This window comes from Bradyrhizobium oropedii (assembly GCF_020889685.1).
Lineage (GTDB): Bacteria > Pseudomonadota > Alphaproteobacteria > Rhizobiales > Xanthobacteraceae > Bradyrhizobium > Bradyrhizobium oropedii.
In genome coordinates this window covers 1-57,124 of sequence record NZ_JACMYO010000029.1, presented here as the reverse complement: position 1 = coordinate 57,124, position 57,124 = coordinate 1, and the positions used below count along the sequence as shown (strand labels likewise).

General features: G+C 64.8%; 50 protein-coding genes and 3 pseudogenes (1 of these 53 cut by a window edge). 30 read left to right on the top strand and 23 right to left on the bottom strand.

The features are described from left to right. Positions 1-906: the 5' portion of an MmgE/PrpD family protein gene (locus H8A95_RS11130; protein WP_229183213.1), read on the bottom strand. 465 nt of this gene lie to the left of the window's left edge; 906 of the gene's 1,371 nt are visible here — the first part of the coding sequence; the start codon lies at positions 904-906; the stop codon falls past the left edge of the window. Positions 907-1,053: 147 nt separating this feature from the next. On the opposite strand from H8A95_RS11130, the gene H8A95_RS11125 reads away from it, so the two are divergent. After that, positions 1,054-2,193 (top strand): FUSC family protein, encoded by a 1,140-nt coding sequence (locus tag H8A95_RS11125; RefSeq protein WP_229183212.1) that lies wholly within the window; start codon positions 1,054-1,056, stop codon positions 2,191-2,193. A gap of 7 nt (positions 2,194-2,200) precedes the next feature. Here H8A95_RS11125 and H8A95_RS11120 read toward each other — a convergent pair whose 3' ends face one another. The 10 genes and pseudogenes from H8A95_RS11120 to rpsT form a co-directional block, all read right to left on the bottom strand. Further along, the gene (locus H8A95_RS11120) at positions 2,201-2,857 is read right to left on the bottom strand and encodes a 2-hydroxychromene-2-carboxylate isomerase (protein ID WP_229183211.1); all 657 of its coding nucleotides are present in this window, start codon (positions 2,855-2,857) and stop codon (positions 2,201-2,203) included. Positions 2,858-2,860: 3 nt separating this feature from the next. Continuing rightward, positions 2,861-3,334, bottom strand: a complete 474-nt coding sequence (locus H8A95_RS11115; protein ID WP_229183210.1) for a DUF2867 domain-containing protein — start codon at positions 3,332-3,334, stop codon at positions 2,861-2,863. Next, positions 3,331-4,749, bottom strand: a complete 1,419-nt coding sequence (locus H8A95_RS11110; protein ID WP_229183209.1) for an MATE family efflux transporter — start codon at positions 4,747-4,749, stop codon at positions 3,331-3,333. The genes H8A95_RS11115 and H8A95_RS11110 overlap by 4 nt, the downstream gene beginning before the upstream one ends. 57 nt (positions 4,750-4,806) lie before the next feature. After that, entirely contained in the window at positions 4,807-6,099 is a 1,293-nt protein-coding gene (murA, locus tag H8A95_RS11105) for a UDP-N-acetylglucosamine 1-carboxyvinyltransferase (protein WP_229183208.1), read from the bottom strand. 233 nt (positions 6,100-6,332) lie between these two features. Beyond that, entirely contained in the window at positions 6,333-8,768 is a 2,436-nt protein-coding gene (gyrB, locus tag H8A95_RS11100) for a DNA topoisomerase (ATP-hydrolyzing) subunit B (RefSeq protein ID WP_229183207.1), read from the bottom strand. A gap of 229 nt (positions 8,769-8,997) precedes the next feature. Further along, on the bottom strand, positions 8,998-10,134 hold the full coding sequence (gene recF / locus H8A95_RS11095; RefSeq protein WP_229183206.1) for a DNA replication/repair protein RecF: 1,137 nt from the start codon (positions 10,132-10,134) through the stop codon (positions 8,998-9,000). A gap of 73 nt (positions 10,135-10,207) precedes the next feature. Continuing rightward, positions 10,208-10,574 (bottom strand): annotated as a pseudogene (locus H8A95_RS11090) (endonuclease domain-containing protein). Between the two features lie 141 nt (positions 10,575-10,715). Next, positions 10,716-11,834, bottom strand: a complete 1,119-nt coding sequence (gene dnaN, locus H8A95_RS11085) for a DNA polymerase III subunit beta (RefSeq protein ID WP_229183205.1) — start codon at positions 11,832-11,834, stop codon at positions 10,716-10,718. Between the two features lie 265 nt (positions 11,835-12,099). Continuing rightward, positions 12,100-13,530: a chromosomal replication initiator protein DnaA gene (gene dnaA / locus H8A95_RS11080; RefSeq protein WP_229183204.1), complete on the bottom strand. Its 1,431-nt coding sequence runs from the start codon at positions 13,528-13,530 to the stop codon at positions 12,100-12,102. Between the two features lie 1,257 nt (positions 13,531-14,787). Continuing rightward, positions 14,788-15,054 (bottom strand): 30S ribosomal protein S20, encoded by a 267-nt coding sequence (rpsT, locus tag H8A95_RS11075; protein WP_229183203.1) that lies wholly within the window; start codon positions 15,052-15,054, stop codon positions 14,788-14,790. Positions 15,055-15,426: 372 nt separating this feature from the next. On the opposite strand from rpsT, the gene H8A95_RS11070 reads away from it, so the two are divergent. From H8A95_RS11070 to H8A95_RS11060, 3 genes are all read left to right on the top strand, one after another. Further along, positions 15,427-15,744, top strand: a complete 318-nt coding sequence (locus H8A95_RS11070; protein ID WP_229183202.1) for a hypothetical protein — start codon at positions 15,427-15,429, stop codon at positions 15,742-15,744. Positions 15,745-15,892: 148 nt separating this feature from the next. Continuing rightward, positions 15,893-16,549 carry a peptide-methionine (S)-S-oxide reductase MsrA gene (gene msrA / locus H8A95_RS11065; protein WP_229183201.1) on the top strand — a complete coding sequence of 219 codons (657 nt, stop codon included), beginning with the start codon at positions 15,893-15,895 and terminating at the stop codon, positions 16,547-16,549. Between the two features lie 173 nt (positions 16,550-16,722). Next, on the top strand, positions 16,723-17,469 hold the full coding sequence (locus H8A95_RS11060; protein WP_420839371.1) for a polysaccharide biosynthesis/export family protein: 747 nt from the start codon (positions 16,723-16,725) through the stop codon (positions 17,467-17,469). 166 nt (positions 17,470-17,635) lie between these two features. Here the strand turns inward: H8A95_RS11060 and H8A95_RS11055 are convergent, their stop codons facing one another. Beyond that, positions 17,636-18,310, bottom strand: a complete 675-nt coding sequence (locus H8A95_RS11055) for a dienelactone hydrolase family protein (RefSeq protein ID WP_229183200.1) — start codon at positions 18,308-18,310, stop codon at positions 17,636-17,638. Positions 18,311-18,717: 407 nt separating this feature from the next. Then, positions 18,718-19,473 (bottom strand): annotated as a pseudogene (locus H8A95_RS11045) (alpha/beta fold hydrolase); the annotation flags it as partial. A 287-nt stretch (positions 19,474-19,760) separates the two neighbouring features. Here H8A95_RS11045 and H8A95_RS11040 point away from each other — a divergent pair. The 4 genes from H8A95_RS11040 (at position 19,761) to H8A95_RS11025 (ending at position 25,387) form a co-directional block, all read left to right on the top strand. Further along, positions 19,761-20,252, top strand: coding sequence for a (2Fe-2S)-binding protein (locus H8A95_RS11040; protein WP_163156709.1), 492 nt, complete (start codon positions 19,761-19,763; stop codon positions 20,250-20,252). Continuing rightward, positions 20,249-22,534, top strand: coding sequence for a xanthine dehydrogenase family protein molybdopterin-binding subunit (locus H8A95_RS11035; protein WP_229183199.1), 2,286 nt, complete (start codon positions 20,249-20,251; stop codon positions 22,532-22,534). Before H8A95_RS11040 ends, H8A95_RS11035 begins: the two co-directional genes overlap by 4 nt. A 264-nt stretch (positions 22,535-22,798) precedes the next feature. Beyond that, positions 22,799-23,896 carry an HD-GYP domain-containing protein gene (locus H8A95_RS11030; RefSeq protein ID WP_163156714.1) on the top strand — a complete coding sequence of 366 codons (1,098 nt, stop codon included), beginning with the start codon at positions 22,799-22,801 and terminating at the stop codon, positions 23,894-23,896. Positions 23,897-24,097: 201 nt separating this feature from the next. Then, entirely contained in the window at positions 24,098-25,387 is a 1,290-nt protein-coding gene (locus H8A95_RS11025; protein ID WP_229183198.1) for a cytochrome P450, read from the top strand. A 113-nt stretch (positions 25,388-25,500) separates the two neighbouring features. Here H8A95_RS11025 and H8A95_RS11020 read toward each other — a convergent pair whose 3' ends face one another. Both H8A95_RS11020 and H8A95_RS11015 read right to left on the bottom strand, forming a co-directional pair. Then, positions 25,501-27,081, bottom strand: coding sequence for an AMP-binding protein (locus H8A95_RS11020; RefSeq protein ID WP_229183197.1), 1,581 nt, complete (start codon positions 27,079-27,081; stop codon positions 25,501-25,503). A gap of 206 nt (positions 27,082-27,287) precedes the next feature. After that, positions 27,288-27,707, bottom strand: coding sequence for a VOC family protein (locus H8A95_RS11015; RefSeq protein ID WP_163156721.1), 420 nt, complete (start codon positions 27,705-27,707; stop codon positions 27,288-27,290). A 187-nt stretch (positions 27,708-27,894) separates the two neighbouring features. On the opposite strand from H8A95_RS11015, the gene H8A95_RS11010 reads away from it, so the two are divergent. From H8A95_RS11010 to H8A95_RS10985, 6 genes and pseudogenes are all read left to right on the top strand, one after another. After that, on the top strand, positions 27,895-28,866 hold the full coding sequence (locus tag H8A95_RS11010) for a Bug family tripartite tricarboxylate transporter substrate binding protein (RefSeq protein WP_229183196.1): 972 nt from the start codon (positions 27,895-27,897) through the stop codon (positions 28,864-28,866). A 120-nt stretch (positions 28,867-28,986) separates the two neighbouring features. Then, positions 28,987-29,280: a DUF3551 domain-containing protein gene (locus H8A95_RS11005; RefSeq protein WP_420839370.1), complete on the top strand. Its 294-nt coding sequence runs from the start codon at positions 28,987-28,989 to the stop codon at positions 29,278-29,280. A 142-nt stretch (positions 29,281-29,422) separates the two neighbouring features. After that, the gene (locus H8A95_RS11000) at positions 29,423-29,890 is read left to right on the top strand and encodes an ArsR/SmtB family transcription factor (RefSeq protein ID WP_229183195.1); all 468 of its coding nucleotides are present in this window, start codon (positions 29,423-29,425) and stop codon (positions 29,888-29,890) included. Continuing rightward, positions 29,875-30,237, top strand: a pseudogene (locus tag H8A95_RS10995) (SRPBCC family protein); the annotation flags it as partial. The gene H8A95_RS11000 and the pseudogene H8A95_RS10995, both read left to right, overlap by 16 nt. An 18-nt stretch (positions 30,238-30,255) precedes the next feature. Beyond that, positions 30,256-30,993 (top strand): DUF899 domain-containing protein, encoded by a 738-nt coding sequence (locus H8A95_RS10990; protein ID WP_229183194.1) that lies wholly within the window; start codon positions 30,256-30,258, stop codon positions 30,991-30,993. A gap of 106 nt (positions 30,994-31,099) precedes the next feature. Then, the gene (locus H8A95_RS10985; protein ID WP_229183193.1) at positions 31,100-31,456 is read left to right on the top strand and encodes a DUF1428 domain-containing protein; all 357 of its coding nucleotides are present in this window, start codon (positions 31,100-31,102) and stop codon (positions 31,454-31,456) included. A 9-nt stretch (positions 31,457-31,465) separates the two neighbouring features. Here H8A95_RS10985 and H8A95_RS10980 read toward each other — a convergent pair whose 3' ends face one another. After that, entirely contained in the window at positions 31,466-33,679 is a 2,214-nt protein-coding gene (locus tag H8A95_RS10980) for a patatin-like phospholipase family protein (protein WP_229183192.1), read from the bottom strand. A 227-nt stretch (positions 33,680-33,906) separates the two neighbouring features. On the opposite strand from H8A95_RS10980, the gene H8A95_RS10975 reads away from it, so the two are divergent. The 7 genes from H8A95_RS10975 (at position 33,907) to H8A95_RS10945 (ending at position 39,619) form a co-directional block, all read left to right on the top strand. Continuing rightward, positions 33,907-34,524 (top strand): hypothetical protein, encoded by a 618-nt coding sequence (locus H8A95_RS10975; protein WP_229183191.1) that lies wholly within the window; start codon positions 33,907-33,909, stop codon positions 34,522-34,524. Next, positions 34,511-34,891 (top strand): transcriptional regulator, encoded by a 381-nt coding sequence (locus tag H8A95_RS10970; RefSeq protein ID WP_229183190.1) that lies wholly within the window; start codon positions 34,511-34,513, stop codon positions 34,889-34,891. The genes H8A95_RS10975 and H8A95_RS10970 overlap by 14 nt, the downstream gene beginning before the upstream one ends. Before the next feature lie 31 nt (positions 34,892-34,922). Beyond that, entirely contained in the window at positions 34,923-35,663 is a 741-nt protein-coding gene (locus H8A95_RS10965; protein WP_229183189.1) for a di-trans,poly-cis-decaprenylcistransferase, read from the top strand. A 157-nt stretch (positions 35,664-35,820) separates the two neighbouring features. Beyond that, a complete protein-coding gene (bchE, locus tag H8A95_RS10960; protein ID WP_229183188.1) occupies positions 35,821-37,347 on the top strand; it encodes a magnesium-protoporphyrin IX monomethyl ester anaerobic oxidative cyclase in 1,527 nt (508 codons plus the stop codon). A gap of 124 nt (positions 37,348-37,471) precedes the next feature. Next, positions 37,472-37,882 (top strand): aminoacyl-tRNA deacylase, encoded by a 411-nt coding sequence (locus H8A95_RS10955; protein WP_229183187.1) that lies wholly within the window; start codon positions 37,472-37,474, stop codon positions 37,880-37,882. 54 nt (positions 37,883-37,936) lie between these two features. Further along, positions 37,937-38,092: a response regulator gene (locus H8A95_RS10950; RefSeq protein ID WP_229183186.1), complete on the top strand. Its 156-nt coding sequence runs from the start codon at positions 37,937-37,939 to the stop codon at positions 38,090-38,092. A gap of 303 nt (positions 38,093-38,395) precedes the next feature. After that, complete coding sequence (locus H8A95_RS10945) at positions 38,396-39,619, top strand: threonine ammonia-lyase (RefSeq protein ID WP_229183185.1); 1,224 nt, start codon at positions 38,396-38,398, stop codon at positions 39,617-39,619. A 153-nt stretch (positions 39,620-39,772) separates the two neighbouring features. On the opposite strand, the gene H8A95_RS10940 is transcribed toward H8A95_RS10945, so the two are convergent. Genes H8A95_RS10940 through H8A95_RS10930 form a run of 3 tightly spaced genes read right to left on the bottom strand, consistent with a single transcriptional unit; the run spans position 39,773 to position 41,301 of the window. Beyond that, positions 39,773-40,285, bottom strand: a complete 513-nt coding sequence (locus tag H8A95_RS10940; RefSeq protein ID WP_229183184.1) for a DUF1697 domain-containing protein — start codon at positions 40,283-40,285, stop codon at positions 39,773-39,775. Between the two features lie 7 nt (positions 40,286-40,292). Then, entirely contained in the window at positions 40,293-40,934 is a 642-nt protein-coding gene (locus H8A95_RS10935; RefSeq protein ID WP_229183183.1) for a glutathione S-transferase family protein, read from the bottom strand. A gap of 13 nt (positions 40,935-40,947) precedes the next feature. Then, complete coding sequence (locus H8A95_RS10930) at positions 40,948-41,301, bottom strand: hypothetical protein (protein WP_229183182.1); 354 nt, start codon at positions 41,299-41,301, stop codon at positions 40,948-40,950. A gap of 262 nt (positions 41,302-41,563) precedes the next feature. Between H8A95_RS10930 and H8A95_RS10925 the strand changes: the two genes are divergently transcribed. Continuing rightward, positions 41,564-42,331, top strand: a complete 768-nt coding sequence (locus H8A95_RS10925; RefSeq protein WP_229183181.1) for a dienelactone hydrolase family protein — start codon at positions 41,564-41,566, stop codon at positions 42,329-42,331. Between the two features lie 14 nt (positions 42,332-42,345). Here H8A95_RS10925 and H8A95_RS10920 read toward each other — a convergent pair whose 3' ends face one another. Continuing rightward, complete coding sequence (locus H8A95_RS10920) at positions 42,346-43,458, bottom strand: helix-turn-helix transcriptional regulator (RefSeq protein WP_229183180.1); 1,113 nt, start codon at positions 43,456-43,458, stop codon at positions 42,346-42,348. Between the two features lie 569 nt (positions 43,459-44,027). Between H8A95_RS10920 and H8A95_RS10915 the strand changes: the two genes are divergently transcribed. The 4 genes from H8A95_RS10915 (at position 44,028) to greA (ending at position 50,327) form a co-directional block, all read left to right on the top strand. Beyond that, positions 44,028-45,161 (top strand): hypothetical protein, encoded by a 1,134-nt coding sequence (locus H8A95_RS10915; RefSeq protein ID WP_229183179.1) that lies wholly within the window; start codon positions 44,028-44,030, stop codon positions 45,159-45,161. 225 nt (positions 45,162-45,386) lie between these two features. After that, on the top strand, positions 45,387-46,622 hold the full coding sequence (locus H8A95_RS10910) for an efflux RND transporter periplasmic adaptor subunit (protein WP_229183178.1): 1,236 nt from the start codon (positions 45,387-45,389) through the stop codon (positions 46,620-46,622). Continuing rightward, positions 46,619-49,765 (top strand): efflux RND transporter permease subunit, encoded by a 3,147-nt coding sequence (locus tag H8A95_RS10905; protein ID WP_229183177.1) that lies wholly within the window; start codon positions 46,619-46,621, stop codon positions 49,763-49,765. Before H8A95_RS10910 ends, H8A95_RS10905 begins: the two co-directional genes overlap by 4 nt. A gap of 79 nt (positions 49,766-49,844) precedes the next feature. After that, positions 49,845-50,327, top strand: a complete 483-nt coding sequence (greA, locus tag H8A95_RS10900) for a transcription elongation factor GreA (RefSeq protein ID WP_229183176.1) — start codon at positions 49,845-49,847, stop codon at positions 50,325-50,327. A 196-nt stretch (positions 50,328-50,523) separates the two neighbouring features. Here the strand turns inward: greA and H8A95_RS10895 are convergent, their stop codons facing one another. After that, on the bottom strand, positions 50,524-51,162 hold the full coding sequence (locus H8A95_RS10895) for a GntR family transcriptional regulator (protein ID WP_229183175.1): 639 nt from the start codon (positions 51,160-51,162) through the stop codon (positions 50,524-50,526). Positions 51,163-51,285: 123 nt separating this feature from the next. On the opposite strand from H8A95_RS10895, the gene bioB reads away from it, so the two are divergent. From bioB to H8A95_RS10875, 4 genes are all read left to right on the top strand, one after another. After that, positions 51,286-52,281: a biotin synthase BioB gene (bioB, locus tag H8A95_RS10890; RefSeq protein ID WP_229183174.1), complete on the top strand. Its 996-nt coding sequence runs from the start codon at positions 51,286-51,288 to the stop codon at positions 52,279-52,281. Between the two features lie 63 nt (positions 52,282-52,344). Further along, entirely contained in the window at positions 52,345-53,499 is a 1,155-nt protein-coding gene (locus H8A95_RS10885) for an 8-amino-7-oxononanoate synthase (protein WP_229183173.1), read from the top strand. Next, complete coding sequence (gene bioD, locus H8A95_RS10880) at positions 53,496-54,128, top strand: dethiobiotin synthase (RefSeq protein WP_229183172.1); 633 nt, start codon at positions 53,496-53,498, stop codon at positions 54,126-54,128. Before H8A95_RS10885 ends, bioD begins: the two co-directional genes overlap by 4 nt. After that, entirely contained in the window at positions 54,125-55,387 is a 1,263-nt protein-coding gene (locus tag H8A95_RS10875) for an adenosylmethionine--8-amino-7-oxononanoate transaminase (RefSeq protein WP_229183171.1), read from the top strand. Before bioD ends, H8A95_RS10875 begins: the two co-directional genes overlap by 4 nt. 32 nt (positions 55,388-55,419) lie before the next feature. Here H8A95_RS10875 and H8A95_RS10870 read toward each other — a convergent pair whose 3' ends face one another. Then, complete coding sequence (locus H8A95_RS10870; RefSeq protein ID WP_229183170.1) at positions 55,420-56,871, bottom strand: hypothetical protein; 1,452 nt, start codon at positions 56,869-56,871, stop codon at positions 55,420-55,422. Beyond that, positions 56,868-57,124, bottom strand: a 257-nt coding sequence (locus H8A95_RS10865) for a hypothetical protein (protein WP_229183169.1), incomplete at its 5' end; no start/stop codon positions are given. The genes H8A95_RS10870 and H8A95_RS10865, both read right to left, overlap by 4 nt.

The following is a 57,124-nucleotide window of genomic DNA, read 5'->3' as shown; positions in this document are numbered from 1 at the left end:
GACCTTCCTGATCTGGTCCGGCGTCAGATTGTGCTCGCGCCGCATCGCGATCAGCGCGTCGATCGCGGCGTGGGTGTAGCGGCAGCTCGGATAGGGCTTCACGCCGATCTTCAGCGTCTCATAGGTGTGGCCCAAGTCCGCCACCGCCTTGTCCGGATGCGCATCATCGGTATAGCCGACCAAAAGGCCATGCTTGCCTTCGACCGACTCGCTCGAACCGATGAAGTCGTTGCGTGCGAGGGTCGCTGCGATCACGCCGTTCATCGCGGCGGCGCCGACCTGGTAGCGCTTGTTCCAGGCGCCGTTGACCAGGAATTGCAGCGAGCCCGCGGCCTGGCTGCCGGAGACGCCGAACGCGGAGATGATCTGCTCCTTCGAGAGGCTGAACAGCTTGGCCGCCGCGGCTGCCGCGCCATAGGTGCCGGCCGTCGCGGTCGGGTGGAAGCCGCGGGCATAATGCGAGGTCGGATCGAGCGCGTTGCCGAGCCGGCAGCACACTTCATAGCCGGCGACGATCGCGGTCAGCACGTCGCGGCCGGAGGCGCCGACCATCTCGCCGACCGCGAACGCGGCGGGCACCACCGGCGCACTCGGATGCAGCGAGGAATCGGCATGGGTATCGTCGAAGTCGAGCGAATGGCCGAGCGCACCGTTGAGCAGCGCCGCCACCGCCGGGGTCCAGGTCTTGGTGTCGCCGAACACCGTAGCCTCGCCCTTGCCGTCCAGCGCCAGCGCCTCCAGCATCTTCATCAGCGCGGGCGTCGATTCCGCATCGCGGCGGGCCCGGATGGTGCTGCCCAGGAAATCCAGCGTCAAAACCTTGGCGCGCTCCAGCACCTCCGGCGGAATGTCCTCGAATTTCAGGTCGGCGACATAGGCGGCGAGCGTTGCGGTTTCGTGGGCCATCGTGTTTCCTCAATCTTGCGGCGCAGGGTAGGCGGGCGGGTTTGGCCTTTCAAGCCACCTTGCCGCCGCGGGCAGCAGCCATGCTTCAGGTCGGTTAGCTTCAAGTCATGTAACACGGGCCTTTCCATTGATTGCGGATCAGGGTGCATGAGGACCTTCGCAAAACGCATGTTCGACAAGCTTTGGACCCGCAAGACGCAGCTGGCGCTGGCGGTCCGGATCGCGTCTGCCGGCGTGGCGGCCTATACCATCGCGCTGGCGCTCAACCTCATGCTGCCGCTCTGGGCGGTGTTGACCTCGCTGATCGTCACGCAAATGAGCGTCGGCCGCTCGCTGAAGGCGACCCGCGACTACATGCTCGGCACCATCGGCGGTGCCATCTATGGCGGTGCGATCGCGGTGCTGATCCCGCATTCCGGCGAGGGCAGCCTGCTGGCGCTGCTGGTCTTGGCGATCGTGCCGCTGGCATTCATCGCCGCGCTTAATCCGAGCCTGAACTCGGCGACGGTGACGGCGGTGATCGTGCTGCTGCTGCCGACGATGCATCACTCCAACCCGCTCGACTCCGCGATCGATCGCGTGCTCGAGGTCACGGTCGGCGCGCTCACCGGCCTTGTGATTTCGTTCCTGGTGCTGCCGTCGCGCGCGGTCAGTCAGATCAGGGTCAATGCGTCGAAGCTGCTGGAACTGCTCGCGGCGGCGTTCGCCGAGTTGCTCGCCGGTCTGACGCGCGGCCTCGACAACGACGCGCTGCACCGGATCCAGGATGGCATCGGCACCGCGGTGACCAATCTGCACGCGACCGGGCTCGAGGCCGAGCGCGAACGCACCATGCATCTGTCGTCAGGGCCGGACACCGGTCCGCTGCTGCGAACGATCCAGCGGCTGCGGCATGACGTGGTGATGATCGGGCGTGCTTCGGTCGTGCCGCTGCCGGCCGATATCCAGGCCAGGCTGGCGCGGCCATTGGCCGACGTCAGCAACGCCATCGTGACTTACATGGTGGCGGTCGCGACTGCCTTGCGCGCCGGCAGCGGCCCGGCCGACATGGCGCCGGTCGATGCCGCGCTGCATGCCTACAGCGAGGAGGTTGCCGCGGTGCGCAGCGAGGGCCTGACCCGCGGCCTTCCGGTCGATGCCATGGAGCGGTTCTTCGCGCTTGGATTTTCGCTCGACCAGATGCGGCAGAACCTGAACGACCTCAAGCGCTGTCACGGCAATTGGTGCACGAACGAGGATGCCTCGGAGAAGGTCGTCACTGAGACACCGGAGAAGAGCGCGGCGTGATCCCGCGCTACGCCGTCCGGCGCGTCAGGCCCTTGCTCTGCATGCGCCAGATCAGGAGATCGATGCGGTCCTGACCGAAGAACGGCTCGTCCTCGAAGACGAAGGTCGGCACGCCCCAATGGCCGGAGGCGGCGTGCGCGTCCTCGTTGCCCTTGATGACCTGCTCAAAGCGATCGGGATCGGCGGCGATCGCCGCATCCATCGCAGCGAGATCGAAGCCGGCGGCATCAGCCGCTTGTGCCAGATGATCGCCCTCGTTCCAGCCCTTGACCGAGCCGTCCCACAGCACGCGGCTGATGGCGGAGGTGAAGGCGAGCGATCGTCGCTCGAGCTGGGCGGCGGCGCCGAGCCGGGTCAGGCGGTGGATGTAGGGCTGATGCGTGGCGACGTCGAGCGTCGTCATGTCCTGCACGATCGGGTCCGGGCGCGGAAAGCGGAACGGGATGTTCTCGTGCTTGGCGACGCGGCTGGAGTCGAGCACGACATAGCGAGCGAAACGCGGATCGGTCTTCTTGAAGAAGCCGGGCACGCGCACCGCGAGCGGATAAACCGGCCGCAGAGTAACCGCCACATCGTAGTCGGCGACCATCTGCAGCGTCTTCGGCAGCGCCAGATAACTGTAGGGGCTGCGGAACGAGAAGAACAGGTCGACCGACAGGGTCATGCGCTAGCCGCCAGCCTTGCGCAGCATCACGGGCACGATCAGGCGGTGGAACGGCATGATCACTGCGAGATAGGTGCGCCCGAGCCAGTTGTGGGTGAGCACCAGCGTGGTCGCGGTGATGCTGCGCGCGGGCCCTGCGGGCGCGACGTCGACGACAAGCCGGAAGTCGAGATGCTTGTCGTTGAAGCCCGCGACCAGCCGCTCCGGGGTTTCGCTGACCACCGGAAAGATCCCGATCATGTCGCACGCCACGCCTTCAGTCGCGCCCGAGGTCTTCAGGCCGAATGGCGCGACCAGGAGATTGCGCAAGGCAACCAGCCATTCGAACCAGCGCGGCTGCCCTGCCACCATCGCCTCCGTCGCGTGCCGCGCATCGAGGTCGGGGCGCGTGGTCGCAATCCTGAACGCATCGGCAAACTGCGCGCCGGCGAGCAGCGCAGCGGAATCCACGTTCGGCGTGACCTCATCGACCCTCATCCAACCAGTCTGCGTGCCAGAAGGCGGAAACGCAAGATCAGGAGGGTGGCATAAACCGCGGTCCCGAGCGACAGCCCGATCCAGACGCCGGGGGCGTTGAGCCTGGCCCAGAACGCAAGCGCGGAGGCCGAGGCGAAGCCGATCAGCCAATAGCTGATGACGGCGAACAGCAGCGGCACTTGGGTGTCGTTCATGCCGCGCAGCGCGCCGGCGCAGGTGGTCTGGACCCCGTCGGCGATGAAGAAGGTCGCGCCGATCAAGAGCAGCGCTGCGGTGAGCTGCGCGGTGGCGTCAGAGGCCTCACCGAGGAACAGCGCGGCGATCTCGAAGCGGGCCAGGATCACCGCGAGCGTCATGATGCTCATGAAGACGCCGCTGAGCCCGACGGCGACGAAGCCGGCGCGCTGCACCGCGTCGGTGTCGCGGCGGCCGACGGCCTGGCCGACCCTCACGGTCGCAGCCATGCTGACGCCGAACGGCACCATGAACAGGATCGCCGCGATCTGCAGCGCGATCTGGTGCGCGGCCAGCGCCGTGGTGCTGATCAGCCCCATCAAGAGGCCGGCCGCGCCGAACAGGCCGTATTCGAGCAGAAAGGCGATCGAGATCGGCGCGCCGACCGCGACAAGCTTGCCCATCAGCGGCCAGTCGATACGCCAGACGCGGCTGAAGACATGGTACTTGCGGAACGGGCGGCGCCGCGCCGCGAACCACACGCCGGCGAGGAAGGTGCCGAGATTGACGATCGTGGTCGCAAGTCCGGCGCCGAACATGCCGAGTTCGGGCATGCCCCATTTGCCGTAGAGCAGCAGGTAGACCATCAGCGCGTTGGCCGGGATCGCCGCAAGTGTGATCCACAGCACCGGCTCCGGCCGGTTCACCGCGCTCATGAAGCCGCGGATCGCGATGAACCACAGCGCCGGCAGGATGCCCCAGGCGAGCCCGAACAGATATTGCTGCGCCTGATGTGCGGTGGCCTGGGTCTGGCCCAGCGCGAGCAGGATGCGCTCACCATGGAACGGCAGCGCCATCAGCGGCAGCACCATGAAGAAGCCGGCCCACAGGCCGACGCGCAGTGCGCGCCGCATCACGCGCGGGTTGCGGGCGCCGAACGCCTGTGCGGCCAATGGCGAGACCGCCGACATCATGCCCATGCCGATGGTGAAGCTGACGAAATACACGGTATGCGCCAGCGCGGCGGCGGCGACGTTCTCGCTGCCGAGCCGTCCGATGAAGGCGAGATCGGTCGTCATCATCGCGATCTGCCCGAGCTGCGTCAGCGCAAGCGGCACCGCGAGCTTCAGCGTTTCCGCGAGCTCGGCCGTGAGCAGCTTGCGAGGTACGGCAAACGCCGCCCCGGAGGGGACGACGGCCGCGCGCGCTGCGGCCGGGTCGATCTTGTCGATGCAGGTCATGACGGCACGTCTAGCACGGCAAACCGGCCGGAAGGATGGCCAAGCTGCCGCAGGGCACTACGATCGGGCCGGAATCCGCTTGATCTTGGCGCCGAGCGCGTTGAGACGCTCATCGATCCGCTCATAGCCGCGCTCGATCTGGTCGGCGTTGTTGATGGTGGAGGTGCCGTTGGCGCACACCGCCGCCAGCAGCATCGCCATACCGGCGCGTATGTCGGGCGAATTCATCGGCGCGCCGCGCAGCCGGCTCGGACCGGCCACGATCGCGCGATGCGGATCGCACAGCACGATCCGGCCGCCCATCGCGATCAGATTGTCGACGAAGAACATCCGCGACTCGAACATCTTCTCGTGCATCAGGATGACGCCGTCGCACTGCGTCGCGGTGACGATCGCGATCGACATCAGGTCGGCCGGGAAAGCCGGCCAGGGTTGGTCCTCGAGCTTCGGCACGTGGCCGCCGAAATCGTCGTGGATCTTCATGGTCTGGTTCGACGGCACGACGAGGTCGTCGCCCTCGACGCCGCAGACGATGCCGAGCCGCTCAAAACCCATCCGGATCGAGCGCAGATGCTCGACACCGGCGCGCGCGATGCGCAGCGGCGAGCGGGTCACCGCGGCAAGCCCGATCAGCGATCCGACCTCGATATGGTCGGGCTGGATCGCGAAGGTCGTGCTGCCGAGCGTGGCCGGCCCGTGCACGATGATGGTGTTGGTGCCGACGCCTTCGATCCTGGCGCCGAGCGCAACCAGGAAGTTGGCGAGATCCTGCACATGCGGCTCGGAGGCCGCGTTGCGCAGATAGGTGGTGCCGCGGGCGGCGACGGCGGCGACCAGCGCGTTCTCGGTCGCGGTGACGCTGGGCTCGTCGAGGAACACATCGGCGCCCTTCAGCTTCGAGGCGCGGAATTCGAGCCGGTGTGTCGCGGTGACGGTGGCGCCGAGCTGCTCGAACGCCAAAAAGTGCGTGTCGAGCCGACGGCGGCCGATCACATCGCCGCCGGGCGGCGGCAGTGCGACCTCGCCGCAACGGGCGAGCAGCGGACCCGCGAGCAGGATCGAGGCGCGGATGCGTGCGCACAGAACCGGGTCGAGATCGGCGGCGCGGATCTCCTTGGCATGAATTTGCAGCGTGTTGCGTTCGGTCCATTCGGCGCTGGCGCCGACCGAGCGGCACAGCTCGACCAGCGTTTCGGTGTCGCGGATGCGCGGCACGTTGGTCAGCGTGACCGGGTGTTCGGTGAGCAGGGCAGCGGCGATGATCGGCAGCGCGGAGTTCTTGTTGCCCGACGGCTCGATGGTGCCCGAAAGGCGGCGGCCGCCTTCGACGATGTATTGGATCGGCGGCACGCGGAATGTCCCCTAACGCATCATGCAGACTTGATTCAGACTTGGATTCAAACTCGGCCATTCAAAATTCCATAACGGAATCAATGGCTGTCCGGCACCGTAACACAACTCCCGGCGCGGCTTCCACCCGAAAGGTAGCCACGCAACAGTACCGGTCGCGTTGTCACGGATACGTCATTCTCGCCGCGCCATCGCGTCGGAAAGCGCATGCCCGTCTGATCGCGAGCAGCGTCCTAGATGTCGATGGTGGCGCTGAGCGAATTTTCCTGGATGAAGTCGCGGCGCGGTTCGACCACGTCGCCCATCAGCTTGGTGAAGATATCGTCGGCCTCGTCGACCTCCTTGACCTTCACCTGGAGCAGCGAGCGCGCGTCCTTGTCCAGCGTTGTCTCCCAGAGCTGCTCCGGGTTCATCTCGCCGAGACCTTTGTAGCGCTGCAGCGAGATGCCCTTGCGGGCGGCGTCGGTCACGGCCTCGAACAGGTCGACCGGACCATGGATGATCTGCTCGGCGTCCTTGCGCCGGAGCTTGCCCGCGCGCACGTAGATCTCTTGCAGCTCGGTGGCGTATTCATCGAGCTTGCGTGCATCGGCCGAGCCGAGAAAGGCGTCGTCGATCACGGCCGCTTCCTTGACACCGCGCACGGTGCGCTCGAACTGGAAACCCTGGCCTTCCGTGAACGTGCCGATCCATCCGCGCTCGACCTCGTCGGCGACGGCGTCCAGCCGTTTGGCGATATACTCGGCGGCCGAACTGGCGGTCGCGATGTCGCTGGTGATCCTGGGGTTCAGCACGCCCGCGATCGCGGCCTGCTCGATGACCGCGCGATTGTAGCGGCTGTGCAGGTTGCGCAGCACGGAGCGGATGATCCTTGCGTCTTCGACCAGCGCCAGCAAGTCGCGGCCCGAGCGGTCGTCGCCGGAGGCCGGCTTGAACACGCATTCGTCGAGCCCGGTCGAGATCAGATAATCCTCCAGCGCGCGCTCGTCCTTCAGGTACTGCTCGGACTTGCCGCGCGAGACCTTATAGAGCGGCGGCTGGGCGATATAGAGGAAGCCGCCATCGATGATCGAGCGCATCTGACGATAGAAGAAGGTCAGCAGCAGCGTGCGGATATGGGCGCCGTCGACGTCGGCGTCGGTCATCACGATGATCTTGTGGTAGCGCAGCTTGTCGACCGAGAAATCGTCGCTGATGCCGGTGCCGAGCGCGGTGATCAGCGTGCCGATCTGCTCGGACGACAGCATCTTGTCGGGGCGCACGCGCTCGACATTGAGGATCTTGCCGCGCAGCGGCAGCACCGCCTGGAATTCGCGGTTGCGGCCCTGCTTGGCGCTGCCGCCTGCCGAGTCGCCCTCGACGATGAACAGCTCGGATTTGGCCGGATCCTTCTCCTGGCAGTCGGCGAGCTTGCCGGGCAGCGAGGAGACGCTGAGCGGATTCTTGCGCGTCAGCTCGCGGGCCTTGCGCGCAGCCTCGCGGGCTGCGGCGGCCTGGATCACCTTGCCGACGATTTCCTTGGCTTCCTTCGGATTCTCCTCGAACCAGGCGGCAAGCGCCTCGTTCAGGACGTTCTCGACCACCGGTCGAACCTCCGAGGACACCAGCTTGTCCTTGGTCTGCGACGAGAATTTCGGATCGGGCACCTTCACCGACAGCACCGCGGTGAGGCCTTCACGGCAATCGTCGCCGGTCAGCGCGATCCTTTCCTTCTTCGCATTGGCCTCGGCATAACCGTTGACCTGGCGCGTCAGCGCGCCGCGGAAGCCGGCCAGATGGGTGCCGCCGTCGCGCTGCGGGATGTTGTTGGTGAAGCACAGCACGTTCTCGTGGTAGCTGTCGTTCCACCACAGCGCGGCTTCGACGCCGATGCCGTTGGCTTCCGAGCGCACCATGATCGGCGCCGGCACGATCGCCTTCTTGTTGCGGTCGAGATATTTGACGAACTCCTCGACGCCGCCGGAATAGTGCATCTCCTCGCGCTTCTCGACCGCGTGGCGCATGTCTGAGAGCACGATGTGGACGCCGGAATTGAGGAATGCGAGCTCGCGCAGCCGGTGCTCGAGCGTGGCGAAATCATATTCGACGTTCTTGAAGGTCTCGGTCGAGGCGAGGAAAGTGACCTCGGTACCGCGCTTGCCCGGGGCGTCGCCGACCACCTTGAGCGGCGCCACGGCATCGCCGTGCGCGAACTCGATGTAGTGCTCCTTGTCGTCGCGCCAGATGCGCAAGCCCAGCTTGCTGGACAGCGCGTTGACGACGGAGACGCCGACGCCGTGCAGGCCGCCGGAAACCTTGTAGGAGTTCTGGTCGAACTTTCCGCCGGCGTGGAGCTGGGTCATGATGACCTCGGCCGCCGAGACGCCTTCTTCCTTGTGGATGCCGACCGGAATGCCGCGGCCGTCGTCATACACGGTGACGGAATTGTCGGCGTTGAGGGTGACAAGGACGCGGCTCGCATGGCCCGCCAAGGCCTCGTCGATCGCGTTGTCGACGACCTCATAGACCATGTGGTGCAGGCCGGACCCGTCATCGGTGTCGCCGATATACATGCCGGGCCGCTTGCGGACGGCGTCGAGGCCCTTCAGCACCCGGATCGATTCCGCACCATATTCGGCCGGAACGGGATGCTCAGATTCGGCAGGGGTCTGCCGGGCAGGTTCAGTCATGTGAGGCCTTCGAGGATGTCCCGAATCAGCTGCACATTATGAGGCGCTGATTCCGCTATTTGTGCCATGAAAGAGGTGTTGCGCCTAGCGCAAAGTCTCTCTCTGCAAACTATTGAATAGATAGGATTTTTTAGGCCTTTTTCAAGGTCTGCAGAGGCCGATTCCGGAGGCGCTGAAAAGCCCGATTCGAAGGCAGACTCGGGGCCCTTTCGGAGCTTGCTCCGCGGCCTCAGCCGCGCCGCGTGGCGCGGCCGGATTCGACGTCGAAAATCTCCCCTCGCGGACCGATCTCGACGAAAGCCGCGGGGTCGGCGCCGGTCATCCAGACCTGCGCACCGAGCTTGCCGAGCTCCTCGAACAGCGCCTTGCGTCTGTTGGGATCGAGATGGGCGACGACCTCGTCGAGCAGCAGCAGCGGCACGATGCCGGTCATCTCGGCAACCATCGTGGCGTGCGCCAGCACCAGCCCGATCAGCAGCGCCTTCTGTTCGCCGGTCGAGGCGTCGCGCGCCGGCATGTTCTTCGGCGCGTAGACCACCTGCAGATCGGTCAGATGCGGGCCGTCCAGCGTGCGTCCGGCGGCGGCGTCGCGCGGACGGCTGGCGCGCAGGACCTCGCGATAGCGGTCTTCCACGGCGGTCGCGGGCTCCTGCAGCAGCGCATTCTCCATCCAGCCATCGAGCATGATCTCGGCGGAGGGAAAGGCGGAGGCCGCGCCGCGCTCGCGCAACATCACCGCGAGCTTGGCGGCGGTCTGGCCGCGCGATGCGGCGACCGCGACCGCAAGCTCCGCGGTCTCGCGCTCGATCGCATCACACCAATGGTCGTCATAGTTGCGTACCTCGAGCAGCCGGTTGCGCGAGCGCAGCGAACGCTCCAGTGCGGAGACGCGGCTGGAATGCTCGGAATCGATGGCCAGCACGAGGCGGTCGAAGAAGCGCCGCCGTTCCGACGCCGCGCCCATGAACAGGCCGTCCATCGCGGGCGTCAGCCACACCATGCGCAGATGATCGCCGAACGCGGTCGCGGAGCCCACCGGTTCACGATCGATGCGGCAGCGCCTGGTGTTGCTCGCCTCGCCCGTCGGCGGATCGATGCCGGTACCGAGCGTGGCGAGGCCGAGCGCGCCCTCGACTTCGGCCGAGACCGCCCAGGAGCCGTCGCCCTGATTGTCGGCGATGTCCTCCAGGGTCGCGCGGCGCAGCCCGCGGCCCGGCGACAGGAACGAGACCGCCTCCATGCAATTGGTCTTGCCGGCGCCGTTCGGCCCGACCAGCACCACCATGTCGCCCGCGACCTGCAGCGTCGCCGTCCGGTAATTGCGGAAATGCGTCAGCGACAGGCGATGAATGCGGGACGGGGTCATCTATCTTCCTTGCCCTCTCCCCCTGTGGGAGAGGGTGGCGCCTCACGAAGTGAGGCGACGGGTGAGGGGTATCTCACAGCTCGGCAAGCTTGGCGATAATGTCTTCCAGCACTGCCTCGGGCGTCCGCAATACGTCATTGTTCCAGTAGCGCAAGACCTGAAAGCCTTCCGCTGCAAGCGCGTCAGTTCTGGGTGCGTCACGTGGCGACGAAGTGTGCTGACCGCCGTCGATCTCGATGACGAGGCGCTTCTCGAAGCACGCGAAGTCGAGAATGTAATTTTCGAAATGGAACCTGTCTGCGGAATTTCAAGTGCGACAGGCGCCGATCACGGAGCAGGCGCCACATCTTCGCTTCAGCGTCGGTCGGCTCCTGGCGCATCTTCCTGGCGAAGGTGCGGAGCCGTTCATCGGTTGGGCGATGGTGCGGCGTGCGCGGCACCAACCCCTCACCCGGCGCCTTTGGCGCCACCCTCTCCCGACGCAAGTCGGGCTTGCCCGACTTGCGCAAATTTACGATGCGCAATCGGGGAAAACCCCGGTTGCGTGGGAGAGGGTGCAGTTGCGCATGTGGAGGGAATCATCACACCCGCATCGGCATCAGCACGTAGAGCGCGCCCTTGCTGTCCTTGTCCTGCACGAGCGTTGGCGAGCCGGGATCGGCGAGCTTCAGCACTGCGACTTCGCCCTCGATCTGGGCGGCGATGTCGAGCAGATAGCGCGAGTTGAAGCCGATATCGAGCGCGTCGGAGGCGTACTCGACCTCGAGCTCTTCGGTGGCGCTGCCGGAATCCGGGTTGGTGACCGAGAGCACCAGCTTGCCCGCGGACAACGCCAGCTTCACGGCGCGGCCGCGTTCGCTGGAAATGGTCGAGACGCGGTCGACGGCGGCCTCGAAATCCTTCTTGTCGACGACCAGTTCCTTGTCGTTGTTCTGCGGAATGACGCGGCCATAGTCGGGGAAGGTGCCGTCGATCAGTTTCGAGGTCAGCACCACGTTGCCGAGCGTGAAGCGGATCTTGCCATCCGACAGTTCGATCGAAATCTCGGCATCGTCGCCCTCGATCAGCCGCTGCACCTCGCCAACCGTCTTGCGCGGGACGATCACGCCGGGCATGCCGGTCGCGCCCTTGGGCAGCGCCAGGTCGATCTGGGCCAGGCGGTGGCCGTCGGTCGCGACGCCGCGCAGGGTCGCCGCCTTGGCGCTGCCGGCCGCGTGCAGATAGATGCCGTTGAGGTAGTAGCGGGTCTCTTCGGTCGAGATCGCAAACTGGGTGCGGTCGATCAGGCGCTTGATGTCGGACGCCGGCAGCGAGAACGAATGCGTCATATCGCCGGCGGCGAGGCCGGGGAAATCGCTCTCGGGCAGGGTCTGCAGCGTGAAGCGCGAGCGGCCGGCACGCACGGCGAGCACCGAGCGGTCGCCGTCGGCCTCCAGCACGATCTGCGAGCCGTCGGGCAGCTTGCGGACGATGTCGTAGAACATGTGCGCAGGCACGGTGGTCGAGCCGGCGGTTCCGGTCTCGGCGGCCAAGGTCTCCGTCACCTCGAGATCGAGGTCGGTCGCCTTCAGCGACAATTTGGCGCCCTCGGCGCGGATCAACACGTTGCCGAGGATCGGGATGGTGTTGCGGCGCTCGACCACGCGGTGAACGTGACCCAGCGATTTCAGGAGTTGCGCGCGCTCGACGGTGACCTTCATTGCAATACCCGCCAGATCCCTCAGATGGAAAAGCCGGGCGGCCGTTCAGGGCAGCACCGCGGCATTGGAAACCCGAAAAGCCGGATCAATACCGGATTTGATCAAACCCACGGGGGGACCGCAAGGTGGCTCGGATGAGCGGCCGGTGCAAGGGATACGGGCGCGAAACGGGCCCCGTTCCCCACGTTTTGGGTCGGAAAAAAGTTTAGCCCTCCCCTTTGGTTAAGGGGAGGGCCATGGAACGAGCCAGCCGGATGCGGCGACCCTATTCCTGGAGCTGGCGCTTCAGCGATTCGACTTCTTCCGACAGCGTCGTGTCCTTGGCGACCAGTGCCTCAATCTTGCGCACGGCGTGCAGCACCGTGGTGTGGTCGCGGCCGCCGAAGCGTCGGCCGATCTCCGGCAGCGAGCGCAAGGTCAGCGTCTTCGCCAGATACATCGCAACCTGGCGCGGGCGCACCACATTGGCGGTGCGGCGGGACGACAAGAGGTCGGAGCGGCTGACATTGTACTGCCGGGCGACCACGCGCTGGATGTCCTCGATCTTGATCCGCTTCGGCTCCTGCGGGCGGATCAGGTCACGCACCTCTCGCTCGGCCATCTCCAGCGTCACCGGCTGGTTGTTGAGCTTGGAGTGCGCCAGCAGGCGGTTGATCGCGCCTTCGAGGTCGCGGCCATTATGGGTGATGGTGCGCGCCAGATAGTCGAGCACTTCCTCCGGAACGTCGAAGCTTGCGTGGTGGACGCGGGCCGCGGCGACGCGCGACTTCAGGATGCCGAGCCGCAGTTCCTCGCCGAGCGAAGCCATCTCGACCACGAGGCCGCCGGCCAGCCGCGAGCGCACGCGGTCGTCAAGGCTTTCCAGATCCGACGGCGGACGGTCGGCTGCGATCACGACCTGGCGGCCGGCATCGATCAGCGCGTTCAGCGTGTGGCAGAACTCGGCCTGCGTCGACTTGCCCTGCAGGAACTGCAGATCGTCGATGACCAGCACGTCGATGCCACGCAGCGCTTCCTTGAACGCCAGCGCCGTCTGCGTCTTCAGCGCCGCGACGAAACCGTACATGAACTTCTCGGCGGTGAGATACAGCACCTTGCGCTCGCCGCCGGAATTGCCGGCCCAGGTCACCGCCTGCAGCAGATGGGTCTTGCCGAGGCCGACGCCGGCATGGATGTAGAGCGGGTTGAACATCACGGGATCGCCGCGGCGTCCTTCCGCAACCTGGCGCGCAGCCGCATGGGCCAGCGTGTTGGAGCGGCCGACGACGAAGCTTGCAAAGGTCAGGCGCGGATCGAGCGGCGAGCCGCCGAGCGCGTCATGGCTTGCCGACACCGGCGCGGTCGCAAACGCACGCAGTTCAGGCATGGGACGGCCGTCGGTGCGCTCGATGCGGCGCACTTCGACCGGCGCAACCGCTTCCTTCACGGGAGCCATCGCACGGATCGCGGAGCGCACCGTAAGGTCGATCTTGTGCACTTCCGGCATCTCGGCCTGCCAGCAGGAGAGCACGCGGTCAGCATAATGCGCCTGGATCCAGCTCTTGAGGAACCGGGTCGGAACCGACAGGTGCACACTCTCGTCGTGCACGCTCTCCAGGTCCATCCGTGCGAACCAGCTCGTGTAAACGTCCTCGCCAACGCTCGTCCGCAAACGTCCCTTTACCCGCGACCAGCGATCCTGTTCCGTGTTCGTCATAGCTTTCGTGCTTTTCCAAATCTGAGAGATGATGATTGCGAAAGCGCCGTGCAGGCTTGCTGCCTGCTGCGGCGCGACCTCTAGCGGGCGCGGTCTGCTCCGGACAAAGCTCCCCCGTGTGGCGACCATGCGCCACCCGACAGATCAGCTGTTTGGAGAAGATGCGTCCCGCGAGGTCAGCGCGTACTCGACGGCCTCTGCGGGTAGGAGCCAACGTCCGAGGGGTTGATTACGGCACCACTGGAAATCTGCACTTCAGTAGTCGATGGATCGACTGCAGTGATGATACCGTAAGACATAAGTCCTCCCCCTCCCGCCGCGACGTATCGCGGCAAGTTGTCAGCTTGCTGGTGCCTTAAATTCGAACTGCCGCTACCGAACACCGAAATGCCCGGCGCTTCGCCGCCGCGTGTCGTCGTCAACCTGTTCGCTCGCGCCGCGTTCCCGCTGCCGGATTCCAACGATCGTCCTGGTCTCTCTTGTTCGATCCCCCAAATTGCCGGGGACATCGCCGGAGATATTTTGACACAGGTCGACCGTCCTCATATCGCTATGAGCCGTCAATCCAGCTTCGCTTGGAAAGCGTCGCTAACGCACACACCGCCGCCGATTTGTGCGTCCGCCCCTGGGTCTCAAACCGCGCTGATCTGGAGAGCCTTGGGCGTCGCGAACAAGAAATAAATACACCAAGCGCATTTTCTGACAATCCGTGGATTCGACGGGGATCGCGACTCTTCGTGACTGTTGCGGCGTTGCCGATGCCGAGTTGCGAAAGCAAGTTTTTGAATCAGCGCACAGAATCGCGCGCGTCACAAACGACGGTGCAATACCAAAAAATTTTCATAGAAAATTTACAATTGGTCGCGCGCCGGTCGCTTTTCCAATCGCTGTCCAACGCTATGTGCATAAGTAACTCGCGAGACGTCATTTTTCTCGATTACTTTTGCAGGGTAACCCGCGTCGCAATTTTCTCGCTTCGCAAAGTTTCGGCGCGAGATATTCGCGCGCTATTCCATCTATCTAGCTTAGCGAAGGACAATCTCTGCGCGAGTGCGCTGCGTTAAGCATATTGTCCGGTAGAACTACGGACGCGACGAAACATGACACGCACTTCGTTGCGCGGCAATCCGCAGTCTTCTCGCGCTATGAAACTTCCACGACAAAAATCCTCTGCGACAAAAGTCGGGACAAAAACAAAAAGCCCGGCGCGAGCCGGGCTTCGTAACAGATCTGTTTTTCAGTCAGCTGAGTTGCAGCTCACTTGGCGAGCTTGGCGATGCTCTGCGTGAGGCGCGACACCTTCCGGCTCGCGAGGTTCTTGTGAATGATGTTGCGCTGCGCTGCCTTCATCAGCTCGGGCTCGGCCTTGCTCATCGCCTTGAGTGCCGCCTCGCGGTCGCCGCTCTTGATCGCTTCCTCGACGGTGCGCACCGCGCCACGCATCTGGGTGCGGCGCGACTTGTTGATGATGGTGCGGCGGGCAATCTTGCGGGTCGCCTTCTTGGCGGAGGTGGTGTTGGCCATGGTTCTCTAACTGTCCTTCGGCGGTGATCGCTCAGTGGTCGGGCTTGCGCGCACCGGCCGGTTCAAATCTCGACTCTGATGTATTTGTCCAAGGTATTGACTTGGGTGTCCTTGAGGCGGCCATGCGAAGAGCGCAAATAGCTGCCCCCGCATGCGGCACTGTCCAAAGAACAGCGGCGGCAGGATTGCGCCCGCCGCCATCGGCCGGTCTTATAGATGGCGCAGGCTTAAGCGTCAACGCTTTCGGGACCCAAAAAGGGGCTGAAATCGGGCCCGGGAGGGCCGGATAAGCCGCTGAAGAGGTTGAATTTCCGGGAGGCGCCCGGTAAGGCCTGACGACGCGTGGGGCGCGACAGGGAGTTTGGGTGACGCATGATCCGCGGCTTTTTCCGTCTGATCGGCCTTTTGCTGCTGGCTGGCAGCTTCATCTTCATGGTCTATGACGGGGCCCGTTACGTCGCCGACCAGAGCCTGCGGTTCACCCAGTTCGGCCAGTTCTGGAACGACATCCATCAGTCGAGCCAGCAGGCGTTCCATGCCTGGGTGGATCACCTCGCGCCCTGGCTCTGGAACAGTGTGATCCGCCTGATCCTCGAGCAGCCGGTGTTCGCGGTGCTCGGCATCCTGGGCATCCTGCTGATGATCCTGTTCCGGCCGCGCAAGCCCCTGATCGGCTATTCACGCGACTGACTTTGGTCTCCGCAGTCTTCTTGGCTGCAGCCTCCTCGGCCGCAGCCATCGGTAACGGGGCTGCCATCATCTGCGTAAGGACATATATAGGTGACAGCCGGCCCGCAGGCCCAACCCGCGTCGGCCGATGTCCCGCCTGGAGGTATCCATGTTGTTCATGCGCAAGACTACCGCGTTGCCAAGCGCCGCCGAGGCGCTGCCGGGCCGCGCGACGCCGATCCCGACCGCGACCACCCATTTCGTCAACCGCAGCAAGTTGACGCCGCCTTATCCGCAAGGCCTCGAGCAGGCGGTGTTCGGGCTCGGCTGCTTCTGGGGCGCGGAGCGCAAGTTCTGGGAACTCGGCGACGGAATCTACACCACCGCGGTCGGCTATGCCGGCGGCCACACGCCGAACCCGACCTATGAGGAGGTGTGCTCGGGACGCACCGGCCACACCGAAGTTGTGCTGGTCGTGTTCGACCCGAAGAAGATCTCCTACGAGAAGCTCCTGAAGACGTTCTGGGAGAACCACAACCCGACGCAGGGCATGCGCCAAGGCAATGACATCGGCACGCAGTATCGCTCCGCGATCTACACCTTCAGCGACGCGCAGCGCAAAGCCGCCGATGCGTCGCAGGCGATGTATCAGAAGGCGCTTGCCGCCAAGGGCCTCGGCGCGATCACGACGGAAGTCGCCGCGGCCGGCGAGTTCTACTTCGCCGAGGACTATCACCAGCAGTACCTCGCCAAGAATCCGGCGGGCTATTGCGGGCTCGGCGGCACCGGCGTGTCCTGCCCGATCGGCGTCGGCGTCACCGCCTGATCGTCCTGCTTGAGAAGCGGCCGCTCCGGAAACGCGCTCCTCGCTTTTCCGGAGGCCGGCCCTGGATCGAGGGGAAGGCGGGCTTTCCGGCTCTCCACCCGGTCTCCGAAAACCCTTTATTAACCATAAGTGGTGCAAGACTGGGCCTGTCTCGCCGTTGAGGGATAAGTCCGGTGCCGGTTGCACACGCGTTACGATTGCCGATCACTGCCGTTGTGGCTGCGCTCGCGCTGTCTGGCTGCATGAGCACGTCTGGGCCCGTTGCCGTCGGCCCGCAAGGTGTCGATGCCGTCACCTATGGTCCGACCTACGCAGCCGCTCCGGTTGCCGATGGAGGCGGCGGTGCGATCAGCGCATTGCGTTCCGCCTTCGCGAGCTCTTCTCCCGGTTATGGCTATGCCGCGCCGGTCGCCGCCCCGGTCGTCTATGCCGCCGCGCCGGCTGGGCCCGCCGGTTACGACAATTCCTATCATCTCGGCCCGGGCGACAAGCTCCGCGTCGTGGTCTATGGCCAGGAAGGCCTGACCAACTCCTACGCGATCGACGCCGCGGGCGCGATCACCATGCCGCTGATCGGCTCGGTGCCGGCACGCGGCCGCACGCCGGCCGGTCTCGCCGGCGAAATCTCGGCGCGGCTGCGCAACGGCTTCATCCGCGAACCGTCGGTTGCGGTCGAGATCGAATCCTACCGGCCGTTCTTCATTCTCGGTGAAGTCGCGGCGCCCGGCCAGTATCCCTACGTGCCGAACATGACCGTCGAGAGCGCGGTCGCGATTGCCGGCGGCTTCTCGCCGCGCGCCCGCCGCGACAGCGTGACACTGACCCACACCGACGCGTCCGGCGCCGGCCGTTTCGTGGTGCCGCTGGGCACGCCGATGAGCCCGGGCGATACGGTGTTCGTCGGCGAGCGCTGGTTTTAGGCGAAATTTCCATCCACCCGTCATTCCCCGGTGCGCAATTGCGCACCTGAGGATGCGCCGTAAGGCGCAGGCCCCGAATCCATTCCACCACGAATGATGCGGCGAAATGGATTCCGGGCTCGCGCTTCGCGCGCCCGGGAATGACGAGATGGAAAAAAGCTGCGGCTTATTTCCGCAAATGCTCCGCGAAAAATTCCATGCTGCGCGGCCAGGCGGTGTCGGCGCTGGCCTTGTCGTAGCTTGCGCGCTCGTCGCAATGGAAGCCGTGCTGCGCACCGGGATAGATGAAGACCTCTACTTCGGGCCGCTTCGACTTGATGGTCTCGACATCGCTCAAGGGAATGCCGGCATCCTTCTCGCCGAAATGCAGCTGCGTCGGCACGGTCGGCTTGTCGTCGGCGAAGCGTATAACGGCGCCGCCGTAATAGCCGATCGCAGCCGACAGCCCTGACAGCTTGGTCGCGGCCGCATAGGCGATGCTGCCGCCGAGACAGAAGCCGACGATGCCGACCGGTCCGACCGACTTCACTGCGTCGATCGCCGCCTGGCTGTCGCGCAGCATCGCGGCAAAGTCCGGATTGGCGACGAATTTGCGCGCCTCGGCGATTTCGTCGGGAGAATAGCCGCTCTGGAAGTTCGGCGTGATGCGATCGAAGATCGAAGGCGCAACCGCGACATAGCCTTCGCTCGCCAGTCGGTCGCAGACCGAGCGGATGTGGTGATTGACGCCAAAGATCTCCTGGATCACGACGACAGCGCCCTTCGGCGCGCCGGCAGGGTCGGCGCGATAGGCCCCGAGTTCAAATCCGTCCGAAGCCTTGAGCCTGATATCTTGTCCCATGGTCCATCCTTGTCACGTTAGGCATGAAGCTCTTTGACGAGGGCTAGCGCCACATCCAGTTCTCGCCCCAGTCGCCCTTCCAGCCGGCGAGCCGGCCCTTGCGGAATTGGAGAAAGAGGCGGTCGTGGTGCGGGAACAGCCCGCTGCCGCCGATATCGCGGAAGGTCAGGAAGATCTCGTTGCCGGGCCGCCCGCTGACGTAGGTGAAGGGTGTGCCGAGTGCGCGCTGCGCGTCCGCGACGCCCATCCCGAACGCCAGCGGCGTGCTGTTCGACAGCGTCGCAGTGAAGGTGGACGGGGCCGTGACGAACGGCAGCTTCTGCGCGCTCGCTTCTGTTGCGGCGGCAGTCAGCAACAATGCGACGGCAATCGTCTTCACGACGTGGTCTTTCCCGGCGCGCGGCTTCAAGGCCGTCCAGGAACGGCAGCACCGCGGCGATGAAGGCTTGGGGCTGGTCGATGTTGACCGCATGGCCGGCGTTCGGAATCACCGCCTTCTGCGCGCCCGGGATCTTTGCCGCCATGTAATCGGACGCAGCCAGGAATGGCGTGTCATCGGCGCCGACCACAACCAGCGCTGGCACCTTGATTCCGGGCAGCGATTCGATCACCCGCGCGTCGCGCTGCGCCAGCATCCCGCGCGCGGCGAGCGCCAGGCCCCGGGCGTTGCGATGCGCGACCGTCGCGCGCTCGGCGCTCAGCGACTTCAGCACTTCGAGCCCTTCGCGATCGAAGCGATCACCGGTGTCGCGGGCGCGCTTGTTCCAGACCTCGCGGGCGTCGTCCTTCTTGAATCCCGGGCCGGTGTCGATGATCAGCAGCGCACGCACCCGCTCCGGATGGGCGCGGTGAAAGGCGAGCGACATGTAGCCGCCGAGCGATAGGCCGCCGACGATCGCCTGGTCGGCGCCGGCGGCGTCGAGCAGGGCGGCGATGTCGCCGACGGTCAGGGCTTCGCTATAGGCATCCGGATTGTCGGGATAGTCGGATTGGCCGTGCCCGCGCATGTCCCACAGGATGAGCTTGTGCCGCTTCGACAGCGCCTCGATCTGGCCTTGCCACATCGCCGAGGTCGACGAATAGCCGTGGGTGAGGATCAAAGGCGGGCCGCTGCCGTGAATCTCATAATAGATATCGACACCGCTGCGGTTGAGCTTGGCCATTGACGGGCTCCTTCTGTTGTCGACGTCAGGTTCGGCGACGCTACCGACCTTGGTAGGAGCCATCGATACGGCATCAATGCTGGCATTTCAAAAGCTTCATGCCGTTGCCGCATCGCACAACCGGCAGTTTCCGAAATTTATTCCTTTCGAGCAATTCCAAATTGGATTGCCTCCAGCCGGGAACCGGACCATTGTTTTGGCAACTGTCGCTTACCCGGTGGGCGCCAGCCATGACCCAACAGTGAGTTGCCGCCGTAAGCGGCTTCCGCCACCGGAAGGGGAGAGAGATGCCAAATCTCAATATCAACGGACGGAATATGTCCGTCGAGGCGGCCAGTGACACGCCGCTGCTTTGGGTCATCCGCGAGCAATTGCAGATGACGGGCACCAAATTCGGTTGCGGCGCCGGTCTCTGTGGCGCCTGCACGGTTCACGTCAACGGCGAAGCGGTGCGGTCCTGCCAGACCTCGCTCGCCGACGCCGTCGGCAAGAAGATCACCACCATCGAAGGTCTCTCCGCCAAGGGCGAACATCCCTTGCAGAAGGCCTGGGTCGCCGAGCAGGTGCCGCAATGCGGCTACTGTCAGTCCGGCCAGATCATGCAGGCGGCAGCGCTGCTGTCGAAGAACACCAACCCGACGAAGGAAGAAGTGGTCGCGCATATGGACGGCAATCTCTGCCGTTGCATGACCTATTCACGAATCCAGAAGGCGATCATGCGCGCTGCGTCCGATATGCGCACCGCATCGGCCACCGGATCCGAGCGGAGGGCCACATGAACAAGCACGTGAAGAGTCTCGCCCCTGAGGCGACCGATCTCAGCCGCCGTTCCTTCCTGGTCGGCACCGCTGCAACCGGCCTCGTGCTCGGCTACGCCGCGTCCGGCGTCGATCACGCGCTCGCAGCGCCCGCACCCGCCCACTTCGAGCCGAGCGTCTGGTATTCGATCACGCCTGATGGCCTCGTCACGGTGACCTGCGGCAAGGCCGACATGGGCCAGCACGTCGCCTCGACCATGGCGCAGATCGTGGCCGAAGAGCTCGGCGCGAACTGGAAGGACATGCGGGTCCAGCTCGCCTCCAACGACCCGAAGTACAACGATCCCGTGCTGGGCGCGCAGATCACCGGCGGCAGCTGGTCGACGATGATGAACTTCGACGCCATGAGTCGCGCCGGCGCTGCCGGCCGTATCGCATTGACCGAGGCGGCTGCCGCTTCGATGGGCGTGCCGGCCGGTGAGCTGGTGGTGCGCGCGTCGACGATCAGCCATCCGAAGTCGAAGAAGTCGATGTCGTTCGCCGACGTCGTGAAGAGCGGCAAGGCGACCAAGACCTTCACGGCGGATGATCTGAAGGCGATCAAGCTGAAGACGCCCGACCAGTACACCATGATCGGCGTCTCGGTGCCGCAGCTCGACATTCCGTTGAAGGTCAACGGCACGGCCAAGTACGGCATCGACACGATGTTGCCGGGCATGGTCTACGGCGCGCTGGTCACTCCGCCGGTCCGCTACGGTGCCACCGTGAAGTCGGTCGACGATAGCGCGGCCAAGAAGCTGCCGGGCTTCATCAAGGCCGTCACCCTGGACGACAAGACCACAACCACGACCGGTTGGGTCGTCGCGGTCGCCAGCACCTATGCGCAGGCGAAGAAAGCCGCCGAGGCGCTGAAGATCAGCTACGATGGCGGCCCGAATGCAAAAGCGTCGAGCGAATCGCTGCTGACTGAAGCCAAGCGGCTTCAGGGGCTGAGCGATTCCGGCCAGTTCTTCGTCAAGGACGGCGATCCGGATGCGGCCTTCGGCTCGGCGGCCAAGGTGTTGGAGGCGGAGTACACCACCAACATCAATATCCACGCGCCGATGGAGCCGATGAACGCCACCGCGGAGTTCAAGGGCGACATCCTGCACATCTATTCCGGCAACCAGTTCGCGACACGCTCCGGCGCGATCGCAGCCGGCGCCGCCGGGATCGATCCGAAGTTCGTGGTGATGCACCAGACGTGGCTGGGCGGCGGCTTCGGCCGGCGTCTCGACGCCGACATGATGGTGCCCGCGGTGCAGGCGGCGAAGGCCGTCGGCAAGCCGGTCAAGGTCATCTACACGCGCGAGAACGACATGACGATGGATTTCTCGCGTCCATTGACCTTCCAGAAGGTGAAGGCCGGCGTGGACGGCGACGGTAAGCTCGTCGCATTGAGCCACGATGTCGTCTCGGCCTGGCCGACCCAGCGTTGGGGCATCCCCGACTTCCTGTCGCCCTCGGTCGACAAGAAGGGGCCGCTCGATGCTTTCACGGTGAACGGAGCGGACTTCTTCTACACCGTGCCCAACCACTATGTGCGGGCGATCAAGAACGAGATGGCGCACAACGCCACCCCGTCGGGTCAGCTCCGTTCGGTGGCGCCGGGCTGGACCTTCTGGGCGATCGAAAGCATGGTCGACGAGATCGCGCATGCGACCGGCAAGGACCCGGCACAGCTCCGCATCTCGTTGCTCGACGGCAAGGGCAAGAATGACGGCGGCGCGCAGCGTCTCCGCAACACCTTGCTCGCTGCGATGGGTCTCGCCGGCTACGGCACCAAGCAGCTGCCCAAGGGCGAAGGCATGGGCGTGGCCTGCGTGTCGTCGCAGGAGCGCGCCACGGCGAGCTGGACCGCCTGCGTCGCCCACGTCGCAGTCGCCCCCTCGGGCGAGGTGACGGTGAAGAAGCTGACGGTTGCGACCGACGTTGGTACGCAGGTGAATCCCGATGGCATCCGGGCCCAGGTCGAGGGCGCGGCGCTGTGGGGCATGTCACTCGCGCTGTTCGAGAAGGCGACGTTGAAGGACGGCGGCATCGAGCAGACCAACTTCGACAGCTACACGCCGCTTCGGATGAGCCAGCTGCCGGAAGTCGCGGTCAACGTCATCGCCAATGGTGAGAAGGCGACCGGCGTCGGCGAGCCCGCCGTGACGGTGGTGGCGCCGGCGATCGGCAACGCCGTCTTCAACGCAGTCGGCGCCCGCGTCCGGGGCCTGCCGATCACCGCGGAAGCGGTAAAGGCTGCGATGAAGGCGTAATGGCCTGAACGAATGAGGACGCCGGAGAGCGTAAAGCTCTCCGGCGTTTTTCTTTGCGCCGCGCTGGAGCCGGAAATAATTCATGATTCGCAGGCGATGCGTCCGGCCGCTTTTATTTCGGGCCGGCCTGATTTCACTGGTGGATTCGACGATCCCTCAAATTGTATCCATTGCGCTTAACCGTCGTTCAGCATCCCCATTAAGCCGGAGGGAACGCATCGTCCGGTAGCGTCCAGCGTCGGTCGTTACCGCGACGGGGATGTCATGACTGCCTTGGCCAACAACCAGACTTCGAAGCGCCGTCTCCTGCTGGCGTCAGATCGAAGCGATCAAAGCAACGAACTCGCCAGCATCCTGCGCTCGGTGGGCGAGGTCGATACCGTTCCGACGTCCGACATTCCCGAGCAGCCGGCCCGCGATCTCTCCGGCATTGTCGTCGACATCAATCTGCGCTCGCCCGAGGCCGTGCAAATGGTCCGCGCCAAGTTGCAGACCGATGCCTATCGCGAGATGCCGCGGCTGTTCGTGCTGGCGGATGCGCTGCATCACGCCTCGATGCAGGCCTGGGCGCTCGGCGCCACCGACACGATTTCGCGGCCGTTCGATGCACGCGGCATCCTGCAGCGCATCCGCGCCGCATTTCCCGACAACAGCGGTTACGACGAGACCGACCGCGGCAAGGCGCTCAACCGCGGCGTCGAAGCCGCGCATGGCGTGATGGTCAAGATGTTCGAGCGGATGCGCGCCGGCGAGCCGCTCAAGTTCGAGGACATCGTTGCCGCCGAGAACAAGATCCTCAAGGCGATCAAGCACAACTCGCTGCGCGAATGGCTGACCACCGTGGGCTGCCATCACCAGGAGACCTATCGTCACTGCCTGTTCGTGACCGGCTTCGCGGTCGCATTCTCGCAGCATCTCGGGATGCGCGAGGACGATCAGCGCCGTCTCGCCCGCGCCGCGCTGCTGCACGATGTCGGCAAGGCGTTCGTTCCGGTCGCGCTGCTCGACAAGCCCGGCGCATTCACGGTCGAGGAAATGGCCGAGATGCGCGAGCATCCGCGTCGTGGCTACGAGGCGCTGTCCGCGCAGGGCGGCTTCCCGCCTGAAATGCTCGACGTGATCCTGCATCATCACGAATTCCTCGACGGCACCGGCTATCCGAACGGCCTCAGCGGCAACCAGATCAGCGACATCGTCCGCGTCACCACGATCGTCGATGTCTATGCCGCGCTCGTCGAGAAGCGCGCCTACCGGCTGCAGTTCACCCACGCCAAGGCCTTCTCCATGATGGAGGAGATGGGTGGCAAGCTCGACCAGCAATTGCTGCAGGCGTTCCGCCCGGTGGCATTCGGGCATTATTGAGCGCTTTTACCGCGTCGTCATTGCGAGGAGCGATAGCGACGAAGCAATCCATGCCGCCGCTTGTGGCGCGATGGATTGCTTCGCTTCGCTCGCAATGACGGGCGAGGTGACGAGTTTAGCCAATCAACGCAAGTCCCCGTCCTTACCTCCGCCTAGATTTCGGCGATCATCGGCATGACCGATGCTTGGGTGAGGACGATCATGGACACGGCAACGACCGGGGATCTCGACATCCCCGCCAACATCGCGGCAACCCTCGTCGATCCGGTCGCCTATGCCGACGACCGCATCCACGACAGCTATCGCTGGCTGCGCGCCAACAATCCGCTCGGGATCGCGCGGCCGGACAAGTTTGATCCGTTCTGGGTGGTGACCAAGCACGCCCATATCCAGGCGATCAGTCGCCAGAACGACCTGTTCCACAACGCCGATCGGCCGACCACGCTGACCAACCAGGCGCTCGAGGAGCGGGTGCGCAAGATCACCGGTGGGCCCAATCTGGTGCGCTCGCTGGTGCAGATGGATGCGCCCGACCATCCGAAATATCGCGCGCTGACGCAGGGCTGGTTCATGCCGGCCAATCTCGGCAAGTTCGAAGGCCGCGTTCGCGAGATCGCGCGGGCCACGGTGCAGCGCATGCTCGACCGCGGCGGCGCCTGCGATTTCGTCGAGGACGTTGCGCTCGGCTATCCCCTGCACGTCATCATGGAGATCCTCGGCGTGCCCGAGGCGGACGAGCCGCGCATGCTCAAGCTGACGCAGGAGCTGTTCGGCCCGCAGGATCCGGATACGGCGCGCGTCCGCGAGGCGCTGAGCGCGGAACAGGTCTCGGCGATGTTGCAGGCGATCGTCGCCGACTTCTCGGCGTATTTCCGCAAGATCACCGACGATCGCCGCCAGAATCCGCGCGACGATCTCGCCACCGTCATCGCCAACGCGAAGATCGGCGGCGACTACATGCCGGAGCACGATCAGACCAGCTATTACATGATCGTCGCAACTGCGGGCCACGACACCACCTCATCCTCGACCGCGGGCGCGATCTGGGCGCTGGCCAGGGACCCCGCCGAATTCGCCAAGGTGAAGGCCAACCCGGAACTGATCCCGGGCCTGGTCGACGAGTCGATCCGCTGGATGACGCCGGTCAAGCATTTCATGCGCTCGGCTACCGCGGATACCGAGCTCGGCGGCCGCAGAATCGCCAAGGGCGACTGGCTGATGCTGTGCTACGCCTCGGGCAATCGCGACGAGGAGGTGTTCGAGGATCCCGATCGCTTCCGCAGCGACCGCAAGCCCAACCGCCATGTCGCATTCGGCTATGGCGCGCATCTCTGCCTCGGCCAGTATCTGGCCAAGCTCGAGATGCGCATCCTGTTCGAGGAGCTGCTGCCGCACCTGAAATCGCTCTCGCTCGACGGCGAGGTGAAGATGACGCAGGCCTACTTCGTCAGCGGCCCGAAAAAGCTGCCGATCCGGTTCGAGGTGAATTGAGAACTTCGCGTCATTGCGAGGAGCGAAGCGACGAAGCAATCCATACTTCAGCGTATGCTGAGCGGTGGATTGCTTCGCTTCGCTCGCAATGACGGCGAGGCAAAGCGCCGTTCTTACTCCAGCATCTTCCGCAATTCCGCCTTCGCGACCTTCTCCAGTGTCGAGCGCGGCATCTCGTCGACGAAGCGGATTTCCCGCGGCACCTTGAAGTCGGCGAGCGCGGAGCGGCAGGCGGTCATGACCTTGTCGTGCAGGTCGGCCGGCAAGGCGGCGACGCCGCTTTGCGGGATGATGAAGACGACCGGCACCTCGTCCAGCATCGGATGCTTCTTCGCCACCACCGCGGCCTCGCGGACGCCCGGCACCACGGCGATCACCTGCTCGATCTCGGAGGCCGCGACATTCTCGCCGCCGACCTTCAGCATGTCCTTGGAGCGGTCGCCGAACTTGAGATAGCCGCGCTCCAGCATCGTGACACGGTCGCCGGTGATGAAGTAACCGTGCTCGTCAAAGCTCTCGCGCGTGGCCTTCTCGTTGTGCAGATATTCGGCGAACAGCGACAGGCCGGGAATGCCCTTGATCAGGAGATTGCCGGTCTCGCCGACGCCGGTCGGCGTGCCGTCATCGTTGGTGATGCGGATTTCGTATTCCGGCGCGGCGCGGCCGATCGACATCGGCGGGTTCGGCTGATCGACCTCGCCGATGATGCCGTGGGTGATGGTCTCGGTCATGCCCCACCAGCCGATGATCTTGATGCCGAACATCGCGAATGCCGGCGGCGCGTTCACGGCGGTGCCCCAGAGCCGGAACTTGTGATGCTTCGGCACCTCGTGCTCCAGCAGCGCCTTCATGCAGAACGGAATCGTCGAGGTCCAGGTCGAGCCGTGCTCGAGCGCCACCGGCCAGAAGCGGCTGGCCGAGAAGCGCGGCTGGATCACGCAGGTGCCGCCGACCCACAGGATCGCCAGCATCGAATAGGCCAGCGCGTTGGTGTGAAACAGCGGCAGATAGGTCTGGTGCACGTCAAAGGCGTGCAGGTCCTGATGCGCGGCGTTGATCTTGGCGCCCCACAGCGCATTGGCATGCGTCCACAGCACCGCCTTCGGCCGCGATGTGGTGCCGGAGGTGTATTGCACGCTGCACGGCGCGAGCGGATCGGTCGCGCGCTGTGGCCGGTCGGCGCTGTCGGCAAACAGCGCTTCAAAGCTGTCGCCGCGCGCGGGCGCCTGCGCCGGCGCCTGGCCCGCATCGTGCGAGGTCACCGCGATCCAGCGCAGCCCCTTGCAGTTGGCTGATATCAATTCGGCATAGGCTGGCTGGGTGATCGCGGCGACCGCGCCGCAATGGCCGGCAAAATATTCGATCTCGGCTGCCGCCGAGCGGGTGTTGGTGGTGACGGCGATGGCGCCAAGCTCGACACAGGCGAACCATGACATGATCGCCTCGATGCAATTGTCGAGATGGATCAGGACATAGTCGCCTTGCCTGATGCCGCGTTTGGCGAGGCCCGCGGCTAGCGCGCCGACCCGCTCATGGAATTCGCCGTAGCTCCAGTGCCGCGCCGGCGCGTCGAACGGTGCCCAGATCAGGAATGGATGATCGCGGCGCACCTCGGCGCGCATTCTCAGCAGCCATGGCACGTCGAGCCCGGCAAACGGTCCGACGATTCCCGGCACTGCTTTTGAACTGGTCATATGTCCTCCCGCGGCCTTGGCGGCCACCCTTGATCTTGGTTGGGAGCAGTTCTGCCATCGGCGTGCGCCGAGAGCAAATCAGGATTTGCAGAGCAATGTTGCGCTGAAGCTATCCGTTCCGCCGCGCGGAAGAGGTGGATCCGTTGGCGGTGCCTGTGATCCGGCGCGCATCCACGCACGCGCTCGCGCGCAATGACGAACGATCGCTAGGTTGGGTCTCGTTCATACGACGAGATCTCGATCAGGCTGCCGTCGGGGTCGCGGCAATACACCGAGCGCAGCGTGCCGCGCGCGCCCTGCTTGGCGACCGGACCTTCCTCGATCTTGACGCCATTGGCCTTCAGATGCGCGACCACCTCGTCCGGCGTGCTCGCGGTGAGGAAGCAGAGATCGTCGCTGCCGGCCGCTTCGTGATCGGCGGTGAACCATTCCACCTTGTCGGCATCGCGCGGCCGCACGTTGATCTTCTGGTTGCCGAACACCAGCGAGGTGCGCGGCGTCTTGCCCTTGCCGGGGTCGAACACCTTCACCTCCATGCCGAGGATCCTGCTGTACCAGGCAACCGAGCGCACGACATCGGTGACGTTGATCACGAGATGGTCGAGCCCATTCACCTTGACGGACATGATCGATCCTTTTCGGTCCCGAACGCGTTCGGTTCTGATGCAATCAGAGCCGCAGCTTAGTCTTTCGTCGCGGTCGGTGCGCACGTGTCGCACTGGCCGCATCACGCATTGTTTGTTAGAATCGCGCCGCATGCAACGCAACAGAAACGGGCAGGGGGCCGAACCCTGCTGGATTGGGAGAGACTTCATGATTTCACGCCGCGCCGCGCTGGGCCTGATCGGGTCGGGGATTTCGACCTTCGCGATCGGCCGTGCTTCCGCAGCCGACTATCCGGCGCGGCCGGTGCGCTGGATCGTGGGCTATCCGCCGGGCGGCGCCACCGACATCATCGCGCGCCTGATCGGGCAGCGGCTGTCGGAGAAGCTCGGGCAGCAATTCGTGATCGAGAACAAGCCGGGCGCCGGCAACAATATCGGCACCGAGGCTGCGATCAACGCCGAGCCGGACGGCTACACCGTGCTGCTGGTCAATCCGGCGAACTACATCAACGCCTCGCTCTACGCCAATCTGAAGTTCAACTTCGTGCGCGACGTCGCGCCGGTTGCCTCTTTCAACCGCGTGCCGAACGTGATGACCGTCAACAAGGACGTGCCGGCGAAGAACGTCGCCGAGTTCATCGAGTATGTGAAGGCCAATCCCGGCAAGGTGAACATGGCATCGTCCGGCAACGGCACCTCGGTGCATCTCTCCGGCGAGATGTTCATGTCGATGACCGGCTGCAAGATGCAGCACGTGCCGTATCGCGGCGCCGCGCCTGCGATCACCGACATGCTCGGCGGTCAGGTGCAGGTGATCTTCGACAATATGCCCTCGATCATCCAGCACATCCGTTCCGGCTCGCTGCGCGCGCTCGGCGTGACGACGGCCGAGCGCTCCTCGCAATTGCCCGACGTGCCGGCGATCGCCGAGACCGTGAAGGGCTATGAAGCGAGCGCGTTGTTCGGCATGGGCGCGCCGAAGAACACGCCGAAGGAATTGATCACCAAGCTCAACACCGAGATCAACGCCGTGCTCGCCGAGCCCGATATGAGGAAGCGTCTGGTCGAGCTCGGCGGTGATTCGCTGATCCAGACGCCGGACGCCTTCGGCAACGACATCAAGGCCGAGACCGACAAGTGGAAGAAGGTGGTCGAGTTCGCCGGCCTCAAGGTCGAGTAGGCTTCAAGCGTCAGGAAACGCCTGGCCTTCTGCTGGGCCTTGACGCGGAATAAAATGACCTTCAGGAACCTTACCCGAGATGCCGCACTTTGCTCACTGCGGCATCGGAGGAATAGGATCATGCGCACATCGCGATTGGCAATGCTTGCTTTGGGAACGATGGCGCTCGCCGGTGCCGCGAGCATCAAGCCTGCCTCCGCCGACCCCTATGACTATCCGTGGTGCGCGCAGGGGCCGAGCCTCGGCTATCCCGGCGAATGCGCCTACCAAACCTACGATCAGTGCCTTGCGAGCGTGTCGGGGCGTTATCTCGCCTGCGGGGAGAACCCGCGCTTCCTGTTTCGCGCACAGCTGCAGCCGGAGCCGCGACGCTATCGTCATAAGCACCGGCATCGCAAAACACACCCGCAATAGCCGTCGGCTGCGAACGCGTTCGGCCGCAGGGCGTTCGCGGTCTCCGGTCGTCCCAGCCATTTGTCGTGAGGCAGCGCCCCTGTTCGCGCAATCGTGAAGGATCGCGCTTGACGCCGCGCCGTTTGCGCCTATACTAAACCGTATGGTTAAGTATCAAGACGAAGCACTGGACCGCACCTTCGCGGCGCTTTCCGATCCCACCCGCCGCGCGCTTGTGGCGCGGCTCGGTGAGCAGGAAAGCCTGTCGGTGAGCGAGCTGGCGCAGCCATTCGCGATGTCGTTGCCGGCGATCATGAAGCATCTCGACGTGCTCACCGATGCGGGCCTCGTCGCACGCGAAAAGACCGGCCGCACCGTGGCGTGCCGGCTCACCGCGAGGCCGATGGAGCAGGCGATGAACTGGCTCAATCGCTACGCGCAATTCTGGTCCGACAATCTCGACCGCCTTGCAGCCTTTGTGGAGGAAGATCCATGGCAATCCAATCGGCAAACCAATCCGCAGTCGCCGCCGACGCCGGCCTTGCCGCGCGTCCAAGCCTTACCCTCACGCGGCTCCTCCGCGCACGGCCCGAAAAAGTCTACGCCGCGTGGACCGAGCCGGAAAACCTAGTGCAATGGTTCGGGCCGGGGCAGATCAAGCCCGGCACGACCCAGGCTGAGCTCGATGTTCGTGTCGGCGGACGCTACCGGATCAAGTTCACCGGCAAGAACGGCGAATATCACGAGGTCGGCGGCACCTATCGTGAGGTGGTGCCGAACGAGAAGCTGGTGTTCAGCTGGGCCTGGCATTCGACGCCGGAGCGCGAGTCCGAAGTGACGGTGTCGATCAAGCCCGACGCCGGCGGCACCTTGCTCACCTTCCATCACGCGCAGTTCGTCGATGAGACCGCTCGCGACAACCATCAGCGCGGCTGGACCGAATTCCTCGGCAATCTGGAACAGTATGTCGACGCCTGACCTGCAAAGGAGCATGCCATGTCTCAACACACAATCGTCTCGCGCGAACAATGGATCGCGGCCCGCAAGGCGCTGATGATCAGCGAGAAGGAGCTGACCCAGGCCCGCGAAGCGGTGAGCCGGCAGCGCCGCGAGCTGCCCTGGGTGAAGGTCGACCAGGACTATGTGTTCGACGGGCCTGATGGCAAGGTGACGCTCGGCGATCTCTTCAAGGGCCGGCCGCAGCTCGTGGTGCAGCACGTGATGTTCGCGCCGGAATGGGATGCCGCCTGCAAGAGCTGCTCGTTCTGGGTCGACGGCTTCGAGCGCATGGTTCCGCATCTCGCCGCGCGCGACACCACGATGGTCGCGATCTCGCGGGCGCCGCTGGCCAAGCTCGAGGCGTTCAAGAAGCGGATGGGCTGGACCTTCGACTGGTTGTCGTCGGGAACCAACGACTTCAACTACGATTACGGTGTGTCGTTCACGCAAGGTCAGATCGATGCTGGGGACGCGAAATACAATTATGGAACGACGCCGCTCTATGGTCCCGAGCTGCCCGGCATCAGCGTGTTCTTCCGCGACGAGGAGGGGAGCGTGTTCCACACCTACTCGACCTTCGCGCGCGGCCTCGATATGATGAATGCCGCCTATCATTATCTCGACCTGACGCCGCTCGGCCGCCACGAGGAAGGCTTGCCCTATCCGATGGATTGGGTGCGGCTACGTGACCAGTACCAACCGGCGCCGGTTCAGGCATCCTGCTGTCATACCTGACGCTTGGCGCGTCACACGCCGTCATTGTTTCGCGAAGCCTGTGATGGGCTGCGCGCTCGTATGCGCTGCTGCCTGCAATGACGGTCCAGTACAGAAGGAAACGCCCATGCCCTACGTCGATGGTTTCGTCGTCGCCGTGCCAAAGAAGAAACTCAAGGCCTACGCCCAGCTCTCGAAGAAGGCCGGCAAGGTCTGGCGCGAGCATGGCGCGCTGGATTATCGCGAATGGGTCGCCGATGACGTCAAGCCGGGCAAGCTGACCTCGTTTCCGCAGAGCGTGAAACTGAAGGCCGGCGAAACCGTCGTGTTCGCCTGGATCACCTACAAATCGCGCGCCCAGCGCGACAAGGTCAACGCCAAGGTGATGGCGGATCCCCGCTTCTCGTCGATGGATCCGAAAACGGCGCCGTTTGATCTCAAGCGGATGATCTATGGCGGCTTTGCCAGCCTGGTGAAGGTGTGATGGTCTTCGTCACTTTCGCTTCTGCGCGATAGTGGCTTCCAGCATCGGCGGCCTGATATCCGTGTTCAAGGTCTTGAGCACATCGTCGAGTTGGCGGCGATTCTCCGTGGCGCGACCGATGACTGCGCGAAGATCGGCGATCATCGTCTCCTCCATGCTTGGCGTGTAGTGGCGGCTTGCGAGGAACTCGTCGATCTTTCCCGGGTCGACGTTGAAGGTCACGTCCATCGCATCGAGCGTGCCGAGCGAGAGCACCCAGCTCATGGCCGTGTAGGCGTCGTCGCCAAGGGGCTTGAGATCGAACGAGTGAAACTCGGCATTCTCCAGGCCGGATATGCTGGTATCGGAGACGCGCTTGGCGCCGAGCACGCCGCGCGCACCGCGCGTATGATAGAGGCCACCGATGATCGACGTAACCTCGATCAGGATGGGTGAGCGCGGCTGGGCCTTCGCCGGCTCGACCGGGACCGGCTGGCCGCCGGTATGCCGCGCGAGGTCCTCGGGACCCATGGTGTCGTCGTTCAGGATTTCGATGATGACGATCTTCCGTGTGCGTCCGGTTCGCTTCAGATAGCGCGCGAGGTCATAGACGGTCTCCATGCCGCCATTCTCGAAATAGCCGCCGTCGATGATGCGCCCGCTGGTGGACTGGCCGTTGACCAGGCGTCCCGGGGGGCTGACGATGGTAAAGCGGGCGGAATTGAGCACCGCGGTCGACGCGCGGATCGGCGCCGGCGCCAGCTTGTAGAAATCGTGCGTGTCCTCGAACGCGTCCGTTTCGATGCGGATCGGCGCGGTGATGATCCGCTTGCCGGTTTCGACATAGGTGCCATTGGCGAGCACGATCGGCACCCATCGTCCGTCGTCTTGCTGCAGCCGGGACTTGCTCCATATGCCGGTGTACTCGCCCGCCAAGCGCCCCTTCGCCGGGCACGGCTGCTGTTTACAGGCCGTCGCGAGCTGATCCCACCCGATCTCAAATGCCTCCTCCAGGGAAATGGCGCGGTCGGGAAACAACGGCGCCGGCAGGAAACGTTGCAGCAGGTCGGTGAACAGCAGCCCGCCGATGGCCGGCGACAGATAGTCCTTGCCGAAGAAGGTCTGCACGAAATTCAGCCGGGCCTGCTTGCCGGATGCTTCCGAACCCATCGGGCGATCGGCGAGCCAAGCCGCGTAGCCGATTGCGCCGAGGGAGCCGCCCGAGACGCTGCTGATGGCGAACACATGATCGGAGAATTTTCCGTTGCTGCGTTCATCGAGCGCCCGCAGCACGGTGCCGGTCCAGTACGCCGCGCGCGAAGCTCCGCCGGCCGCGGCAACGAGGACCATCGGTTCGTTGGGTGCGCGGCCGGCCTCCCATCGCGCCAAAGCCTGCTCGAGCGATGGACGCGCCGACATGTCGGCAGTGGCCGGCAGGCTGCGGACGCGATGATTGTCGTTGAACAGGCTGAACACCACGAAGGCGATGCCGCCGAGCAGGACGATCGGAATTCTTTGCTGCCGCACCAGAAAGATCAGCAGGCTGGTGAGCGGGATGATGCATCCGATCGCGCCATAGGCGAGCGCCGCGGGTCCCAATGCCCAGGCGAAATGGGTACGGACGCTGGATATCCAGAGCAGCACGAAGATCGCCACCGAGATGACGATGGTCGCAGCGATGAAGCCCCAATCGCCGCGTTCAAGCCGGATTGCGGCGAAAGGCTGCACGCCCGGCTGTGCACCAAACCGCACGGTGCGATAGATGAAGAAGGCAAACAGAAGCGCAGCGGCCAGCGTGAAGCAGGCCATTCCGACCCAGGCATCCTGCAAGCCGTGTCGCGCGCTCAGCCACATTGCAGCGATTGCGCCCAGCAGAGGCGCGATCCCGAAGACGCGGCGAAGATAGCGAAACCACAGCGGCTGCTGTTGCGCCTGTCGGGTCTTGTAGAGCAGGTTGGACCAATACCATGCGTTGATGCCGGACCACACGCAGGCCGCCAGGAACGCAGCCCATCGCCCGAAGGTCGGCCACGCATCGTCTGCAATCGTCCAGCCGCTCATCGTGGCGTTGGCACTGTCGACCAGCGCCCGGACCACGTCTCTGCCCTGATCCAGATACAGCAGCGCGACACCACCGACGGCGAGGCAGATGACGATGATGCGGAGATCCTCGACGGTGCGATACAGCCGCCGGAGACGTCGAAAAAACGCGCCGACGCGATTGAGGTGCTGGGCGAGGTTCATGAAAAACTCCCGGCAAAAAGTCGCGCGGACCGGCCACGGAGTGCTCCGGTCACAGAAATGGTCGCTGTGTTGAAATTGTGCCGTATGCTATCGCAACCAAAGCGGGAATGGCAATCGGTTGTTTACCGTGTCTGAGCGCGGCCCAGCCGCCTTGCCGCCCGCCGGCAATCGCGCTTGCGTTTACTTGGCGATCCCGTATACTTTGCAATACAAAGTTCGGACGAATCATGCGCGACCTTGACAAGGCGTTGGCCGATATTCTCGCGATCCGCAGCCAGATCGCGGCGGGAACCGCGTTCCGCGGCTACGGTCCGGCAACCGTCGCCGCCACCAGCGGCATCGCGCTGATCACGGCGCTCGCCCAACATCTCTGGCTTGACGATCCCACCGGCCATCCGATTGCGTTTCTTGCCGGCTGGGCGGCGGCTGCGCTGCTGTCAGCCGTGCTGATCTGGATCGAGATGCAGGCGCGCTCACGGCGGCATCATTCGGGCCTTGCAGACGCGATGGTCCAGCAGGCGATCGGGCAGTTCGTTCCCGCCGTCATCGCCGGCGTGCTGCTTGCGATCCTGCAATGGAAGTTCGCTCCCGAGACGCTGTGGATGCTGCCCGGCCTGTGGCAGGTGCTGGTCAGCCTCGGCGTGTTCGCTTCGGTTCGCCTGCTGCCGCGCACGATCGCGCTCGGCGGCGCCTGGTACTTCCTGTCGGGCTTCACGGTGCTCCTGATCGCAAGCCAGAGTCACGCGCTGTCGCCCTGGACCATGGGACTGCCATTCGCGATCGGCCAGTTGCTGCTCGCAGCACTGTTGTATTTCGCTTCCGGAGGCCATGATGCCGAAGACTGACGTGACCACCGCGCCGTTCGCCTATGACGGCCTCGACCGCGTCATCCACGAGAAGGCGCGGCTCGGCCTGCTGACCTCGCTGATGGCGCATCCGAAGGGGCTCGCCTTTGCCGATCTCAAGCAGCTCTGCGGCCTGACCGACGGCAATCTCAGCCGGCATCTGCAGGTACTGCAGGAGGCCGGCCTCGTCGACGTCATCAAGGGCTATGAAGGCAATCGCCCGCACACCACCTGCCGTCTGACCAAGAGCGGCCGCCGCCGTTTCCTCGATTATCTCGCCGTGCTCGAGCAGCTGGTGCGCGACGCGGCCAAGGCCGCCGGCAAGGACGAAGGCGCGTCTGGCCGCCTTGGTATCCAGCCGGTTTGATCTTCCCATTTTTTTGCCCGGAGACTTTGTGATGCAAAGCAACGTCGCGCTCAAGCCGGAAGCCGCCATGCGGCTGCATGTCGGCATCATCATGGACGGCAACGGCCGCTGGGCGACGCGGCGCGGCCTGTCGCGCCTGCGCGGACATGAGGCAGGCGTCGAGGCGATCCGCCGCATCGTCGAGGCCGCGCCGGACCAGGGCGTCGGCACACTGACGCTTTATGCGTTCTCCAGCGACAACTGGCGCCGTCCGAAGGCCGAAGTCGCCGCGCTGATGGGACTGCTGCGATTCTATCTGGCCAACGAGATCGCGGCCCTCGTGCGCAACGGCGTCCGCCTCAGCGTGATCGGGCGCCGCGACCGGCTGCCCGACGGCATCGCCACGGCGATCACGCGTGCCGAGGCTGCGACCGCAGACGGCACCACGCTGCATCTGCGCATCGCGATCGACTATTCGGCGCGCGACGCGATCCTGAACGCCGCGGCGCGCGCCGCCGGCGTCGGCGAACTGAGCCGCGAGGCCTTCGCCGATCTGATCACCGGCGAGGCCGGCCTGCGCGACGTCGATTTGATCATCCGCACCTCGGGCGAGAAGCGGCTGTCGGACTTCCTGCTCTGGGAGGGCGCCTATGCCGAACTGCATTTCACCGAGCGGATGTGGCCTGAATTCGATGCCGACGATCTCGCCGACGCGCTTGCCTCCTTCCATCGCCGCGAGCGCCGCTTCGGCGGGCTGACCGCGATCGCGCCGGCGGAGGTGCCGAACCTCTAGAGCATGATCCGGAAAAGTGTGAAGCGGTTTTCCGAAAAGATCATGCTCAAATAGAGAGCTTGCGCTAGTTGCTCGAAAAGCCCGGCCGGGGGTTGGGCTCTCTCTCTCAAGATGCGGGGACGAACGATCACGCCAATGAAAGCGGGAGCGATCATCCATGCGCATACTTCTCATCAACGTGCCGCATCCAGCGATCGGCAGCCGGATTCCCGACGATCATTTGCCGCCGCTCGGGCTGCTGTCGATCGGCGGTCCCCTGATCGACGACGGCCATCAGGTTCGTCTCCTCGATGCCGAGTTCGGGCCGATGCCGCTCGCCGCCATCCTGGCGGAGGCGTCGCGATTTTCGCCGGATGCGGTGTTGTTCGGCCATTCCGGCTCGACCTCGGGCCACCCTGTCATTGCTGAGGTGGCGCAAGCGATCGTGAAGGCCTTGCCCAGGGCACTGATCGTCTATGGCGGCGTGTTCCCGACCTATCACTGGCGTGAAGTGCTGCGCGAGGAGCCCTACGTCACCGCGATCGTACGCGGCGAGGGCGAGGAGACTGCGCGCCGCCTGATGCGGGCGCTGGAATATGGCGGCGATCTCGCCGGCATCGACGGCATCGCGTTTCGCGACGAGAGCGGGCCGCGCGTCACCCGGCCTGCGCCGGTGATCCGCGATCTCGATGCCTATCGCGTCGGCTGGGAGTTGATCGATCGCGCGCGCTACAGCTATTGGGGAGGCCTGCGCGCCGTCGTGGTGCAGTTCTCGCGCGGCTGTCCGCATCTCTGCAATTATTGCGGCCAGCGCGGCTTCTGGACCCGATGGCGGCACCGCGATCCCGTGCGCTTCGCCAAGGAGCTGGCGCGGCTCCATCGCGACCACGGCGTCAAGGTGATCAATTTCGCCGACGAGAATCCGACCGTCTCGAAGAAGGCCTGGCGGACCTTTCTCGAGGCCCTGATCGCAGAGAATGTCGATCTGATCCTGGTCGGCTCGACCCGCGCCGACGACATCGTGCGCGATGCCGACATCCTGCATCTCTACAAGAAGGCGGGCTGGCAGCGCTTCCTGCTCGGCATGGAGAACACCGACGAGAAGACGCTGGAGCTGATCCGCAAGGGCGCGACCACCACGACCGACCGCGAGGCCATCCGCTTGATGCGCCGGCACGGCATCCTGTCGATGGCGACCTGGGTGGTCGGCTTCGAGGAGGAGACCGACCGCGATCATTGGCGTGGTTTGCGGCAGCTGCTGTCCTACGATCCCGACCAGATCCAGATGCTCTACGTCACGCCGCATCGCTGGACGCCGTATTTCCGCCTCGCGGCAGGACGGCGCGTGATTCAGGCCGATCGCCGCCGCTGGGACTACAAGCATCAGGTGCTCGCGACACGGCACATGGCGCCGTGGCGCGTGTTGCTCTGGTTCAAGTTCACCGAGATGGTGCTGCAATGCCGTCCGAAGGCTTTACTGCGCGTGCTGTTTCATCGTGATGCCGGGCTTCGTCATGCGATGCGCTGGTACACGCAGATGGGACGCCGGGTCTGGCCGCACGAGATTCTCGGCTTCCTGCGCGACAAGCGGCTGAAGCATGGGCCGACGGTGCAGGAATTTTGGGGCGCGCCGCAGGATATGGAAGGGGAATCGATGTCGTCGTTAAAGCCAGAGCGCCGCGTCGGTCAGTCGCGCGCGGCGTAAGTTCATACCGTCACGCCGGGTTCTGGATAACTGGCGCTGATGACTGGACGTCGGAGTCATCAGCGCGATAATTTCCGGATCGGCTGCGCAGAATAAAAAGAACCGTGGCGGTCGAGGCGTCGAGTTGAGCATACAGGTTGCGATTCTAAAAATATTGGCCAGTCACGTCAGCGGCAGAGCCACACTCGATTCCCTCAAGCACGACCTCGCTATCCTCTCGTCGAGCGGCGACGATTGGCATGCGCGCGTCAAGCGCCTTGCGTCGCGGGTTCCCGAACTCGACATCTTTAGCAATGGCTATGTGCTGCGTGACGTCGACGGCTGGGAGATCACATCGGCCGGCCGCGAGCTCCTGCGCGCACTGGAGGCCATCACGCAAGACAATCTGCCGCCCGCGCCGTCGGTCGAGACTGTGCTTCGCACTGAGGGCACGCTGATCGTGATCGGTCATCGCTTCAGGAATCGGGCGCGGGCGCAACGTGACCCCGAGCTGAGCGCATCAGTGCGCCGCCGGCCGTTCCGCGAGCCGCGTTGAACCTCGCGGCGTTGCGCGCGACCTACCTTCGGGACGTCGCTCTGGAGGTCGCAAATGACTGCTTTGGCTCAATCGATTGCACGCGTGTTTCCGGCCAATTCGCTTCGGAGCAGCATCGCCCGGCATGTTCTGCTGTTCGCGTTCGCGGCCCTGTTCGTCGCGGTGCTCAGGGCAAGCTACGGCCTCGATCTCAGCGCGGGGTTCTTCTAAATTTCCGGCTTCAAGTCATATTGGGTTAACCGGACCGGGCTAGCTAAGCGCACGCTTTCCTTGCATCTCGAACCCGGGCAGATCTTCCATGGATAAGCCGATGCGCTGCCGGTGCGGCAGGACGCGAGCCATCGTGCTCGACAAGCATTTCCGTACCGCGCTGGTATGCCCCAAATGCGATGAGATCCAGCCGGCGGTGCCCGCCAAGCCGGCGCAAGTGGTGACGTCCGCGCGATAGCACGGTCGTCTTTAGCGCCGAAACCCGCTAGGTTCCGTCTGACGAAACGGACCTGAGCGATACCGATGCCGCAGCCTTCCAATATACCCGCCGTGACCCTTGCTGACGTGCGCCGTGCCGCCGACGTCATCAGGGACGCGGTCATGGTCACGGCCTGCAACGAGAGCCGCACGCTGGGCGAGATCTGCGGCTGCCGCCTGTTCCTCAAATTCGAGAACCTGCAGTTCACCTCGACCTTCAAGGAACGCGGCGCACTGAACCGGCTGCAAGCCCTGTCCCCCGACGAGCGCAAGCGCGGGGTGATCGCGATGTCGGCCGGCAACCACGCCCAGGGCGTGGCCTATCATGCCAAGCGGCTCGGCATTCCCGCCACCATCGTGATGCCGATCGGCACCCCGATGGTGAAGATCGAGAATACCAGGCGACACGGCGCCGAGGTCATCATCACCGGGCAGACGCTGGAGGAATGCTTCGCGTTCGTCGGCTCACATGCCGCGCAGAAGGGCTTGATCCTGGTCCATCCCTATGACGATCGGCTGATCATCGCCGGCCAGGGCACGATCGGGATCGAAATGCTCGAGGCGGTGCCCGAGCTCGATATTCTGGTGGTGCCGATCGGCGGCGGCGGGCTGATCTCGGGCATCGCCACGGCCGCAAAGGCGCTGAAGCCGTCGGTGCAGATCGTAGGCGTGCAGGCGCAGCTCTATCCGTCGATGTACAATGCCGTCAAAGGCCAGCAGCTGCCGATGCGCGGCGATACGCTCGCCGAGGGCATTGCGGTCAAGGCGCCCGGGGAGATCACCACCAGGATCGTTCGCGACCTCGTCGACGATATCCTGCTGGTCAGCGAGGACCAGATCGAGCGCGCGGTCGCGACGTTGATCTCGATCGAGAAGACGGTGGTCGAGGGTGCCGGCGCCGCCGGCCTTGCGGCGGTGCTTGCGGCGCCGGAGCGCTTCGCCGGCCGCAATGTCGGGCTCGTGCTGACCGGCGGCAACATCGACACCAGGCTGATCGCCTCGGTCCTGACCCGCGAGCTCGCGCGCGAAGGGCGGCTGACGCAACTGGCGCTCGACATCGTCGACCGGCCCGGCCAGCTCGCGGCGGTGTCGATCCTGCTCGCGGATGCCGGCGCCAACATCATCGAGGTCTCGCATCAGCGTACCTTCTCCGATCTGCCGGCGAAGGCGACGTTGCTGGAGCTCGTGATCGAGACCCGCGACCGTGCGCATCTGGAAGAGGTGCTGTCCAGGCTCGGTGCAGAAGGATTTGCTGTGCGGGAGACCTAGCAACGCAGTACCCATCCGCGAGTCGAACCATTTGACCCGTCATCCTGAGGTGCGAGCGGAGCGAGCCTCGAAGGATGAATCGGCCACCAGCCGGGCCGTGCATCCTTCGAGGCTCGCCGAAGAGGCTCGCACCTCAGGATGACGGGTCTTCGATCAGTCGCCCGCGGCAAGCTCCGCCAGCTTTGCGATCGTGTTGATGTTGCGCGCGGTGCCGTTGGCGGCGGCGGGGATCTTCAGCTTCGAACGGCCCATGCCGCTGCCGTAGGCGACATAGATCTCGCGCTTGCCGAGCCGGATTTGCTCGTCCTGCTGGCCTTTGAGGTCCTTCAGGGCGTCCTTGGGTGGTGGCTCGTCGAGGAAGATTGCAACGGTGAAATTCGGCGGGGCTTTCGGAAACGGATTGGCCTTCAGCACCGCGGCGATCTCGTCCGCGCTCCTGATCGCAACGCCGACCGGCTTGCCGGCATAGGCCTGCAGCCGCTTCTCCAGCACGGCCTTGACCTTGGCCGCGCCGAGCTTCGAGGAGAACACGACATTGCCGCTCGCGATATAGGTCTGCACGTCGGCAAATCCCTCGTCGACGCACATCGCCTTCAGTTCGGTCATCGGCAGCTTGCCGGTGCCGCCGACATTGACCGCGCGCAGCAGGGCGACGTAACGCGGCATCACGATCTCACGTCAGCAGCAGCGCCATGCCGGGATCGCCCTTCTGCATCGCGCGCTGATAGGCCGGGCGCGCGGCGATGCGGCCGAGATAGTTCCGGATACTGGGGCAGCGGCCGAGGTCGTAGGGCAGGAAATTGCGCATGGTCGTCAGCGAGAAGCCGATCATGATATCGGCCGTCGTGAATGCATCGCCCGCCAGATATTCGGCATCGCGCACGCGTGCGTCGATCAGGTCGAACGAACGATCGACTCGCGTCTTGGTCGCGACCAGTATCGGATTGTCGGGAGCGAGGTTGAGCCGGTGCAGGATCATGCTGCGGCCCATCTGCGCCTGCAGGGTGCCGTTGGCGAAGTGAAACCAGTACAGGAACTGCGCGAAGTCAGGATGGTCGGGCTTCAGCGCCAGCCGTCCGTTGCCGTATCTGGCGACGATGTACTCGACGACAGCACCGGATTCGGCCAGCACCAGCTCACCGTCGGTGATGACGGGCGCGGCGCCGATCGGGTGCAGCGCCTTGTAGTCGGCCGGCGCCAGGATCGTGACGGGATCTCGCGCGGTGCACTTCAGCTCGTAGGGGATCGCAAGCTCCTCGCACAGCCAGACGATCCGCTCCGATTGCGACTTGCCGAGATGGTGAACGGTGAGCATGCGGGGCTGCCTCTCAGGCGTTCTTTTTCTTCTTCGCCGGCTTCTTCTCGGCTTGCTTGTCGGGTTTCTTCTCAGATTTCTTCTGAGATTCCTTGGCCGGCGGCGGCTCTTCCATCGCCTTCTTCATGGCGCGCGCATAGGCGTCGGCGGCATTCTCTGCCGAATTCTGCAACCGTTTGGCGGTCGCGGTCGCGTTCAGGATCGTGCTCTTGGCGAGGTGGCGGAAGCGCGCCTTGGTGTCCTTGTCCTTGGCTTTGGCCGAGCGCGCGACCCAGACGGCCTGGCGCTTCTTGGCAGCCGCCATCACGGCCTTGGTCTGCGCTCTTGCGGTTTGCCGGATCACGGCGTCGAGGTCGGCTTCGGCCATTCAGATGCACTCATTGGACTGGACATGCGCCGGATGGCGCAGGAAGGGGAGCTATCACTAGCGCAACCGGCGCGGTTTGAACATGCGATCCTTGGCGATGCCCCGAGGGTGCCGCCGGCGGTCTGAGGCGGCCATGCCGGCTTATTCGCCAGGCCGGCAGGGAATGGCCCGGCTGATGATGGCGCGCTCTATCGGGCGTACGGTTCGGCATGATATAGCGGCGCGGCCCGGCCAACGGCCGCGCAGTCCCATCGAGGTCCCGATGCCAGCAATCAGCCGACGGAGCCTGCTTGGCGGCCTTGCCCTGCTCGCGGCGTCGCGTTCGGTTGCGGCGGCGACCGCTGAGACGCTGAGCGTCGAGGCCGGCGACGGCCGTGTGACGCTCAACCGCTTTGCGTCCGGGCGCGGCGGCAAGCGGCCGGCGGTGCTGGTTCTCCACGGCTCGCGCGGCTTCGATCTCAGGCCGCAGGCCTATGCGCGTTATGCCGATGCGCTGACGGCGGACGACATCGATGCCTATTTCGTTCGCTACTACACGCCGGCCGACGAGCAGGCATTCGAGCCGCTGCACACGCGCGAGCGCCGCGAGGCCTACGAGAGCGGGCGTTTCGATGCCTGGACTGCGCGGGTTTCGTCCGTGCTGACGTCGGTGCTGGCAGGTGCGGACAGTTCCGGCCGGATCGGGCTGCTGGGGTTTTCGCTCGGCGGCTACGTTGCCGCGGCAGCGGCCGCGCGCGACGAGCGCGTGGCGGCGTTAGCCGTGCTGTATGGCGGCATGCCCGAAAAGATCGCGCCGCAGGTCAAGCATCTGCCGCCGATGATCGAGTTGCACGGCGAGGCCGACCGCAACGTGCCGCTCGCCAGCGGTGAGCAGCTTGTCAGGCTCGGCAAGTCGGTCGGTGCGGCGGCGGAGATCGTCAGATATCCGGGCAAGGCGCACGGATTCGATTTTGCGGACAATGATCCAACGACCGCTGATGCGGTCAGCCGTATTGCCGGCTTCTTTCAGGCTCGCCTGAGCCCGGCCTGAGTTGAGAGTAGCGGCTAGTCCGAAGACGAACCCGGCGGCACCTTCGCACCGGCGAGCAGGCCGGCCAGCTCCACCTGTCGGCCGAGCCCGGTCTTCGCCAGCACGGCCTTGAGCTGGTTGCGCACCGTTTCGCGGGAGATGCCGAATGCGCCGGCGATTGCCTCGACGGTGCGTCCTTCGCCAATACCGCGCGCGACGCGGGCTTCCGCCGGCGTCAGGTCGAACAGGCCTTGCAGCACTTCCGCGGTCGGCACCTCCGCCGGCACCACCGGCGTCACGATCACGATCGCCGACGCGCGGTCGAACAGATCGCGCGCGGCGCCGTGGATCGGGATCAGATGCACGATCAGCGGCGGACGATCGTCCTGTGCCGCGATCGGCACCGAGCGGACCTCCGTGCTGACGAGGCCTTGTTCGAGCGCCGCCACCGCCTGCGCGAACAGCGCGTCGGCGGAGGGCGTCGTCAGCGCCAGCCGCTCGGCGCGATCCTGCATCACGTCCGGCACCAGGCGATCGAACAGCGTGTTGGCCGCCATCAGACGGCCGCCGCGCCGCAGCACCGCTGCGGGCAGGCCGAGCATCGCCAGCGATTCGGTTGCCGCTTTGGCGCGCTCCATCCCGAGCCGCGCGGACAGCAGCGCAGCACGCGCCAGATGCGGGCGCAGCGCATCGAGTTGCTCGATGGCTTCCCGCTCGATCGGCCCATGCTGATATTCGCGCTCGACGCTGTAGATCAGCACGTCGCCGCTCGGCACCGGGATCGCGGTACCGGCACCCCATCCGAGCCCGCGCGGGCGGAAGAACTGGCGGATCTGGTAATCCTGCTGCACCTCTTCGGGCGTCGCGAACACGTCGATGTCGCGCAGGAAGCCGGCATGGTTGGCCGCGAGCAGGCGCGGCAACCGCCCGTTGCGCTCGTGCCAGCCGCCTTCGACATAAGCCACCGTGTCGTCGTGCATGTCGGGGGATGCGACCCAGCGGACGTCGTGCGGGGCGGCCGTCAGCAACACGATACCGCGCGCTTTCGCGATCTCGCCGACCTGATGCAGCACATTCGGCCAAAGCTCGGGGACGACCGCGGCCTCATAGGCCAGCTCAATCAGATGCTCATGCTGGTCGTTCGCCATCGGCCATTCCAAGAACGTTGTTGTCCAACAGTAAACCCATCGATCCCGAAAATATTGCGTAGTGCAATTCGGTCCGAGCCACGAGTCCGGGTTATTCCGGTGCGCGTTTACGCGCATCACGGGAATATACGGCGTTTCGCCGGCCTTGTTCGCGGTTTTCGCGCGGGCGCGTCAGGTCGCGCGCGTTTGGCTGCGGCCCGGCGCGCAGCGGCCAGCGCCCAGACGATGAGTTCGTCGGGTTCATCGAACAGCCACTCCGGCACCCGCCAGAACGCAAGGTCGATGGTCGCGCCCTGCACCTGTAAGGCCTGACGATGAAGCTCTGACGATCATCGCCGCGTGTGGCGGAATCGAAGCTGCGTGACAGTCAGAAATAAATCCGAAGCGTCTCGAAATATATGTGGCATCAATTGCCGGTGCGCGCGGCCTGAAGGCGTCACACGTTTGCAACGCTGCGGGTGATCGTTCGATCATGGACATCCTTTAATTTGTATCCGCGCGATCTGTAGCGCCAGCTGGGCGGCCAACGCTGTCATTCATGCGAGCCATCGTCGGCTCGGGGAGGGCCGATGATCGGCCGCAGGGCGCTTTGCGGATTGTTGATGACGCTGGTCGGCCCCGCATCCGTCACCGGCAACACGCTGGCGCTCGGTCATTGCCGGGGATCGTGCGCGAATATCGATCTGCCGGCTCTTGGCTACGACACGTTCTGCCGGTCGTTCTTCGACATCGCCGCCGGCGGAAAGCTGCGCGCGGTCGCAACCGGTTCGAACATTCGACGAGAGATGCGCTCGCTGTTTCGGGAGCGGCGGCTTTATCGGCCATCCCGCGACGAGATCCGGATTCTTTGGCGCGACACGGCAGATGGATTTTCCGTCGTGAAGGTCGAGTTCGATCTGGAGTGCGGCGTGCCGGTGCGCGGCTGCCTCGGGATTCCCGATGGAGCGTTCAAGGGATTGATCCTGCTTGGCCACGGCATGGCGAGCACGCCGGAGCGGTGCTTCGATGATGCCGACAAGGACTACATGAACGCGCTCGGCAAACAGCTATGCCAGGACGGATACGTCGTCCGGTGTCCCTACATCGTCCAGATCGGAAATCAGGAAAGCCAGAACAACATTGCCGCGATGTTGGCATCCCATGGCGTCTCCGCGCACAACGTGTCGTGCGCATCGATCGACGCCGGCGAAATCGTCTGCCGCAAGCTGACCGGCGCGTCCGGTCTGAATGTCGGCGTCTACGGGGTGTCCTGGGGCGCGTTTCTCGCGCTGCATCTGGAAGCCGCCACCGGGCGGATGCGACCGACCGTCGTCTCCGGATATATGCGCGACGAGAGGAAGCTTCTGATGTCGTCGGTCATCAGCAAGAACCTCGGGATCGAGCTCGCAACCTACATTCACTTCGCCAACAGCCGTGCCAGGTATGCCGGCGGCGAGCTGGCGTACCTGATCAGTCCGTGTCCGCTGTTCGTCGAGGTCGGCAACGGCGACGGTGCAAACGCGATCGAGCTCGGGCGGGATGAGAAGTTCGCGGAAATGCAGTCGGTCTACGCGTCGTCGGGCCATCCGCATTTGATCGACATGGATGTCTTCGACGGTGTGCACGAGGTCAATGGCCAGCGTGCGCGGCCATGGCTGTACGGCCATTTGGCTTCGCCCGTCTATCAGCAGACGTCCCGCTTGAAGAATGCCGTCGCGTTGTGAGCGGCCTGGCTGCTGCCGCCGCCCGTGCTTGCAGCGCTGCGACGCTTCCTGAAGCTGCCGATTGCCGGGATCGCTGAAGCCGGGGCGATCGGGTTACAGGATTGTCGTATCGGCCGCGTTATGATCTCCTGCAACCACCTGGTCCATCCTGACCTTCCCGGTCTGAGGGAACTCGACGTCATATTCGTCTCGTAGAGCTTGTTGGTAGCCGAAGGGTTGGACAGCATGAGTGGTACGGAACGAATGCTCGGTGGATTGGCAGGGCTTCTGGTATCGGCGGGATTGGCGGTGATCGGGATTGCGGCGGCCCATGCCCAGGCGGGCCCGCCCGGGCCTCCCGCCGTCGGCGTGTTCGAGGCGGTGAAGCGGCCGATCACCGAAACCAATGAGTTTCTCGGACGCATCGAGGCCCCCAACCGCGTCAACGTGGTGGCGCGCGTCACCGCGTTCCTGGAGAAGCGGAACTTCGTCGAAGGCGCCGAGGTCAAGGCCGGCGACCTGCTGTATCAGCTCGAGCGTGGCCCGTTCGAGGCGGACCTTGCCTCGAAGAAGGCGCAGGTCGCCCAGTTGCAAGCGACGCTGGTCAACGCCAAGCTGACCACCGACCGCGCCAAATCGCTGCTCGGCGGCCCGGCGGGCCAGCAATCGAGCGTTGACGCCGCCGTCGCCAACCAGCAGAGCCTCGAGGCACAGGTGCAGGCCGCGCAGGCGCAGGTCGACCTGTCCCAGATCAATCTCGACTACACCGAGATCCACTCGCCGATCGACGGCAGGATCGGGCGTACCTCGGTCACCGAAGGTAACGTCGTGACGCCGAGTTCGGGAACCCTGACGACCATCGTCAGCCAGGACCCGATGTATGTCACGTTCCCCGTGTCGGTGCGCGAGGCGCTCGATCTGCGCGACCGATATGCGACGCGCGGCGGCTTCAAGGCCGTCGTGATCCGCGTGCGGCTGCCGGACGGCCGGCTCTACGGGCAGACGGGTGAGCTGAATTTCGTCAACAACACGATCGCGCAGAACACCGATACCATCTCCTTGCGCGGCACCATCCCGAACCCGTCGACATACACCTCGGTCGCAGTCGGTGGCTCGGTCCGCGAGTTGACCGACAATCAGTTCGTGACAGTCCTGCTGGAAGGCGTGCAGCCGGTCGAGGTGCTGGCGATCCCGCGTTCGGCAGTGCTGTCGGACCAGCAGGGTGAATATGTCTACGTCGTCGGCGCGGAAAACAAGGCCGAGCAACGGCGGATCAAGCTTGGGCAATCGACCTCGACGATTGCGGCCGTGACGAGCGGCATCGCGCTCGGCGACAAGGTCGTGGTCGAGGGATTGCAGAAGGTCAAGCCGGGTGAGGTGGTCGCGCCGGGGCCCGCCAGCGCGCTGATCCAGTCGAGCATGAAGGTCTCCGTGGACGGCGGCGCCAGTAGCACGCCGAAATCGATGGGCAATAACCCATGATTTCCGCCGTCTTCGTCGATCGTCCGCGGCTTGCGATCGTCATCGCCTTCGTGATCACGATCGCGGGCGCGCTGGCGCTGATGCAAATTCCGGTCGCCCAGTTCCCGGACATCGTGCCGCCGCAGGTCACAGTCTCGGCCGTGTTCCCCGGCGCGTCGGCCGAAGTCGTCGAATCGAGCGTCGCCCAGCCGCTGGAGGCCCAGGTCGTGGGCGTCGACAAGATGCTCTACATGAAGTCGACCAGCGGCAACGACGGCAGCTATACGCTGACGGTCTCGTTCGCGCTCGGCACCGACCCTGATATCAACACCGTCAACGTCAACAACCGGGTGCAGAGCGCGCTCGCGCAATTGCCGACCGAGGTGCAGGCGCAGGGCCTGACGGTGCAGAAGAAATCATCGGCCGTGCTGCAATTCATCGTGCTGTACAGCAAGAGTGCCGAGCAGGATCCGCTGTTCATCACCAACTACGCCATCATCAATGTGCTGGACGCGATCTCGCGGACACCTGGTGTCGGGCAGGCGTCGCTGTTCGCCAAGCTGAACTATTCGATGCGGATCTGGTTCGACACCCAGCGCCTCACCAGCCTCAATCTGGCGCCGTCGGACGTGATCGCGGCGATCCGTGCCCAGAGCGTGCAGGCGCCGGTCGGCCGCATCGGCGCACGTCCGATCAGCAACGACCAGCAATTCCAGTTCAACGTGCAGACCCAAGGTCGCCTGACGACATCCAAGCAATTCGGCGACATCGTGCTGCGGGCCAATCCGGATGGATCGGTGCTGCGGATCAGGGATGTCGCCCGCGTCGAGATCGGCGCGCAGAACATGGATTCGGAATCGCGGATCGACGGCAATCCCGGCGTGCCGATGGGCATCTATCTGGCGCCCGGCGCCAATGCCGTGACCACGGCCAAGGCCGTGCAGGCCACGCTTGCGCGGTTGTCGGAGCGGTTTCCGCCGGGGCTGACCTACCTCGTGCAATACGACTCCACGACCTTCGTCTCCGATACGATCAAGGAAGTGATGAAGACGCTCGGCGAGGCCTTCGTGCTCGTCGTGATCGTGGTGTTCCTGTTCCTCGGCAATCTGCGCGCCACGGTGATTCCGGCAGTTGCGGTTCCGGTCAGCCTGATCGGTGCCTTCGCGGTGCTGCTCGCGATGGGCTATTCCGCCAACACGGTCTCGCTGCTGGCGATGGTGCTTGCGATCGGTATCGTGGTCGACGACGCCATCGTCGTGGTCGAGAACGTCGAACGCGTCATGGAGGAGGAGCCGGAGCTGTCGCCGGCCGACGCCACCAAGAAGGCGATGGCGCAGATCACCGCGCCGATCATCGCGATCTCGCTGGTGCTGCTGTCGGTGTTCGTGCCGATCGCGTTCATCCCCGGCATTTCCGGTACGCTGTTCCGCCAGTTCGCGGTGACGATCAGCGCGGCGATGGTGATCTCGGCGCTGAATGCTTTGACGCTGTCGCCGGCATTGTGCGCCGTGTTCCTGCGTCACGGCGGGCCGCGCCGCGGCATCATGGGGCGGGTGCTCGGCGGCATCGACTGGGTGCGCGACCGCTACGCCGGCGTGGTGCAGCGGCTGGTCCGCGTCGCGGTGTTGTCGCTGGTCGCGGTGCTGGTGTTCGCCGGCGCGGTGTTCGGCGTGTCGAAGATCACGCCGACCGGCTTCCTCCCCGAGGAAGACCAGGGCGCCTTCTTCATCGCGGTGCAGCTACCCGACGGCGCGTCGGTGGCGCGCACCAGCGAGGTCACCAAGCAGGTCGAAGCACTGTTGAAGAAGAACCCGGCGGTTGACCACGTGCTGTCGATCATCGGGTTCTCGCTGCTCGACGGCGCCAGCGAGCCGAATTCGGCCTTCATGGTGGCGCGCATGAAGGCGTTCGCCGACCGCAAGGCCACGACCGAATCGGTGCAGGCCGCGATCGCGCAGACCTTCGTCGGCGGATCGCAGATTCGTCAGGCCTCGGTGCTGCCGTTCAATTTGCCGCCGATCATCGGGCTCTCGACATCAGGCGGTTTCGAATATCAGCTCGAGGCGCTCGAAGGCCAGGATCCGGCTTCGCTCAGCAGCGTGATGGCTGGGCTGATCGGCGGTGCGAACCGCAATCCGAACCTGACCCGCGTGTTCTCGACCTTCACCGCGACCAATCCATCAGTCTACCTCGACATCGATCGCGCCAAGGCGCAGGCGCTCGGCCTCAACATGGCCGACGTCTTCACCGCGTTGCAGGCCACGCTCGGCGGCATCTACGTCAACAATTTCAACCTGTTTGGCCGCACCTGGCAGGTCAACGTGCAGGGCGATGCGGCCAACCGCGCCGACATCCCCGACATCTGGCAGATCTATGTGCGCAACACGGGCGGCGAGATGGTGCCGATCCGCTCGATCGCGAGCTTGCGCATCGTGACCGGCCCGCAAGTGATCACGCGCTACAACAATTATCGCTCGGTCACGATCAACGGCAGCCCGGCGGCGGGCGTGTCGTCGGGCACCGCGATCGCGACGATGGCCGAGCTCTCGAAGTCGACGCTGCCGGCCGGCTACTCGTTTGAATGGACCGGCACCGCCTATCAGGAGCAGGCGGCCTCCGGCCAGACCGGCATCATCCTCGCGCTCGCGGTGCTGTTTGCCTACCTGTTCCTGGTGGCGCTGTATGAGAGCTGGACGATCCCGATTCCGGTGCTGCTGTCGGTCACGGTCGGCGTGTTCGGTTCCTATCTCGCGATCAAGCTCGCAGGCCTCAACCTCGATCTCTATGGCCAGATCGGCCTCGTGGTGCTGATCGCGCTCGCCGCCAAGAACGGCATTCTGATCGTCGAATTCGCCAAGGAGCAGCGTGAGGCCGGCAGGCCGATCGTGGAGGCCGCGACGACGGGCGCGCAAATGCGCTTCCGCGCCGTCATGATGACCTCGATCGCGTTCATCCTCGGCCTGGTGCCGCTGGTGGTCGCGACCGGCGCCGCGGAAATCAGCCGCCGTGCGGTCGGCACCGCGGTGTTCGGCGGCATGCTCGCCGCCAGCTCGATCGGCATCTTCCTGGTGCCGATGCTCTTTGTCACCTTCCAGGGCTGGCGCGAGGGCGTCAAGAACCGCTTCGGCAGGCGGAGCAAAGCGGAACAGCCGGCGCCGCACTAGCTCCCGCCTAATCCCATCGCGCATTAGCAAGGTGAGTGAGGCGGGGCTATACTGCCCGGCTCATCGATGGAGTGCCGGATTGAGCGTTGCCTTCACCAAGGAAGAGAGTGCCGAGACCGCGTCGGAAACACTGTTGCCGGACCGCCCCATATCGCCGCATGCCAATCTGGTGACGGAAGCAGGTCGCAAGTCGCTGGAGCGTCAGCTGCAGGAGGCGCGCGAGGCCTACGAGGCCGCGCAGCAACTGGACGACGTCAACGAACGGCGGCGGCAGTCGGCGGTTCCGCTGCGCGATGCGCGCTATCTGACCGAAAGGCTCCGCACCGCGCAGGTCGTCGCTGATCCTTCCTCGACTGAAACCGTCGCCTTCGGCAGCACCGTGACCTTCAGCCGCGCCGACGGGCGGGTGCAGACCTATCGGATCGTCGGCGAGGATGAAGCCGATCCGAAGGCCGGCTCGATCTCTTTCGTCTCGCCGGTGGCGAGGTCGCTGATGGGCAAGGCCCTGGGCGACGTCGCGGGCGCAGGCGAGCAAGAGCTGGAGATCGTCGCGATCGCGTAGCGCGAAGATGGTGCGCTCCCTCGCCCCGTTCTTACGGGAAGAGGGTTGGGGTGAGGGGCTGTCTCCGCGCATTCCGTGATAGCCGCGTCCGCGGAGACTCCCCCTCACCCGGAACGCATCTCACGATGCGATCCGACCTCTCCCCGCAGGCGGGGCGAGGTGAAGCGGGTCTGCCGCGCGATCCGGAACAACGCGATCACGCCGCCGGCAGCGCAAGCCGTTCGATGGTTTGAATATGCCGCGCGAGCAGGCTGCAGGCCTGCTCGATGTTGCGTGCACGCAGCGCCTGCAAAATCACGCGATGATCCTGGCTCGGCCGCGGCCGCCAGCCGGCGTTGCGCGCCATCGCGAACACCAACCGTGAATTTGCGAGCTGCAGGCCGTCGAGGCTGGCGAGCAGGCGCGGCATCGCGCACGGCGCCACCAGCGCGTGATGGAAGGCGCGATTGGCCAGCTCGAAATCCTGCACCGTCTCGGCATTGTCGCCTTCGATCATGGCGACCTCGATCCGTGCCAGATGGGCCGATGTGTATTTGGGCGCAGCGTTGCGCAACGCGACCACCTCGAGCGCGGCGCGCATCTCGGCGATCTCCTTCACTGCATTGGTGTCGAGCGGCGCGACCCGCACCCCGCGACGGGGCACGGCAACGACGAGATGCTGCGCCTCCAATTGCCGGAAGGCCTCGCGCACCGGGACGTGGCTGGAATGGAATTCCCGCGCGACATGGTCCTGCCGGAGCGGCGCATCCGGCGGCAACCCGCCGCTGATGATGCCTTCAGCCAGCACCTCGGCAATGCGCCCGGCGGTCGTCGTGTTCTCGCCTTCGTTCATCATAGATTATCTATCATAAAAACGGGTGCGCTGCCGCACGGCCTCGGCTAGCATCGTTATAAGTCCAGGATCATAGATAATATGCCATATTATCTATGATATATCACAAACAAGAAGGCAAGCCCGATGGTTGATGTCGTTGAGATCGAACGGACCGACAGCCGCAGCAGCGCACCGCCCCGCAAGACCTGGGAACGTGCCGAGGCCGAGGCACTCTATAACCTGCCGTTCGCGGATCTGATGTTCCAGGCGCAGGGCATTCACCGCGCCAACTTTAATCCGAACCACGTCGAAACCGCGAGCCTGCTCAGCATCAAGACCGGCGGCTGTCCGGAAGACTGCGGCTACTGCTCGCAGAGCGCGCATTACGACACCGGCCTGAAGGCCACCCGCCTGATGCCTCGGGACGAAGTGGTCGCGGTCGCGCAGCGCGCCAAGGACGCCGGCGCAAGCCGCTTCTGCATGGCCGCGGCCTGGCGCAGCCCGAAGGACCGCGACCTCGACCAGGTCTGCGACATGGTCAGCGCGGTGAAGCGCCTCGGCATGGAGACCTGCGTCACGCTCGGCATGCTGACGCCAAAGCAGGCCGAACGTCTCTCCGACGCCGGGCTCGACTTCTACAACCACAACGTCGACACCTCGCCTGAGTTCTACGACAAGATCATCACCACCCGCACCTTGCAGGACCGCATCGATACGCTCGCGCATGTGCGCGATGCCGGCATCAAGGTCTGCTGCGGCGGCATTATCGGCATGGGCGAGATGGTCGAGGACCGGCTCGGCATGCTGGTGCTGCTCGCCAATCTCCCGAGCCCTCCGGAGAGCGTGCCGATCAACCTGTGGAACGAGGTCAAGGGCGTGCCGGTCAACGAGACCGCGGAGCGTCCCGATCCGATCGCGCTGGCACGGCTGGTCGCGACCGCGCGCATCCTGATGCCGAACAGCGTGGTGCGGTTGTCGGCCGGACGGCAGTACATGACCGACGAGCTGCAGGCGCTGTGCTTCCTCGCCGGTGCGAATTCGATCTTCATCGGCGATGTGTTGCTGACCACCAAGAACCCGCAGCGCGATCGCGATGCCGATCTGCTCGATCGGCTTGGCATCACATCCCGTCTCGCCTGATCGCAACGTGCGGCGCGCGCGGCGTCATTCGCCGCGCGACCAACCAAAAATCTGTGAGCGAACATGAGCGCAATCCATGCGGCCGAGACCGCTGATTACGTCGCGGCCTTGCACGCCCTGAGCAAGGACGATCGGCTGCGTAGCCTGAAGCCGCGCGCGGGCATCGATTTCGTCTCGAACGACTATCTGGCGCTCGCGAGCGCACCGCGCATCAAGCAAGCGGTTGCGGCCGCGCTCGAGGCCGGCACGCCGATCGGCGCCGGCGGGTCGCGGCTATTGCGCGGCAATTGCGAGGAGCACGAAAGGCTGGAGGCCGAAGCCGCCGCGTTCTTCCGCGCCGAGACCGCGCTGTTCTTCGGCGGCGGCTACGTCGCCAATTTCGCCGTGCTGACCACGTTGCCGCAGCGCTGCGACCTGCTGGTTCTGGATTCGCTGGTGCACGCTAGCATCCATGAGGGGGCACGCGCGGGCCGGGCCGAGTTCCGGTTCAGCGAACATAATGATCCTCAATCCGTTGAAGACACCATTCGCGGCTGGCGCGCCGAGGGCGGAACGGGCCGGGTCTGGATCGTGGTCGAAAGCGTCTACAGCATGGACGGCGACGTCGCGCCGCTCGACGAGCTCGTCGCTCTCGCCGAGCGCCACGACGCGTTCCTGATGGTGGACGAGGCGCACGGCACCGGTGTCTATGGTGAACAGGGGCGCGGGCTGACCGCGCCCTATGAAGGGCGCGAGAACCTCGTGATCGTTCATACCTGCGGCAAGGCACTCGGCGCCGCCGGCGCGCTGGTCACGGCTTCGACCGTGCTGCGCGACTTCATGGTCAATCGCTGCCGCCCGTTCATCTTCGCCACCGCGCCGTCGCCGCTTGTGGCCGTTGCGGTGCGTGAGGCTCTGCTGATCCTGAAGGAGGAGCCCGAGCATCAGCGGCGCCTCGCGAAGCTGGTCGCGTTCACGCATCGCGAGTTTGGACTGCGCGGCTGGCACAGTCCGTCGAACTCGCAGATCGTGCCCTATATCGTCGGCGACAATGCGCGCGCGATGCAGCTTGCGTCGGCGTTGCAGATGCGCGGCTTCGACGTCAGAGGCATCCGGCCGCCGACCGTGCCGGCGGGCACGGCGCGGTTGCGGATTGCGCTGACCCTCAATGTCAGCGAGGCCGACGTGCGCGCGCTGCTCGATGCGCTGGTTGAGGAGACGCGGGGCTGGTCGCGATGACCGGCCGGATCGTGGTCACCGGCACCGATACCGGAATTGGAAAGACGATCTTCTCCGCGGGCCTCACCGGCTTCCTCGGCGCGAGCTACTGGAAGCCGGTTCAGGCCGGTCTCGACGGGGAGACCGATGCGCAATTGGTGGCGCGGCTTGGTGGTCTGTCGGCCGATCGCATCGTGCCGGAGCGCTACCGGCTCCGAACGCCGGCTTCGCCGCATCAGGCTGCCGCAATCGACGGTGTCCGCATCGATCCCGCGGCGCTCGCCGTGCCCGACATTGGCGACCGGCCGCTGGTGATCGAAGGCGCCGGCGGGCTGATGGTGCCGCTGCACGACAACATGCTCTACATCGACGTCTTCGAGCGATGGCGGCTTCCGGTCGTGCTCTGTGCCCGCACCGCGCTCGGCACCATCAATCACTCGCTGCTGTCGGTCGAGGCGCTGCGCAAGCGCCAAATCGACGTTCTCGGGATCGCATTCATCGGCGAGAGCAATCCCGAGAGCGAGCTCGCCATCTGCGAGATCGGGCAGGTGCGCCGGTTGGGGCGATTGCCCCTGCTTTCACCGCTCACGGCAGACGCACTGCGCACAGCGTTCAAGGCATCGTTCCGGAGCGAAGATTTCAACGCATGACGTCGCCCAGGAAATCGCCGATCTGGCACCCGTTCACCCAGCACGCGCTGCACGGCGAGATGACAAGGATCGTGCGCGGGGAGGGCGCCTATCTCTACACCGCGGATGACCGTCGCATCATCGACGCGATCGCGTCCTGGTGGGTCGTGACCCACGGTCATTGCCATCCGCATATCGTGCGCGCGATCCAGGACCAAGCCGAACAGCTCAATCAGATCATCTTTGCCGGCCATACCCACGATCCGGCCGAAGCGGTTGCCGCGCAGCTCCTGAAGCTGGTGCCTGAGGGACTCGACTACGTGTTCTTCTCCGATAGCGGCTCGACCAGCGTCGAAGTGGCGCTGAAGATGGCGCTCGGCTATTGGCACAATATCGGCGTGCCGCGCACGCGGATCATCGTCATGGAGCACTCCTACCATGGCGACACCGTGGGCACGATGTCGGTCGGCGCGCGCGGCGTCTTCAACAGGGCGTACGAACCGCTGCTGTTCGACGTCGCGTCAATCCCGTTTCCCGCTGCCGGCCACGAGCAGGCGCCGCTCGACGCGCTCGAAGCCGCGTGCAGGGAGCAAACCGCAGCGGCTTTCATCGTCGAGCCGCTGATCCTCGGCGCCGGCGGCATGCTGATGTATCCGCCCTGGGTGCTGGCGGAAATGAAGCGCATCTGTGAAGCCCATGACGTGCTGTTCATCGCCGACGAGGTGATGACCGGCTGGGGCCGCACCGGCACCTTGTTCGCGTGCGAGCAGGCCGACGTCACGCCTGATATCGCGTGCTACTCGAAGGGCCTGACCGGCGGGTCGCTGCCGCTGGCGGTGACGCTGTGCCGTGCCGACATCTACGATGCGCATTATTCCAGCGATCGTGCGCGGATGTTCTTCCACTCAAGTTCCTACACGGCAAACCCGGTCGCCTGCGCCGCGGCGAAAGCGAACCTCGAGCTCTGGCAGCACGGCGCGGGCGAGCGCGTCACGTCGCTCGCCGCGATGCAGGAGCGTATGCTTGCGCCGTTCCGCACTGATACGCGTTTCGAAAACGTCCGCCGCACCGGGACCATCACCGCACTCGATCTGAAGGCCAGCGATGCCGGCTATCTCGCCGGCATCGGCCCCAAGCTTCAGGCCTTCTTCGAACGGCGAAACCTGCTGCTGCGCCCGCTCGGCAACACGATCTACGTCATGCCGCCGTACTGCGTCACCGAGGCGGACCTCGAGGAAATCTACGCCGCGATCAGCGATGCGGCCGACGCGCTCGCCTGATATCGGGCCATTCGAAACGGAACTGCGCGACGTCACCGATTGAGGTCATACCCCAGCAATTCCTCTCGCTTTCCCATCTTGTCGCAAGCTTCATCGTTCGAAGCAAAGTGAGAATGTTCGGATTCGGAGTAGCAGCGGTATAACGGCCGCGTGTCGGGTTGAGCGGTTGTGTAAATGAAGCCGGCCGTGCGAAGCGGCTTGTAGTCACTTTGTTCACAGACGCCCTTCTTCGTCAGGATGCGATCCGGAGGGCCGGCCGCCTTGCTGATGCATTCCTCGAGTTCAACGGTGGGCTTGGCGGGATCGGCTGTTGTCATCATGTAGCCAAGCTGGGCAACGAGGCGGTAGGACGTGTAATTCCCGGGCACGGGGGCGATGGTGGCCCAATGGTCGTGATGGATTGCATCGTACCAGTGGGTGAGCATTTCAGCCGCGACAGTCTCTTCCGGAGCGCGCGACCAGGAGATGTCGACCGGCCGGAAAATCAAATAGCGTTTGGCGAAGCCCTCGCCCGGGCTGAGATACATGTAGGCGAGGAGCCAATTGTCGCCGAGCTGATTGAGGCCGGTCTTCGCGTCGATGAGATCGGGATAGGAGACAAGTTCCAGGCCGTCATGGCGTCCCCAGTCACCACCCGTGACCAGCATCAGGGGCTGAGGAAAAACCGGCGTGAAGTGCAGGCGGTCGGCCGACACTTGTAGTCCGATGCCGCCGCGAACCCAATTCAGACCGATGGTCTGATGCGTTGTCGTCCAATAGGCGATGCCAAGGCCGTCGACGGGACTGGATTTGCCGCCCACGCCAGGTTCGGACCATGCGCCGTTGAAGAACCTCTTCCATTGGCCGGGAGCCGGGTTGGTGGCAGGTGCGCGCGCGATGAACGTATAACCGCCGTTCCAGGATTGCCCGCCGTTGCGCAGGCAATACGCGTAGTCATACCCATCTTGCCCCTTCATCACTGAAGGACAACTGTCACCGGTGAATTTGCTGGCCGCAGGCGGATCGGTGCCGACGACAATCGGTCCCTGGATCTTCCAGGTGAGGCCATAATCGGCGGAGGTCGCGATGGTCATCGACGCGTGCGTCTGGCCCTTTGCGTAGTTGCAGGCGGTCTCGTCGTGGATCCAGCCATAGAGCGTCTTGCCCACCAGTTCGACGTGCTGGATCCATTGCCCGCATGTGCTTGAGCTGCCTGACGGGCCCGCTCTCAAGACTGCGGTCCCCGGGCCGCTCATTTCGTAGGGATGATGACCGTCAATGGCCCATGTGACGCCGCCGGCGGTGAAGCCGCGGAAACGGCCATCGGGCAGCTCGATCTCGGAAAACCAATTGTCGGCGATATCGCCGGCCGGCCCACGAGCGACGAGAGGCGTTCCCACGCGAACTCTGATCGTATCGCTCACGCCTGCAACAATGTCGTTCGCATGCGCCGCGCCGGACGTCAGCGCCAGAGCGGCCAAAGTGACACGAACCAGCCGGCTCACATGTGTTCCTTTCCAGCGGCAAGACGTGTTTGGCAGCACGGCGTGACTTCGGCCTTCGAGCGTGCCTGGAGTTGCCTGGCCGACGATTGCATCAGGTGCCGCTCTCCTCGCGATGGGTCCTCATACGAAATCGGCGTGCCTTGCGGCACGCCGATAGGTTGGATCACGCGTGTCTGTGTGGCGCCGGCCTCGCAGCGGGATGTTGCGGCCTTGGCGCAGGATGGGGGCGCGGTGCCGGTCGTGACACATGCGG

What these genes read in the sequence shown, in the direction of transcription:
- H8A95_RS11125 (WP_229183212.1), top strand. Translation starts at nt 1,054, where the DNA reads ATGAGGACCTTCGCAAAACGCATGTTCGACAAGCTTTGGACCCGCAAG.
- H8A95_RS11120 (WP_229183211.1), bottom strand. Translation starts at nt 2,857, where the DNA reads ATGACCCTGTCGGTCGACCTGTTCTTCTCGTTCCGCAGCCCCTACAGT.
- H8A95_RS11115 (WP_229183210.1), bottom strand. Translation starts at nt 3,334, where the DNA reads ATGAGGGTCGATGAGGTCACGCCGAACGTGGATTCCGCTGCGCTGCTC.
- H8A95_RS11110 (WP_229183209.1), bottom strand. Translation starts at nt 4,749, where the DNA reads ATGACCTGCATCGACAAGATCGACCCGGCCGCAGCGCGCGCGGCCGTC.
- gyrB (WP_229183207.1), bottom strand. Translation starts at nt 8,768, where the DNA reads ATGACTGAACCTGCCCGGCAGACCCCTGCCGAATCTGAGCATCCCGTT.
- recF (WP_229183206.1), bottom strand. Translation starts at nt 10,134, where the DNA reads ATGACCCCGTCCCGCATTCATCGCCTGTCGCTGACGCATTTCCGCAAT.
- dnaN (WP_229183205.1), bottom strand. Translation starts at nt 11,834, where the DNA reads ATGAAGGTCACCGTCGAGCGCGCGCAACTCCTGAAATCGCTGGGTCAC.
- dnaA (WP_229183204.1), bottom strand. Translation starts at nt 13,530, where the DNA reads ATGACGAACACGGAACAGGATCGCTGGTCGCGGGTAAAGGGACGTTTG.
- rpsT (WP_229183203.1), bottom strand. Translation starts at nt 15,054, where the DNA reads ATGGCCAACACCACCTCCGCCAAGAAGGCGACCCGCAAGATTGCCCGC.
- H8A95_RS11070 (WP_229183202.1), top strand. Translation starts at nt 15,427, where the DNA reads ATGATCCGCGGCTTTTTCCGTCTGATCGGCCTTTTGCTGCTGGCTGGC.
- msrA (WP_229183201.1), top strand. Translation starts at nt 15,893, where the DNA reads ATGTTGTTCATGCGCAAGACTACCGCGTTGCCAAGCGCCGCCGAGGCG.
- H8A95_RS11055 (WP_229183200.1), bottom strand. Translation starts at nt 18,310, where the DNA reads ATGGGACAAGATATCAGGCTCAAGGCTTCGGACGGATTTGAACTCGGG.
- H8A95_RS11040 (WP_163156709.1), top strand. Translation starts at nt 19,761, where the DNA reads ATGCCAAATCTCAATATCAACGGACGGAATATGTCCGTCGAGGCGGCC.
- H8A95_RS11035 (WP_229183199.1), top strand. Translation starts at nt 20,249, where the DNA reads ATGAACAAGCACGTGAAGAGTCTCGCCCCTGAGGCGACCGATCTCAGC.
- H8A95_RS11030 (WP_163156714.1), top strand. Translation starts at nt 22,799, where the DNA reads ATGACTGCCTTGGCCAACAACCAGACTTCGAAGCGCCGTCTCCTGCTG.
- H8A95_RS11025 (WP_229183198.1), top strand. Translation starts at nt 24,098, where the DNA reads ATGGACACGGCAACGACCGGGGATCTCGACATCCCCGCCAACATCGCG.
- H8A95_RS11020 (WP_229183197.1), bottom strand. Translation starts at nt 27,081, where the DNA reads ATGACCAGTTCAAAAGCAGTGCCGGGAATCGTCGGACCGTTTGCCGGG.
- H8A95_RS11015 (WP_163156721.1), bottom strand. Translation starts at nt 27,707, where the DNA reads ATGTCCGTCAAGGTGAATGGGCTCGACCATCTCGTGATCAACGTCACC.
- H8A95_RS11010 (WP_229183196.1), top strand. Translation starts at nt 27,895, where the DNA reads ATGATTTCACGCCGCGCCGCGCTGGGCCTGATCGGGTCGGGGATTTCG.
- H8A95_RS11005 (WP_420839370.1), top strand. Translation starts at nt 28,987, where the DNA reads ATGCGCACATCGCGATTGGCAATGCTTGCTTTGGGAACGATGGCGCTC.
- H8A95_RS11000 (WP_229183195.1), top strand. Translation starts at nt 29,423, where the DNA reads ATGGTTAAGTATCAAGACGAAGCACTGGACCGCACCTTCGCGGCGCTT.
- H8A95_RS10990 (WP_229183194.1), top strand. Translation starts at nt 30,256, where the DNA reads ATGTCTCAACACACAATCGTCTCGCGCGAACAATGGATCGCGGCCCGC.
- H8A95_RS10985 (WP_229183193.1), top strand. Translation starts at nt 31,100, where the DNA reads ATGCCCTACGTCGATGGTTTCGTCGTCGCCGTGCCAAAGAAGAAACTC.
- H8A95_RS10980 (WP_229183192.1), bottom strand. Translation starts at nt 33,679, where the DNA reads ATGAACCTCGCCCAGCACCTCAATCGCGTCGGCGCGTTTTTTCGACGT.
- H8A95_RS10975 (WP_229183191.1), top strand. Translation starts at nt 33,907, where the DNA reads ATGCGCGACCTTGACAAGGCGTTGGCCGATATTCTCGCGATCCGCAGC.
- H8A95_RS10970 (WP_229183190.1), top strand. Translation starts at nt 34,511, where the DNA reads ATGCCGAAGACTGACGTGACCACCGCGCCGTTCGCCTATGACGGCCTC.
- H8A95_RS10965 (WP_229183189.1), top strand. Translation starts at nt 34,923, where the DNA reads ATGCAAAGCAACGTCGCGCTCAAGCCGGAAGCCGCCATGCGGCTGCAT.
- bchE (WP_229183188.1), top strand. Translation starts at nt 35,821, where the DNA reads ATGCGCATACTTCTCATCAACGTGCCGCATCCAGCGATCGGCAGCCGG.
- H8A95_RS10950 (WP_229183186.1), top strand. Translation starts at nt 37,937, where the DNA reads ATGACTGCTTTGGCTCAATCGATTGCACGCGTGTTTCCGGCCAATTCG.
- H8A95_RS10945 (WP_229183185.1), top strand. Translation starts at nt 38,396, where the DNA reads ATGCCGCAGCCTTCCAATATACCCGCCGTGACCCTTGCTGACGTGCGC.
- H8A95_RS10940 (WP_229183184.1), bottom strand. Translation starts at nt 40,285, where the DNA reads ATGCCGCGTTACGTCGCCCTGCTGCGCGCGGTCAATGTCGGCGGCACC.
- H8A95_RS10935 (WP_229183183.1), bottom strand. Translation starts at nt 40,934, where the DNA reads ATGCTCACCGTTCACCATCTCGGCAAGTCGCAATCGGAGCGGATCGTC.
- H8A95_RS10930 (WP_229183182.1), bottom strand. Translation starts at nt 41,301, where the DNA reads ATGGCCGAAGCCGACCTCGACGCCGTGATCCGGCAAACCGCAAGAGCG.
- H8A95_RS10925 (WP_229183181.1), top strand. Translation starts at nt 41,564, where the DNA reads ATGCCAGCAATCAGCCGACGGAGCCTGCTTGGCGGCCTTGCCCTGCTC.
- H8A95_RS10920 (WP_229183180.1), bottom strand. Translation starts at nt 43,458, where the DNA reads ATGGCGAACGACCAGCATGAGCATCTGATTGAGCTGGCCTATGAGGCC.
- H8A95_RS10915 (WP_229183179.1), top strand. Translation starts at nt 44,028, where the DNA reads ATGATCGGCCGCAGGGCGCTTTGCGGATTGTTGATGACGCTGGTCGGC.
- H8A95_RS10910 (WP_229183178.1), top strand. Translation starts at nt 45,387, where the DNA reads ATGAGTGGTACGGAACGAATGCTCGGTGGATTGGCAGGGCTTCTGGTA.
- H8A95_RS10905 (WP_229183177.1), top strand. Translation starts at nt 46,619, where the DNA reads ATGATTTCCGCCGTCTTCGTCGATCGTCCGCGGCTTGCGATCGTCATC.
- H8A95_RS10895 (WP_229183175.1), bottom strand. Translation starts at nt 51,162, where the DNA reads ATGATGAACGAAGGCGAGAACACGACGACCGCCGGGCGCATTGCCGAG.
- bioB (WP_229183174.1), top strand. Translation starts at nt 51,286, where the DNA reads ATGGTTGATGTCGTTGAGATCGAACGGACCGACAGCCGCAGCAGCGCA.
- H8A95_RS10885 (WP_229183173.1), top strand. Translation starts at nt 52,345, where the DNA reads ATGAGCGCAATCCATGCGGCCGAGACCGCTGATTACGTCGCGGCCTTG.
- bioD (WP_229183172.1), top strand. Translation starts at nt 53,496, where the DNA reads ATGACCGGCCGGATCGTGGTCACCGGCACCGATACCGGAATTGGAAAG.
- H8A95_RS10875 (WP_229183171.1), top strand. Translation starts at nt 54,125, where the DNA reads ATGACGTCGCCCAGGAAATCGCCGATCTGGCACCCGTTCACCCAGCAC.